General features: G+C 70.9%; 60 protein-coding genes and 5 pseudogenes (1 of these 65 running past the window's edge). 29 read left to right on the forward strand and 36 right to left on the reverse strand.

Features of this window, described 5'->3' with window-relative positions:
- From ACLIYP_RS00005 to ACLIYP_RS00015, 3 genes and pseudogenes are all read left to right on the forward strand, one after another.
- Positions 1-127 (forward strand): annotated as a pseudogene (locus ACLIYP_RS00005) (fasciclin domain-containing protein); the annotation flags it as partial.
- A 149-nt stretch (positions 128-276) separates the two neighbouring features.
- Positions 277-711 (forward strand): annotated as a pseudogene (locus ACLIYP_RS00010) (GNAT family N-acetyltransferase); the annotation flags it as partial.
- Positions 712-1,031: 320 nt separating this feature from the next.
- Entirely contained in the window at positions 1,032-1,307 is a 276-nt protein-coding gene (locus ACLIYP_RS00015) for a TIGR02391 family protein (RefSeq protein WP_412711066.1), read from the forward strand.
- On the opposite strand, the gene ACLIYP_RS00020 is transcribed toward ACLIYP_RS00015, so the two are convergent.
- Entirely contained in the window at positions 1,261-1,752 is a 492-nt protein-coding gene (locus tag ACLIYP_RS00020) for a DUF3703 domain-containing protein (RefSeq protein WP_412711067.1), read from the reverse strand. The genes ACLIYP_RS00015 and ACLIYP_RS00020 overlap by 47 nt on opposite strands.
- Before the next feature lie 62 nt (positions 1,753-1,814).
- Here ACLIYP_RS00020 and ACLIYP_RS00025 point away from each other — a divergent pair, with 62 nt between their 5' ends.
- Positions 1,815-2,150, forward strand: coding sequence for an ArsR/SmtB family transcription factor (locus ACLIYP_RS00025; protein WP_412711068.1), 336 nt, complete (start codon positions 1,815-1,817; stop codon positions 2,148-2,150).
- Positions 2,150-2,869 carry a cation transporter gene (locus ACLIYP_RS00030; RefSeq protein ID WP_412711069.1) on the forward strand — a complete coding sequence of 240 codons (720 nt, stop codon included), beginning with the start codon at positions 2,150-2,152 and terminating at the stop codon, positions 2,867-2,869. Before ACLIYP_RS00025 ends, ACLIYP_RS00030 begins: the two co-directional genes overlap by 1 nt.
- Before the next feature lie 128 nt (positions 2,870-2,997).
- Here ACLIYP_RS00030 and ACLIYP_RS00035 read toward each other — a convergent pair whose 3' ends face one another.
- The 9 genes and pseudogenes from ACLIYP_RS00035 to ACLIYP_RS31005 form a co-directional block, all read right to left on the reverse strand.
- Entirely contained in the window at positions 2,998-3,435 is a 438-nt protein-coding gene (locus ACLIYP_RS00035) for a class F sortase (RefSeq protein ID WP_412711070.1), read from the reverse strand.
- 176 nt (positions 3,436-3,611) lie between these two features.
- Positions 3,612-4,289 carry a DUF305 domain-containing protein gene (locus ACLIYP_RS00040; RefSeq protein ID WP_412711071.1) on the reverse strand — a complete coding sequence of 226 codons (678 nt, stop codon included), beginning with the start codon at positions 4,287-4,289 and terminating at the stop codon, positions 3,612-3,614.
- Positions 4,290-4,580: 291 nt separating this feature from the next.
- Positions 4,581-5,015, reverse strand: a pseudogene (locus ACLIYP_RS00045) (DUF4396 domain-containing protein); the annotation flags it as partial.
- Between the two features lie 289 nt (positions 5,016-5,304).
- The gene (locus ACLIYP_RS00050; protein ID WP_412711072.1) at positions 5,305-6,189 is read right to left on the reverse strand and encodes a F510_1955 family glycosylhydrolase; all 885 of its coding nucleotides are present in this window, start codon (positions 6,187-6,189) and stop codon (positions 5,305-5,307) included.
- Positions 6,190-6,288: 99 nt separating this feature from the next.
- Positions 6,289-6,915 (reverse strand): DUF305 domain-containing protein, encoded by a 627-nt coding sequence (locus ACLIYP_RS00055; RefSeq protein WP_412711073.1) that lies wholly within the window; start codon positions 6,913-6,915, stop codon positions 6,289-6,291.
- Positions 6,916-7,043: 128 nt separating this feature from the next.
- Positions 7,044-7,445 (reverse strand): DUF6153 family protein, encoded by a 402-nt coding sequence (locus tag ACLIYP_RS00060; RefSeq protein WP_412711074.1) that lies wholly within the window; start codon positions 7,443-7,445, stop codon positions 7,044-7,046.
- Positions 7,446-7,942: 497 nt separating this feature from the next.
- A complete protein-coding gene (locus ACLIYP_RS00065) occupies positions 7,943-8,317 on the reverse strand; it encodes a cation transporter (RefSeq protein ID WP_412711075.1) in 375 nt (124 codons plus the stop codon).
- 67 nt (positions 8,318-8,384) lie between these two features.
- Positions 8,385-8,522: a hypothetical protein gene (locus tag ACLIYP_RS00070; RefSeq protein ID WP_412711076.1), complete on the reverse strand. Its 138-nt coding sequence runs from the start codon at positions 8,520-8,522 to the stop codon at positions 8,385-8,387.
- A gap of 127 nt (positions 8,523-8,649) precedes the next feature.
- Positions 8,650-8,862 (reverse strand): ArsR/SmtB family transcription factor, encoded by a 213-nt coding sequence (locus ACLIYP_RS31005; RefSeq protein ID WP_459076334.1) that lies wholly within the window; start codon positions 8,860-8,862, stop codon positions 8,650-8,652.
- 207 nt (positions 8,863-9,069) lie between these two features.
- Here ACLIYP_RS31005 and ACLIYP_RS00080 point away from each other — a divergent pair, with 207 nt between their 5' ends.
- The 5 genes from ACLIYP_RS00080 (at position 9,070) to ACLIYP_RS00100 (ending at position 11,927) form a co-directional block, all read left to right on the forward strand.
- A complete protein-coding gene (locus ACLIYP_RS00080) occupies positions 9,070-9,696 on the forward strand; it encodes a class I SAM-dependent methyltransferase (protein ID WP_412711077.1) in 627 nt (208 codons plus the stop codon).
- 117 nt (positions 9,697-9,813) lie between these two features.
- Positions 9,814-9,996: a hypothetical protein gene (locus tag ACLIYP_RS00085; RefSeq protein ID WP_412711078.1), complete on the forward strand. Its 183-nt coding sequence runs from the start codon at positions 9,814-9,816 to the stop codon at positions 9,994-9,996.
- A gap of 45 nt (positions 9,997-10,041) precedes the next feature.
- Positions 10,042-10,476, forward strand: coding sequence for a hypothetical protein (locus tag ACLIYP_RS00090; RefSeq protein ID WP_412711079.1), 435 nt, complete (start codon positions 10,042-10,044; stop codon positions 10,474-10,476).
- Between the two features lie 153 nt (positions 10,477-10,629).
- A complete protein-coding gene (locus tag ACLIYP_RS00095; protein ID WP_412711080.1) occupies positions 10,630-11,277 on the forward strand; it encodes a DUF3105 domain-containing protein in 648 nt (215 codons plus the stop codon).
- On the forward strand, positions 11,274-11,927 hold the full coding sequence (locus tag ACLIYP_RS00100; protein WP_412711081.1) for a DUF305 domain-containing protein: 654 nt from the start codon (positions 11,274-11,276) through the stop codon (positions 11,925-11,927). The genes ACLIYP_RS00095 and ACLIYP_RS00100 overlap by 4 nt, the downstream gene beginning before the upstream one ends.
- A gap of 147 nt (positions 11,928-12,074) precedes the next feature.
- Here ACLIYP_RS00100 and ACLIYP_RS00105 read toward each other — a convergent pair whose 3' ends face one another.
- Complete coding sequence (locus ACLIYP_RS00105; protein ID WP_412711082.1) at positions 12,075-12,653, reverse strand: TetR/AcrR family transcriptional regulator; 579 nt, start codon at positions 12,651-12,653, stop codon at positions 12,075-12,077.
- A gap of 106 nt (positions 12,654-12,759) precedes the next feature.
- On the opposite strand from ACLIYP_RS00105, the gene ACLIYP_RS00110 reads away from it, so the two are divergent.
- The 3 genes from ACLIYP_RS00110 to ACLIYP_RS00120 all read left to right on the forward strand — a co-directional run bounded on the left by ACLIYP_RS00110 (position 12,760) and on the right by ACLIYP_RS00120 (position 14,277).
- The gene (locus ACLIYP_RS00110; RefSeq protein WP_412711083.1) at positions 12,760-13,017 is read left to right on the forward strand and encodes a hypothetical protein; all 258 of its coding nucleotides are present in this window, start codon (positions 12,760-12,762) and stop codon (positions 13,015-13,017) included.
- Positions 13,017-13,532, forward strand: coding sequence for a hypothetical protein (locus tag ACLIYP_RS00115; RefSeq protein WP_412711084.1), 516 nt, complete (start codon positions 13,017-13,019; stop codon positions 13,530-13,532). Before ACLIYP_RS00110 ends, ACLIYP_RS00115 begins: the two co-directional genes overlap by 1 nt.
- 334 nt (positions 13,533-13,866) lie before the next feature.
- On the forward strand, positions 13,867-14,277 hold the full coding sequence (locus tag ACLIYP_RS00120; RefSeq protein WP_412711085.1) for a four-helix bundle copper-binding protein: 411 nt from the start codon (positions 13,867-13,869) through the stop codon (positions 14,275-14,277).
- A 115-nt stretch (positions 14,278-14,392) separates the two neighbouring features.
- On the opposite strand, the gene ACLIYP_RS00125 is transcribed toward ACLIYP_RS00120, so the two are convergent.
- From ACLIYP_RS00125 to ACLIYP_RS00140, 4 genes and pseudogenes are all read right to left on the reverse strand, one after another.
- Positions 14,393-14,542 carry a hypothetical protein gene (locus ACLIYP_RS00125; protein WP_412711086.1) on the reverse strand — a complete coding sequence of 50 codons (150 nt, stop codon included), beginning with the start codon at positions 14,540-14,542 and terminating at the stop codon, positions 14,393-14,395.
- Positions 14,539-14,811: a glutaredoxin family protein gene (locus ACLIYP_RS00130; RefSeq protein ID WP_412711087.1), complete on the reverse strand. Its 273-nt coding sequence runs from the start codon at positions 14,809-14,811 to the stop codon at positions 14,539-14,541. The genes ACLIYP_RS00125 and ACLIYP_RS00130 overlap by 4 nt, the downstream gene beginning before the upstream one ends.
- Positions 14,812-14,991: 180 nt before the next feature.
- Positions 14,992-15,192 (reverse strand): annotated as a pseudogene (locus ACLIYP_RS00135) (MFS transporter); the annotation flags it as partial.
- A gap of 495 nt (positions 15,193-15,687) precedes the next feature.
- Positions 15,688-16,164: a DUF2752 domain-containing protein gene (locus ACLIYP_RS00140; RefSeq protein WP_412711088.1), complete on the reverse strand. Its 477-nt coding sequence runs from the start codon at positions 16,162-16,164 to the stop codon at positions 15,688-15,690.
- A 524-nt stretch (positions 16,165-16,688) separates the two neighbouring features.
- On the opposite strand from ACLIYP_RS00140, the gene ACLIYP_RS00145 reads away from it, so the two are divergent.
- Positions 16,689-17,570: a F510_1955 family glycosylhydrolase gene (locus tag ACLIYP_RS00145; RefSeq protein WP_412711089.1), complete on the forward strand. Its 882-nt coding sequence runs from the start codon at positions 16,689-16,691 to the stop codon at positions 17,568-17,570.
- Between the two features lie 121 nt (positions 17,571-17,691).
- Here ACLIYP_RS00145 and ACLIYP_RS00150 read toward each other — a convergent pair whose 3' ends face one another.
- The 3 genes from ACLIYP_RS00150 to ACLIYP_RS00160 form a co-directional block, all read right to left on the reverse strand.
- Positions 17,692-18,372, reverse strand: a complete 681-nt coding sequence (locus tag ACLIYP_RS00150) for a DUF305 domain-containing protein (protein ID WP_412711090.1) — start codon at positions 18,370-18,372, stop codon at positions 17,692-17,694.
- Between the two features lie 168 nt (positions 18,373-18,540).
- On the reverse strand, positions 18,541-21,129 hold the full coding sequence (locus tag ACLIYP_RS00155; protein WP_412711091.1) for a heavy metal translocating P-type ATPase: 2,589 nt from the start codon (positions 21,127-21,129) through the stop codon (positions 18,541-18,543).
- A 119-nt stretch (positions 21,130-21,248) separates the two neighbouring features.
- Positions 21,249-21,380, reverse strand: coding sequence for a hypothetical protein (locus tag ACLIYP_RS00160; protein ID WP_412711092.1), 132 nt, complete (start codon positions 21,378-21,380; stop codon positions 21,249-21,251).
- A 241-nt stretch (positions 21,381-21,621) separates the two neighbouring features.
- On the opposite strand from ACLIYP_RS00160, the gene ACLIYP_RS00165 reads away from it, so the two are divergent.
- Positions 21,622-21,990, forward strand: a complete 369-nt coding sequence (locus ACLIYP_RS00165) for a BlaI/MecI/CopY family transcriptional regulator (protein WP_412711093.1) — start codon at positions 21,622-21,624, stop codon at positions 21,988-21,990.
- Positions 21,987-22,898 carry a M56 family metallopeptidase gene (locus ACLIYP_RS00170; RefSeq protein WP_412711094.1) on the forward strand — a complete coding sequence of 304 codons (912 nt, stop codon included), beginning with the start codon at positions 21,987-21,989 and terminating at the stop codon, positions 22,896-22,898. Before ACLIYP_RS00165 ends, ACLIYP_RS00170 begins: the two co-directional genes overlap by 4 nt.
- Before the next feature lie 240 nt (positions 22,899-23,138).
- On the opposite strand, the gene ACLIYP_RS00175 is transcribed toward ACLIYP_RS00170, so the two are convergent.
- Positions 23,139-24,317, reverse strand: coding sequence for a lipid II:glycine glycyltransferase FemX (locus ACLIYP_RS00175; RefSeq protein WP_412711095.1), 1,179 nt, complete (start codon positions 24,315-24,317; stop codon positions 23,139-23,141).
- Positions 24,318-24,472: 155 nt separating this feature from the next.
- Between ACLIYP_RS00175 and murJ the strand changes: the two genes are divergently transcribed.
- The 4 genes from murJ (at position 24,473) to ACLIYP_RS00195 (ending at position 28,501) form a co-directional block, all read left to right on the forward strand.
- On the forward strand, positions 24,473-26,203 hold the full coding sequence (gene murJ, locus ACLIYP_RS00180) for a murein biosynthesis integral membrane protein MurJ (protein ID WP_412711096.1): 1,731 nt from the start codon (positions 24,473-24,475) through the stop codon (positions 26,201-26,203).
- Complete coding sequence (locus ACLIYP_RS00185) at positions 26,200-26,772, forward strand: SigE family RNA polymerase sigma factor (protein WP_412711097.1); 573 nt, start codon at positions 26,200-26,202, stop codon at positions 26,770-26,772. The genes murJ and ACLIYP_RS00185 overlap by 4 nt, the downstream gene beginning before the upstream one ends.
- Positions 26,765-27,667: a hypothetical protein gene (locus ACLIYP_RS00190; RefSeq protein ID WP_412711098.1), complete on the forward strand. Its 903-nt coding sequence runs from the start codon at positions 26,765-26,767 to the stop codon at positions 27,665-27,667. Before ACLIYP_RS00185 ends, ACLIYP_RS00190 begins: the two co-directional genes overlap by 8 nt.
- A 564-nt stretch (positions 27,668-28,231) precedes the next feature.
- A complete protein-coding gene (locus tag ACLIYP_RS00195; RefSeq protein ID WP_412711099.1) occupies positions 28,232-28,501 on the forward strand; it encodes a hypothetical protein in 270 nt (89 codons plus the stop codon).
- 198 nt (positions 28,502-28,699) lie between these two features.
- Here the strand turns inward: ACLIYP_RS00195 and ACLIYP_RS00200 are convergent, their stop codons facing one another.
- On the reverse strand, positions 28,700-29,953 hold the full coding sequence (locus ACLIYP_RS00200) for a L,D-transpeptidase (protein ID WP_412711100.1): 1,254 nt from the start codon (positions 29,951-29,953) through the stop codon (positions 28,700-28,702).
- Positions 29,954-30,435: 482 nt separating this feature from the next.
- Here ACLIYP_RS00200 and ACLIYP_RS00205 point away from each other — a divergent pair, with 482 nt between their 5' ends.
- Positions 30,436-30,912 carry a carbon-nitrogen hydrolase family protein gene (locus tag ACLIYP_RS00205; protein WP_412711101.1) on the forward strand — a complete coding sequence of 159 codons (477 nt, stop codon included), beginning with the start codon at positions 30,436-30,438 and terminating at the stop codon, positions 30,910-30,912.
- A gap of 517 nt (positions 30,913-31,429) precedes the next feature.
- On the opposite strand, the gene ACLIYP_RS00210 is transcribed toward ACLIYP_RS00205, so the two are convergent.
- From ACLIYP_RS00210 to ACLIYP_RS00225, 4 genes and pseudogenes are all read right to left on the reverse strand, one after another.
- A complete protein-coding gene (locus tag ACLIYP_RS00210; RefSeq protein WP_412711102.1) occupies positions 31,430-32,296 on the reverse strand; it encodes a F510_1955 family glycosylhydrolase in 867 nt (288 codons plus the stop codon).
- Positions 32,297-32,407: 111 nt separating this feature from the next.
- Complete coding sequence (locus ACLIYP_RS00215; RefSeq protein WP_412711103.1) at positions 32,408-33,079, reverse strand: DUF305 domain-containing protein; 672 nt, start codon at positions 33,077-33,079, stop codon at positions 32,408-32,410.
- Between the two features lie 96 nt (positions 33,080-33,175).
- Positions 33,176-33,643, reverse strand: coding sequence for a hypothetical protein (locus ACLIYP_RS00220; RefSeq protein ID WP_412711104.1), 468 nt, complete (start codon positions 33,641-33,643; stop codon positions 33,176-33,178).
- Between the two features lie 394 nt (positions 33,644-34,037).
- Positions 34,038-34,178: pseudogene (locus tag ACLIYP_RS00225) on the reverse strand (DUF3105 domain-containing protein); the annotation flags it as partial.
- A gap of 826 nt (positions 34,179-35,004) precedes the next feature.
- Here ACLIYP_RS00225 and ACLIYP_RS00230 point away from each other — a divergent pair.
- From ACLIYP_RS00230 to ACLIYP_RS00240, 3 genes are all read left to right on the forward strand, one after another.
- Positions 35,005-35,424 carry a hypothetical protein gene (locus ACLIYP_RS00230; protein ID WP_412711105.1) on the forward strand — a complete coding sequence of 140 codons (420 nt, stop codon included), beginning with the start codon at positions 35,005-35,007 and terminating at the stop codon, positions 35,422-35,424.
- Between the two features lie 321 nt (positions 35,425-35,745).
- A complete protein-coding gene (locus ACLIYP_RS00235) occupies positions 35,746-36,339 on the forward strand; it encodes a TlpA family protein disulfide reductase (RefSeq protein WP_412711106.1) in 594 nt (197 codons plus the stop codon).
- A 4-nt stretch (positions 36,340-36,343) separates the two neighbouring features.
- The gene (locus tag ACLIYP_RS00240; protein WP_412711107.1) at positions 36,344-37,096 is read left to right on the forward strand and encodes a cytochrome c biogenesis CcdA family protein; all 753 of its coding nucleotides are present in this window, start codon (positions 36,344-36,346) and stop codon (positions 37,094-37,096) included.
- 244 nt (positions 37,097-37,340) lie between these two features.
- On the opposite strand, the gene ACLIYP_RS00245 is transcribed toward ACLIYP_RS00240, so the two are convergent.
- The 8 genes from ACLIYP_RS00245 to ACLIYP_RS00280 form a co-directional block, all read right to left on the reverse strand.
- Positions 37,341-38,570, reverse strand: a complete 1,230-nt coding sequence (locus ACLIYP_RS00245) for a DUF1015 family protein (protein WP_412711108.1) — start codon at positions 38,568-38,570, stop codon at positions 37,341-37,343.
- Positions 38,571-38,650: 80 nt separating this feature from the next.
- On the reverse strand, positions 38,651-39,949 hold the full coding sequence (locus ACLIYP_RS00250; protein WP_412711109.1) for an MDR family MFS transporter: 1,299 nt from the start codon (positions 39,947-39,949) through the stop codon (positions 38,651-38,653).
- Positions 39,946-41,049, reverse strand: a complete 1,104-nt coding sequence (locus ACLIYP_RS00255) for a PLP-dependent cysteine synthase family protein (RefSeq protein ID WP_412711110.1) — start codon at positions 41,047-41,049, stop codon at positions 39,946-39,948. The genes ACLIYP_RS00250 and ACLIYP_RS00255 overlap by 4 nt, the downstream gene beginning before the upstream one ends.
- A gap of 1,894 nt (positions 41,050-42,943) precedes the next feature.
- Entirely contained in the window at positions 42,944-43,213 is a 270-nt protein-coding gene (locus ACLIYP_RS00260; protein ID WP_412711185.1) for a hypothetical protein, read from the reverse strand.
- A 52-nt stretch (positions 43,214-43,265) separates the two neighbouring features.
- Positions 43,266-43,505, reverse strand: a complete 240-nt coding sequence (locus ACLIYP_RS00265; protein WP_412711111.1) for a hypothetical protein — start codon at positions 43,503-43,505, stop codon at positions 43,266-43,268.
- Positions 43,506-43,549: 44 nt separating this feature from the next.
- Positions 43,550-43,816 (reverse strand): SHOCT domain-containing protein, encoded by a 267-nt coding sequence (locus ACLIYP_RS00270; protein ID WP_412711112.1) that lies wholly within the window; start codon positions 43,814-43,816, stop codon positions 43,550-43,552.
- 122 nt (positions 43,817-43,938) lie between these two features.
- Positions 43,939-44,856, reverse strand: a complete 918-nt coding sequence (locus tag ACLIYP_RS00275; protein ID WP_412711113.1) for a M56 family metallopeptidase — start codon at positions 44,854-44,856, stop codon at positions 43,939-43,941.
- On the reverse strand, positions 44,853-45,221 hold the full coding sequence (locus ACLIYP_RS00280) for a BlaI/MecI/CopY family transcriptional regulator (protein WP_412711114.1): 369 nt from the start codon (positions 45,219-45,221) through the stop codon (positions 44,853-44,855). Before ACLIYP_RS00280 ends, ACLIYP_RS00275 begins: the two co-directional genes overlap by 4 nt.
- A gap of 299 nt (positions 45,222-45,520) precedes the next feature.
- On the opposite strand from ACLIYP_RS00280, the gene ACLIYP_RS00285 reads away from it, so the two are divergent.
- The 3 genes from ACLIYP_RS00285 to ACLIYP_RS00295 all read left to right on the forward strand — a co-directional run bounded on the left by ACLIYP_RS00285 (position 45,521) and on the right by ACLIYP_RS00295 (position 48,735).
- Positions 45,521-46,561 carry a C40 family peptidase gene (locus ACLIYP_RS00285; RefSeq protein WP_412711115.1) on the forward strand — a complete coding sequence of 347 codons (1,041 nt, stop codon included), beginning with the start codon at positions 45,521-45,523 and terminating at the stop codon, positions 46,559-46,561.
- 85 nt (positions 46,562-46,646) lie between these two features.
- The gene (locus tag ACLIYP_RS00290; RefSeq protein WP_412711116.1) at positions 46,647-47,072 is read left to right on the forward strand and encodes a hypothetical protein; all 426 of its coding nucleotides are present in this window, start codon (positions 46,647-46,649) and stop codon (positions 47,070-47,072) included.
- Positions 47,073-47,148: 76 nt separating this feature from the next.
- Positions 47,149-48,735 (forward strand): multicopper oxidase family protein, encoded by a 1,587-nt coding sequence (locus ACLIYP_RS00295; RefSeq protein WP_412711117.1) that lies wholly within the window; start codon positions 47,149-47,151, stop codon positions 48,733-48,735.
- 360 nt (positions 48,736-49,095) lie between these two features.
- On the opposite strand, the gene ACLIYP_RS00300 is transcribed toward ACLIYP_RS00295, so the two are convergent.
- Positions 49,096-49,557 (reverse strand): helix-turn-helix domain-containing protein, encoded by a 462-nt coding sequence (locus ACLIYP_RS00300; RefSeq protein ID WP_459076335.1) that lies wholly within the window; start codon positions 49,555-49,557, stop codon positions 49,096-49,098.
- Between the two features lie 225 nt (positions 49,558-49,782).
- Positions 49,783-50,088, reverse strand: coding sequence for a PIN domain-containing protein (locus ACLIYP_RS00305; RefSeq protein ID WP_412711118.1), 306 nt, complete (start codon positions 50,086-50,088; stop codon positions 49,783-49,785).
- Between the two features lie 437 nt (positions 50,089-50,525).
- Between ACLIYP_RS00305 and ACLIYP_RS00310 the strand changes: the two genes are divergently transcribed.
- Positions 50,526-51,194, forward strand: a complete 669-nt coding sequence (locus ACLIYP_RS00310; protein WP_412711119.1) for a TVP38/TMEM64 family protein — start codon at positions 50,526-50,528, stop codon at positions 51,192-51,194.
- Positions 51,195-51,485: 291 nt separating this feature from the next.
- Here ACLIYP_RS00310 and ACLIYP_RS00315 read toward each other — a convergent pair whose 3' ends face one another.
- The gene (locus ACLIYP_RS00315) at positions 51,486-53,237 is read right to left on the reverse strand and encodes a VanW family protein (RefSeq protein WP_459076336.1); all 1,752 of its coding nucleotides are present in this window, start codon (positions 53,235-53,237) and stop codon (positions 51,486-51,488) included.
- A 476-nt stretch (positions 53,238-53,713) separates the two neighbouring features.
- Positions 53,714-54,328 carry a SanA/YdcF family protein gene (locus ACLIYP_RS00320; RefSeq protein ID WP_412711187.1) on the reverse strand — a complete coding sequence of 205 codons (615 nt, stop codon included), beginning with the start codon at positions 54,326-54,328 and terminating at the stop codon, positions 53,714-53,716.
- On the opposite strand from ACLIYP_RS00320, the gene ACLIYP_RS00325 reads away from it, so the two are divergent.
- Positions 54,327-54,419, forward strand: the start of a protein-coding gene (locus tag ACLIYP_RS00325; protein WP_412711120.1) for a hypothetical protein. It continues 1,251 nt past the right edge of the window; the window shows 93 of its 1,344 coding nt (coding positions 1-93); the start codon lies at positions 54,327-54,329; its stop codon lies beyond the right edge, outside the window. The genes ACLIYP_RS00320 and ACLIYP_RS00325 overlap by 2 nt on opposite strands.

The raw sequence follows: 54,419 nt of genomic DNA on the forward strand, positions 1-54,419 counted from the left end.
CGACATGGCCGCGGTCGACACCTCCAAGCCGTTCGGCCCCGGCTGCCAGGCCGTCCCCGAGGACGGCGAGGGCAGTTTCGACGGCATGGCCGACGACCCGGTCGCCACCGCCGCCTCCAACAACCCCTGACCCGTCCTGGCCCGCCTGGCCGCACCCGACCTGGCCAGACCCCGGGTGCGCGGGCCGCACCGGCGGGCGGGCAGGATCCGCCCTGCCCCACTGGCCGGTTCGGTCCGCGGGAGAGCCCGTTGCCCACCTCGTTCACCCTGGCCCCGATGCTCGCCCACCACGCCGAGCAGGTCCTGGCGATCCACCGGGCCGGGATCGAGGAGGGCAACGCCACCTTCGAGACCGCCGCCCCCTCCTGGGAGGCGTTCGACGCCGCGAAGCTGCCCGACCACCGCCTGGTCGCCCTCGGCGCCGACGGCACGGTGACCGGCTGGGTGGCCGTCTCCCCGGCCGCGGCCCGGGCCGCGTACGCCGGAGTGGTCGAACACTCCGTCTACGTCCACCCCGCCCACCGCGGCCGGGGTATCGCCCGTACCCTGCTGGACGCGCTGATCACCTCCACCGAGCAGGCCGGAATCTGGACGATCCAGGCCGGTGTCTTCCCTGAGAACACCGCCAGTCTCGCCCTCCACGCCAAGGTCGGCTTCCGCACCATCGGCACCCGCGAGAAGGCCAACCGGGGGAAGCAGGAGGACATCATCGCCAGCACCCATGTCGTGGAGCAGATCCTCGACCGGGTCCTGCCGCGGTGGCGCACCGAGATTCCGCAGGACAAGAACAAGACCGTCAACCGCTGGTGCCAGCACCGCGAGGCGGTCCAGCACGCGGACGCCGCCCTGCAGCGGGACGCGGAGGTGCGTCGGCGGCTCGGCGACGACGCACCCCGGCTCAGCGCGGCGACGATGCATCCCTGTGTGTGAGACGGTGCCCGGGCGCTGTGGCCCAGCGGCCACTTCCGCGAGCGGTCACCGCCGCCCCGAAAGTCAACGCCGAGACGCAGAACAAGGTCGGGCATCGCGACGTGAGCGAGACCAGGCTGTTCCAGCAGGTCTTCTCGGTGGATGCGCCCAGGGCGGGCCAGCCCCGTCTGCGGCTCATGGCCGATGACGGCAGCGACACCTTCCGCAGCGTCCACTGCGGTGCCATGGCCTTCGCCGAAGGCTGCTACGCGGGCATCCGCAACCCCAACAGCCACGAGGACGGACCGCCCGAACTGCCCGAGCACCAGGCGCTGGAACAGCTGGCGGCCTTCAGCGTGCCGGCCCGCTGGGTGGACACCGCTGCCCTGGTCTCCTGACGGGCGGCAGCCAGACCGACGGCAGCCGGGGCCGTCCGCCCTGGTCGGTGGCGCCGGAGTCCGGGCGCGGGTCGCTGGGCCGCAGGGCGATCCCGGCTTCGCTCAGCAGGGCGGCGAGATCCTCGGGGATGGGCATGGGAGTGGTGAGACCGACCCGGGTGCGGCCGGTGTTCCCGGTCGGATATCTCCCGGCCGCCGAGCCGGGCGCGGCCACCACCAGGCGCACGAGTTGACCGAGGACTTCGCGCAGGTCACGGTCGCGCACCGCAAGGCGGAGCATCACCGCGTGGGTACGGGTATGGGCGCCCGGCCAGGGCTGGGACAGGATGTGGGCGCGTTCCACCGCACGCCACCGGTCGGCCATCGGACCTGTGGAGCGAGCCGTGGCCAGCTCGGCGGCGTAGGCGGCGCGCAGGGCTGCGGGCATGGGAGTGCGGCGGAGCACGGTGGAGAACCTCCAACAGTTCAAGATTTCCTGAATTCAAGCATCCGTGTATCGTCTTGTCCATGTTGAGCCTCGCCACCGACCTCGACGCCCTGACCCGGTTCGGCCGGGCGCTGGCCGACCCGATCCGCTGCCGCATCCTGCTCGCCCTGCGCCAGGCCCCGGCCCACCCCTCCGATCTGGCCGACGCCCTGGAGATCTCCCGCACCCGGCTGTCGAACCACCTGGCGTGCCTGCGCGACTGCGGCCTGGTCGTCGCCGTGCCCGAGGGGCGCCGCACCCGCTACGCACTGGCCGACCCCCGTCTCGGGCACGCCCTGGACGACCTGCGCACCGCCGTGGTGGCCGTGGAGACCGACCGCACCTGCCCGGACGCCGAGACCAAGGGGTGCTGCTGATGACCGCGATATCCCTCGGCCCGTCCCCGGCCCGCCGCGACGTCCTCGCCCGCCGGATACGGCTGCTGGTGGCCGCGACGATCACCTACAACGTCATCGAGGCGATCGTCGCCCTCACCGCCGGGACGGCGGCCTCCTCCACCGCGCTGATCGGCTTCGGCCTGGACTCGATCATCGAGGTCTCCTCCGCCGCGGCGGTCGCCTGGCAGTTCTCCGCGGCCGACCACGCCGTCCGCGAGGCGCGGGAGAAGAGAACCCTGCGGATCATCGCGGTCTCCTTCTTCGCGCTCGCCGCCTACGTCGCCGTCGATGCGGTCCGGGCGCTGACCGGCACCGGTGAGGCCGAGCCCTCCCTTCCCGGGATCGTGCTGGCCGCCTTGTCGCTGGCGGTCATGCCGTTCCTGTCCCTCGCCCAGCGCAGGGCCGGGCGTGAACTCGGCTCCGCCTCCGCGGTCGCCGACTCCAAGCAAACCCTGTTGTGCACCTATCTTTCCGCCGTGCTGCTGGCCGGCCTGGTCCTCAACGCCGGCCTTGGCTGGTCCTGGGCCGACCCGATCGCCGCGCTACTCATCGCCGCCATCGCCGTGAGGGAAGGCCGCGAAGCCTGGCAGGGCAAGGGCTGCTGCGCACCCTCCATCCCGACCGCGGCAGGCACCGACCCGACCGTGGCCGATGCGGACGCGTGCGGCCGCCGCTCGGGCTGCGACTGCTGCGGCTGATCTCCGCAGATGGCTGAGGGCCCCTGGAATTCACCCAACGACGGGGCCCTCTGCTGATCAAGACCAACCTGCCGACAACCACTGTTCCCCGAGGTGAAAGAGTGCCGGTCGGCCGCAGGCTGCCGGGGTCACCGACTTGGGCCTGGTGCGGGGGCGGCGTCGATGTAGAGGCGGTCGCGGTAGCCGCTGCCTTCCCGGTAGGGCCCGATGCAGGTGACTAGTACCAGGCGGGGCGGGCCGGTCGTGGTGGTGAACTCGATGGGCAGAGCGGAGCCGCGGCGTACGGTGACCGCCCGCACCCGGTAGTCGACCGTGCCCGAGACCGTGGCGACCGTGACCACGTCGCCGGGCTTGGCCCGGACCAGGGGTGCGAAGACTGCGGCGCCGCGGCGGGTGTCCAGGTGCCCGGCGATGACAACGCTGCCTCGGCGGCTGCCCGGCATCGCGGTGTCCTTCCACCAGCCGGCCGCGTTTCCGTCACCGGGCACGGCCAGACTCCCGTCGGTCCCCACCTCGACGGGCACCACCGCCGCGTCGAGGCCCACCGCGGCCAGGGTCAGGCGCACCGGCGCCTCACCGTCTACCGGCGGCGTGTGCGCGGCAGCCGACCGGGGCGGCACCGGGACCGGTGCCGCCCCGGCTGTGGAGACGTGGCGGGCCGGGCCGCTGGCGGTGGCAAGGGGGACCACCCATAGCAAGAGCGTGACCAGCGCCCAGAGAGTGTGCCCGGCGTGCCGGTGGGTCACTGGCGGCGCATGCGCCGGCCCAAGACGGCGGTGCCCAGCGCCGCGGCCACGCCGCCGGCGGCGAGCCATCCGGCCGTGCCGGCGCTGTCGTCCTTCGCGCTTGCTGCCGCCAGGCCGCCCTGGCCGGTGTTCACCGTGATCGGCTTTCCGGCGATGACTGCCTCGAACTTGCCGATCTCCTCGGCCTGGGTCTCATACATCCTGTCGCACAGGGCGCGCAGCTCGGCGTGTTTCGCGTGCTTGCGGCACTTGTCGGCGTCGGGCAGGAACTCACGATGGTGCTGGGCGAAGTGGCGGGAGAGCGCCACATCGAACGTGCGGCCCGACAGGCCGGAGAGTTCCTCCAGCATCGGCCGGGTCTCCGGCGGTACGCTCGGGGTCTCGTCCGTGCCGTACCAGGTTCTCAGCCACGAGCGCATCGTGCCGACCTGTTCGGACTGCTCCCGCTCGATCTTCCCGCACAGGCCCTTCAGGTCTGCCCGGGTCGCCTTGTCCACGCACAGCTCCGCCACGCGGACCCCACCGAAGTGGTGGTCGACGGTCATGGTCAGGAACTCTTTTTCGTCGAACTCGCCGCTGCCGTCCGCGACGGCGGCAGGTGCTCCTGCAAGGGCCAGGCCGGCGACCATCAGCGTGGCCGCGCAGGCACGGCCCACGGGTATCCGACGGTTCATGGACGCTCCGATCTCTCGGCTTGGTGGCACAGCGCCGAAGAGACGTTTTCCTCACAACCAACCGGTAACCACAGCGGATTCGCGTGGTTCGCCTGAATGCCCGACGTGTCCCACTCGCCTAGCCGCATCCAAAGACTGCCGGTGGGCAGCCGCAGCGTGGCGCTCGCTCCACAACCGCCGCCGCGCAGAATAAGGGCGTGGTGGTCGCTTCCCTCCTTTGTGTTCCTTGATGCTGCTGCACGCGGCGACTGCACCCCATCCGCAGCTTCCGCGGGGCGCACAGGTTGGTCGGTGGTAGGCGTGGACGACGGCGTGGCCCTTGCCGCGGCCGATCATCCACTTGTTCACGGGCGTGGTGACCAGGAAGGCGACGGCGAATCCGCCGAGCAGCGCCGACCAGAACAGCGCGTCCGTCAGGTGCGCGTCCATCGCGCCGGGGGTGAGGGCGATGATGCCGTTGTCGACCAGCTCCATGATCGCGATGGAGACCGTGTCGGCGGCCAGCGCCACCTTGATGGCGGCCTTGAGGTCCACCCCGGCCCTCAGGACGGCGACGAGGGTGAAGGAGTAGCCGAAGAGGAACGCCAGCGTGATCGCCAGGGCCATGGTGGGCACGTTGCCCCACAGCAGAGCGGTGCCGATCGCCATGCCGAGGATCTCGCCGATGGCGCAGCCGGTCAGGCAGTGCAGCGTCGCCTTCGCCGCGGTGCTCCACGGCGCGCCCACGTGTCCGGCGTGGGGTGCGGCGTACTCGCCGCCGTGGGCGGCCCTGTGGTGACCGCGAGCTGCCGTGTGGTCGCCATGGGCGGCCCCGTGGTCGCCGTGGGCCCCGCGTGGTGGTCGTGGATGTGGTGGTCCCGGTGTTCCGTGTGGTCGGGTTTGGTGTGATCGTGAGCTGCGTGGTTGTGGCCGATGTGGTCCATGACGCGTCGTCCCCCTTCCCGTCCGGTGAGGGCCCGTTCCCGGACCCGCACTCACCAACTTATACCCCCGGCGGGTATTCCCTAGGGTGTTCCTACCCGGCAGGCGGACGGTGCAGCACCGTCCAGGTGCGGCCCGCATCGGTGGACTGGTAGACGGTGTCGGTGTCGTCGGCGGCCAGCAGACGCTCGGTGCTGACGGCCGTCAGGACGGTGGCCTGCCCGCCGGCGGGCAGGCGCCCGGCCTCCGTCCACGCCCGGCCGTCGCGGCTGCTCAGCACACGCCCGTCGGTCGCCAGGGCGACCAGTCGGCCGGCTTCGGGGGCGTCGACCGCGGCCAGGGCGGGGACGCCGGTGACGGGGCGGAAGGTGGCTGCCCCGTCGGTGCTGCGGACCAGGCCCTCACCGGTGGCCGCCCATACCTCCCGGGGCCGCGAGGGGTGGGCGGCCAGGTCCAGCAGCGGCAGCTCGGCGCGCTGGTTCCAGGTGCGGCCGTCGTCGTTGCTGGCCCACACTCGCCCGCTCTGGCTGTCGTAGCCGTAGAGGATGGGGCCGGCCTGCTGCAGGGCGTGGAAGTCGGCTTCGCCTTCGGCGGAGATGGTCTGCCAGGTGCGGCCGGCGTCGGTGCTGCGGATCAGGCCCAGGTGGGGTGAGCGGGCGTCGGGGTCGGTGGGGGCGGGGTGGCCGCTGGCCAGGAAGGTGGACGGGCCGGTCACGGCGAAGCCCATGGTGTCCTGGTAGCGGTCGGCGACTCGGACCGCTTTCCCGCCGGTCAGGCGGAAGACGCCGTGGTGGCCGGCGGCGTAGACGGTGTTGTCGGCCGGGTCGACGCCCAGGCCGTGCAGATGTCCGGTTCCGGGATCGGGCGCCGCCGGGTTCCGACCGGTGTCGGGGGTGGAGCAGGCGGCCGGCAGCAGGCCGATGGCTGCCAGGAGGCAGGCGGCGAGGCGGCGTCGCGGTATGGAGGTAGGCGTGTTCACGTGGGGTTCCAGGCTGTCGGAAGAAGAGCGGTAGGGCACAGGGGGCCGGCAGGGGTGGGCGCCCGGTGGGGCGCCCACCCCTGCGTCGGGCCGGCCCGGTCAGTTCTTGCCGAGCAGCTTGTTCATCTGGGCGATTTCGGCGCTCTGGGAGGTGATGATGTCCTCGGCCATGTCCTTGGCGGGCGGGTAGGCGCCGTCGGCCTGCTCGGTCTTGGCCATCGCCACCGCGCCCTCGTGGTGCTCGATCATCATCTCCAGGAACGCGGTGTCGAACGCCTTCCCCGAGGCCTTCTCCAGTTCCTCCATCTGCTCGGGGGTCATCATCCCGTCCATGCCGTGCGCGGAGTGGTCCATGGCGCCCTCGGCGGGCACCTCCTCGCCCCAGGACTCCAGCCAGGAGGTCAGCGTCTTGATCTCCGGGTCCTGTGCCTTCTTGATCTCCTCGGCGAGCTTCTTCACCTCCGCGGACTGGGCCCGGGAGGGCGCCAGGTCGGCCATCTCGATGGCCTGGCGGTGGTGGGGGATCATCCCCTGGGCGAAGGCGACGTCGGCGGCGTTGTGCTCCCCCTGGGAGGCGGACGCCGAGGCGGCCGGGGACTGCGAGGCGCCGCCGTCGCTCCCGGCCGAGCCGTTGTCGCTTGCGCCGCAGGCGGCCAGCACCAGCGCGGCGGCCGCGGCGGCCGCGGCGGCGGCGGTACGGCGCAGGGTGGAACGGTGTGCGGTCATGGTGGTGCAACTCCTTGGTACGCACGCCTGCGGGGCGTGCGGGGATTACGGATGTGAGGGGGTGCGGGAGCGCGGCACCGCGTCACCGGCCGGGCCGGGACCGAAGAGGGGTGCCGTGCGAGGGCGTCCTAGATCCGCAGGAGTTGCAGTTCGGCCAGGTCGGGCGGGGCGCGGTCGCTTACGGCCGACCGCACCGCGCTGCCGGACGGTGCCGCGGCGGCGGGCGCATCCACCACGGCGGCGCTCAGGCTCGGTGGGGCGTAGGCGGTGCCGATCCCGGCCGCCGCGCAGGTCTCGTCCGCGTGCTCAAGGTGGCCCGATCCGCCGTCGGTGGGTGAGCAGTCCCCGCTCGCCTGGTGCGCATCGGCCGGCTGGGCCGCCACCAGGGCGTGCCGGGCATCGGGGAGCGTGGAAAGCGTCCCGCCCGGGGCCAGGGCGTGCATGCCCAGCACGCCGGCCAGCACCGCCATCACCAGCAGCACCAGGCCGCGCCCGGCGGGGCGGCTCGATGCGCGGGTGCTGCTGGTCATGCGCCCATCGTAGGGCCTGCCGCGGTCGGCCAAGGCCCCTCCCCCAGCCTCGCCCTCCGATACCCCCCGGAGGTGTGGTCCGGACACGGGCAGCGCTCCCGCAAGGCACGGGAGGCGGCTGGATAAGCGTGGAGGGGGTTCGTCGCGGACGGGGACGAGCAGGTAGTCGGTGACGACTCCGTCGGCGGCCCGGTCGGTGACGTTGGCGGCCGCGCCGCCGAGGATCGCCGCGAGCGCGGTGCCCCACGGGGGCGGGCTGTCGCAGCGGTACGCCACAGCGCGACCGTGATCGCGGCGGTGATCAGACCGGTGACGGCGAACACGGTCCAGACGGGGGCGTCGGCGGCGAAGGAGAACGCCACCCCGAGGTTGAAGGCCGGACGCAGGTCCAGCGGGCCGCCCTCACGGGGCGCTCCGGGCAGCGCGCGCTCGGCCCAGGCCTTGGCCACGAGGTCGAGGCCGGCTGGGAGAGCGGCCAGGCTGTGGTGGTGAGGCGGTCACTTGCGGCCGTCCGAGTACGACGACGTACCGGCCTCGGCGGCGGGCTTGTCGTCGCCTTCGCAGCCGTCGTCGCAGACGAGTTCGCCTTCCCAGGCTTCCCTGCCCTCCATGACGGCGAAGACCGCGATGACGAATCCGGCGACCGGGTCCAGCCAGGTCCAGCCGAACGCGGCGAACGCGAGCAGGCCGGCGAAGGCGGACACCGACAGCCAGGCACACAGCTTGGTCTCGGCGGCGGCGGCGACCACCAGGCGGGAGTTCATCTCCAATCCGGCCTTGCGCTTGGCCCGCGCCGGCCACGGCATGATCACGATGGAGACGCCGGTCGGGACGATACCGACGAGCAAGGTGTCGGGCTTCTCCCCGGCCACCAGGTCGCGGACGCCCTCGACGGCGACATAGGCGGCGAGCGCGCGAAGAACGTGAGGGCGATGAACTTCAGCGCCTTCCGCTCCTCGCCTCGTCCGGCTCGCCGCCCTTGATCTCCGCCAGCAGCCGCACCAGCACCACCACGGCGGCGGCGACCTCGATGGAGGAGTCGATGCCGAAGCCGACCAGGGGGACCGCCCCGGCCACGACGCCGGCCGAGACGGCGATGATGCCCTCGACGACGTTGTAGCCGATGGTGAACTTCGCGTATCCGACCGCGCGGTGCGCGGCCGGGCCGTCACACCCGGCGTGGTGGCAGCAGTCGGCGTGGTGCTCATCGGGCGGGCTCCTCGGGGGCGGCCGGGGCGGGGTGGGTGCCGTAGGTGGGGCACAGGTCGACGGCCTCGCCGGTGGCGGCGAGCAGGTCCAGCAACTCGGGGCGGGCCGGCGAGTACAGCGAGGCCCGCCCCTGGGGGCGGGAGGTGATCAGGCCGCAGTCGCGCAGGCAGGCCAGGTGCGCCGAGACCGTGGACTGCGCCAGCCCCACACAGGTGACCAGATCCGTCCCCCGCCCTCGCCCTCGGCCAGGCGGCGCAGAATCGCCAGCCGGGCCGGGACGCCCAGCGAGCGGAACAGGGCCACGCCGCCGACGGCGCCCCGCCTGCGGTGGTGGCCGCCGGTGCGGTCTCCGCGCTATTCATCGTCATGGGGCGATGTCAGCTGTCATCACCGATGTCGTCTATGGGGTCGTGCCATGCTGATGAACCGGATCGAGAAGGCGGCGGTCAACAGCCCCGTCCGCCGGGCGCTGCAGCGCCTCTATGAGGTCCCGGCCCTGCTGCGGCTGGCCGGCGGCCCGCTGCCGCCCGACTCGGCGGCGGTGGAGATCGGCTGCGGGTCCGGCTACGGCACCAGGTTGATCCTCGACCGCTTCGGCGCGGCCCGGGTCGACGCGCTCGACCTCGACCCCGGCATGGTGGCCAGGGCCCGGCGCCGCCTGGTGCACCGGCCGGGCCGGGTCCGCCTGGAGGTGGGGGACGCCACCGATCTGAAGGCGGCGTTCGGCGCCGGGGACGGCACCTACGACGCGGCGTTCGACTTCGCGGTCATTCACCACGTCCCCGACTGGCGCGCGGCCGTCGCCGAGACCGCCCGGGTGCTGAGGCCCGGCGGGGTGTTCGTCTTCGACGAGGTCACCGCGCACGCCCTGGCCCGCCCCTCCTACCGGCTGCTGTCCGACCACCCGGAACACGACCGCTTCACCGCCGGCGACTTCCTCACCGAGCTCCCGCGCCACGGCCTGAAGGTGACGGGCGCGTTCACCCGGATCCGCGGCGACTACCTGCTCGGCGTCGCCGTCAAGCAGCCGGCGGCGGGGTAAGAGCGGTGGCCTGGGCGACGCCGGCGCCGTTCGCGGTGTTCCTGCTGCTCGACGGCGTGGTGCGCATCGGTGTGCAGCGGCGCCGCACCGGGGACGGCGGGATCCGTCTCCCCGTCGGTGCGCTGCACTGGTGCGCGCGGCCAGGACGACGCCAGCGTCGTCCTGGCCGGTGCGGCGGCCCCGACCGCCGACCCGCTGGGCCTGCCCCTGCCCGGCGCGGACCGGCCCGCCTGGCGGGCGGCCGGTCTGGCCCTGGCCGTGGTCGGCCTGGCCGCCATGCTGACCGGGGTCGAGTTCTAAAGGGGGCTCTGTGGGCTGACGCCTCGGACGCTACCATCTGCGACGATGAACACCGGGCGAAACAGTCGGGCCGGCACGCGGCACACCGTGCGCCCCGCCGCGCTCGGCTACGCCCTGGTGACGCTGCTGGCGGCCCTGTTCATGTGTCTCGGCACGGTGGCTCACCACGACGGCGGTCTCCCCCTGACCATCGGGACGTCCGACCAGAGCACCACGGTAACGACCGGCCACGGCACCGACCCCACGGCGGGGCAGAGCCCGACGACCCTGAGCCGGGAGGACTGCCCGAGCGGCACCACCTGCTGCGGGCCCGCCGCCCACCGTTCCGCCGCCGTCCTCTCCGTACCCGCCCCTTCCGGCCCGACCATCGCGCCCTGCCTGCCGCAGACCGCGGCTGTAACCGGCTCGAGTCCCCCCTTCTCCCGCCCGGCGGGCTACCACGCTCCTGACCTGCACGTCCTTCAGGTGCAGAGGATCTAGGCCGGATGCCCTGCGGGAGTGCGCGCTCCCGCGCCGGCCCACCACGGCACCGCGGCATCCCGATACCCGGGCACCGGTGCACCGTGCGACATCCGCCCTTCCTCCTCACACCACCGCCGCCGCATCCGAGCGCGGCGGGGACAAGGACATGCCATGGGATCGAAAGCCAAGTCAGCGGCACGCCGCGCCCGCATAGAAGAGATGCGCCGCGCCGAACGGGCCCGCGAACGCCGCAACCGCATTCTGACGATCACCGCCAGCGTGGTCGTGGTCGTCTCGCTGGTGGCATTCGCCACTTACCTGATCAACAGCGCGGCCGACGAGAAGTCGACCGTGTCGTCCGCCTCGGCCGGGCCCGTCAGGGGCGAGAAAACCTGGGACCCGGACGAGCTGAGCCGCAACCATGTGACCGAGGCCGTCGACTACCCGATGACCCCGCCCGCCGGAGGCGACCACGCCCAGGCCTGGATGAACTGCCAGGGCGACGTGTACGACAAGCCGATCGGCAACGAGAACGCGGTCCACTCGCTCGAGCACGGCGCGGTCTGGGTGACCTACAACGACAAGGCCGCCGAGGCGGAGGTGAAGAAGCTCAGCGAGAAGGTCGGCAAGACCCCCTACACCCTGATGAGCCCCCTGCCCGACCAGCCCGGGGCGATCACCCTCACCGCGTGGGGCCACCAGCTCACCGTGGAGAAGGCCTCGGACCCGCGGGTGGAGGAGTTCCTCGGCAAGTACGTCCAAGGCGAGCAGACGCCCGAGCCCGGCGCGGCCTGCACCGGCGGGATAGGTTCGGCGTGACCGACAGCACCATCAGCCCCCGGCGCCGCGGCAGGCACTGGACGGTCGTGGCCGTCGGAGCCCTCGCCGTGGTGCTGGCGGCGCCGGCCCTGATCGTCACGACCGGAGGAGGCGGACAAGACAGCACTCCTGCCGACGACTCCGCCGACGCCGGGTTCGCCCGCGACATGGCCGTCCACCACCAGCAGGCCGTGGAGATGTCCTTCATCGTCCGTGACCGCACCGACGACGAAGACGTCCGCCTCCTCGCGTACGACATCGCCAACACGCAGGCCAACCAGCGCGGCATGCTCCTCGGGTGGCTCGACCTGTGGAACCTCAGCAAGATCTCCGGCAACGCCTCCATGGCGTGGATGGAGTCGGACCACTCCGCGCACGAAGCTCGCGACGGAGCCTTCATGCCCGGAACGGCCACCGAGGCCCAACTCGACGAGCTCCGTGAGGCCGGCGGCAAAGAAGCCGAGGTCCTCTACCTCCAGCTCATGACCGAGCACCACCAGGGCGGGGTGCGGATGGCCCACGGCTGCGTCCAACAGTGCGAGGTGCCGAAGGCACAAAAACTCGCTCAGGGGATGGTCGACGCACAGGAGTCGGAGATGAACCTGATGGCCGACATGCTCGCCGAGCGCGGGGCCGCTCCGAAGAGGTGACGCCGGGGCTTGGCCGTCGGTCACTCGTCGGCCGGGCCCGGCGGTCTGACCGTCGCTGGCGCTCTGTACCACCATCGGCCGCAGCCCCCTCGACGAAGGCCAACGGAAAAGCCCCGGGGCTGGGTCTCGCCTCGGTGATGGAACTGGTCAGCGCGGGGGCCGCAGACCGGCCAGGGTGACCGTGACCAGGCGGTGGACCGCCGCCTTGGACGGCAGGCCGCCGGCCGCGGTGAGGGCGTGGAGGCAGTAGCCCGCGAGTTCGCCGGGGGCGATGTCGCCGCGGATGGCGCCCGTTTCCGCGCCCTCGGCCAGCAGGTCCCGCACGAAGTCCCTCAGGTGCTGCTGCGCCCGCAGGGCGTGCTCGCCGTGGTGCAGGAGTGCCGCGATCTCGGTGCGGTGGTGTTCGCGGTGCTCGTAGGAGAGGAGCGCGTAGGCCGTCAGGACCGCTTCGAGCCCCTCTTCAGGGCTGCCGGCCCGGTCGCGGACCGCGGCGAGGTGATCCAGGTGGCGGGCGATCTGGCGTTCGTGCCAGGCGGTCAGGATCGCTCCGACGTCCGGGAAGTACTTGTACAGCGTCGCGCGTCCGATGCCGGTCCGCTCGGCGATCCGGGACATGGTCACCGACGCCGGTCCGTGCTCGGCCACCAGGGCCGCGGCGGTGTCCAGGGTCGCGTCGCGCACCGCCGCGCGGTGCGCCTCGATCGTCTCGTCCCACAGCTTCGGCACCACCCCAGTATGTGTGACGACGGGGTCTGTACAGTGTGGATCGAGAGCGACAGAGTGTCTTGAAAAAGATCGATCTCCCGACGAGCCCAGCAGAGGATGACGACCCATGACCGACCCGTCCCCCCGCCCCGACGCCGACAACGCTCCCGGAACGGGAGCCGCCGACGCACCCGGCCCCGGCATACCGCGCTGGGTGAAGGTCTCCGGAATCGTCGCGGCCGTCCTGGTCGCGCTGGTCGTCCTGGTGATGCTCCTCAGCGGAGGCGAGCACGGTCCCGGCCGCCATCTGCCCTCCGGGGCCACGCAGAGCCACGCGGCGCCCTCTGTCCTCGACGGCCGGGCGCTGCCCGCGGGCGGCCGGTGATGGCTCTGGCTCCGCGCGGCCGCAGGTTCGCGCTCACCGCGCACATCGTCTCCTCGGTGGGCTGGCTCGGAGCGGTCGTCGTCTACCTGGTGCTCGCCCTCACCGCCTTGGCCGGACACGACGCCCAGACGGTCCGCGCCGTGTATCCGGCGATGGAGTTGACGGTCGATTTCGTCATCGTCCCGGCGAGCCTGGCCGCGCTGCTGACCGGGGTGGTCTGCTCGCTGGGCACCGCGTGGGGTCTGCTGCGGCACTACTGGGTGCTGGCGAAACTCCTGCTGACCGTCCTGGCGACCCTGGTCCTGCTGATGTACGCGCGGTCGATCGGCCACTTCGCGGACGTGGCCGCGCGGACGGGTCCCGCCGATGCCGTGCCCGGCGAGTTGCGGGATCCGACCCACGCGCTCCACTCCGGCGGCGGTCTGCTGGTGCTGCTCGCGGCCACGGTCCTGGCGGTGTACAAGCCACGGGGCACGACCGGGTACGGGCTGCGCGTACGGTCGCACGCACCGTAGAGCCGCCCTGCCCCTCCCATCTCTCGAAACGGCGGAAGCGGAGACGGCCCGCGTGATCGCGGTGCGCACGCGGCTCGGTGTCCGGCCTCGCTGCGGGCGCGCTCCCATGGCGTCCCGCAGCGAGGGCGGCGGCGATGGTCGGCGAGGGCCGGAGCCGGTCTCGCCGATGTCGGTACCGGTGTGGGTCTTTCGCAGTGGCTCGGGGACGGTGTTCGTACCCGTCGCCGAGCGGGTCCGGCCACCGGTTTGAGATGTCCCTGTCGGGGTTACTCCTCCAAGGTCATGCCGCGGGCTCGGCCTGCGCCAGTAGTGGAGTATAGAGAGGGTGACGGTCATGACCACGATGGTCAGGGACATGCTGCGGACCTACCCGGCCGACCTGGGTGGGGTGAACCGCGAGGCCATGGAGCGCTGCATCGCCGAATGCTTCAACTGTGCTCAGGTATGTACCGCCTGCGCGGACGCCTGTCTGTCCGAGGACATGGTCGCCGAGCTGCGCAAGTGCATCCGCACCAACCTGGACTGCTCGGACATCTGCGAGGCCACCGGCAAGATCCTCTCCCGGCACACCGGCTACGACGCCAACATCACCCGCACCCAGCTCCAGGCCTGCGCCATGGTCTGCAAGTCCTGCGCGGAGGAGTGCGAGCGCCACGCCGACATGCACGAGCACTGCCGGATCTGCGCCGAGGCGTGCCGCCGCTGCGAGCAGGCCTGCAACGAACTCCTGGCCACCCTGGGCTGAAGCCTCGTCGATCCCCGGACGGGTCATGAAGGTGCCGTGTCCGGTGACGGATGGAGGGGCCGCCACGACGGCATCGTCGTGGCGGCCCCTCCATCCGTCACCGGCCTGGGAACCGTCAGGACGAGCAGGTGTTCTTCCGAACGGGAGGGTGAGGTTGTTCCTGTGCCCGGCGGGCCATGGCGGTGAGCAGGCAGGCCAGCAGGCAGCGGGTGGCCGGATGGTTCGCCACACGGCGCAGGTCGGCGGCCGTCGGGATGGCCTTCACGTCGTCTCCTCCTTCTGCTCTGTACCGGCTGCGGTGGCCAGACGGTCGCGGAGGTGGTCGTCGGTGGGCTCGACGAGGACGGTGCCGTCGGCCAGGACGAGGGTGGGAACGCGACGGGTGCCGCGTTGCAGGCGGTACACCGTCTTCGCGGCCTTCTTGTCGGCGTCGATGTCGTGGTAGCGGTAGGCGATGCCGGCATGGTCGAGTCGGGCCAGGACCTCTTTCACCTGCGGGCACCAGGCGGTGCCGTAGGCCTCGATCTCCTGCACGGAGGACTCCCGAAGGTACGGGTGCCGCCGGGCACGGACCGCGGTCCGTGTTCGGCGGCATCGGTGGACGGATCGGACACGGGCGGGGCGTCAGTGGACTTCGGCCGTCCGGGACGGCCCCTGCCCGGCCTCGGGCTCCGCGGTCGCTGCGGCGGGCGCGGGGCGCAGGGTGAGCCAGGCGATCAGGGCTCCGACGAGGGCGATGACGGAGGCGTTGAACACCCACGACAGGTTCTTCTGGGAGAACCCGAGGTCGACCTGCGTCCGGGGCAGCGCCACACCGATGACCGAGGTGTCCATGATCACCATGAACTGGGCCAGGGCGATCACCCAGAGCGCCTTCCAGCGCCGCGGATTCGGTGGGGACGAGGTAGACGACATCATGCACTCCGGTACCGGAGGGGGGTATGCCTCGAGTATCGGATAGGTACCCCCTGCAGGTATTGGTTGGCCAGTTCGATCGCACGAAAAACTCCGCGCCGGGGGTGGGAACGGACGAGGAGGCGCGTCCGGACCGCTTCCGGCCCCGCTCCGCACCACCGGCCGGGCTGTGAGTGCCCTCATCCGGCCGGGTGGCAGCGCCGAGCCGTCAGAGCGGCTCTTTCGCATGCGTGCCGGAGGTGACCGGCGGAGCTGTCCCCTGTCACCACCGCGGCGGAACACCGCACCGCCGTCGAGCATCTGGGACGGTCGCCCTCATCGCCCGGTGCGAGAGGCCGAACGAGGAGAACCGTCTCGTGCGTCGACCAGGTGCGAACCCACGTGGCACACGGTCACCGGGCGTGCCGTCGGCTCGATACGGGCTCCGGGCGACACGGTGACCACCATGTTCGGCATGGGCGGCGGGCCGTGACACCCGTGCTCGCACGCCCGTCGTCAGGACGGATCGGCTCGCCGCCGTGAGCGCAACCGCACGGCCAGGACGATCACGATCAGCGGCGCGGCAGCCGCGTACAGAAGCAGCCCGGTCGGCATTCCGCTCTCCGGACCGGTGCGCAGCAGGTCGGCGTGTGCCTGCTGGTTGACCGTCAGAGCCGTCAGGGGCAGCAGCGCTAGGAGGAGAGCGGCCCGACGGTGGGTCACCCGCAGGTTCAGCCATCGGCCGCTCACCCGGCCGACGGTTTCACGCACCAGCGCGAGAACGGCTCCCGGGACGAGCACGAGACTGAGCGGGTTGTAGCGCCACGCCTCATCCAGTCGTCCCAACAGCATCGCGTGCACGCCACGGGTCCCGCCGCACAGCGGTCCCATCACCCCCAGGTAGTGCCACGGCCCGTGCAGATCCACCGGAGGCAGTCCGACGACGGCCAGCACCGCGCCCGCGGTGATCCCGGCGGCCACCAGGGGGCCCATCCACCGATGGCGGTCCCGGTCCTCCCAGACCGGACAGCACGGCGGCCACTGTCGTCCGCGTCCACTCGTCACACGTTCTCCAGGGGTACCGGTCGCCGGCTCCGCACCCATCCCGGCACGGCCTGTCCGGAACCATTGTCGGCACCGGCTGGTTTCGCTCACCCATCGGGGTGCTCCCGCGGCGCGGGGGCGGGACCGAGACGGCCCGCCCCGCCCTTGGGATCACGTCCTTGGAGGAGGCCGCGGTTCGGGGTGATCGGCGCGCTGTCCGCCTCCGGGCCCCATGCCGTGCGGCGACGGCGGTGTCGATTCCGCCGCTCCGCACCGCCCTGCGGTGCGGCCTCGGTGGGCACAAGGCCGGGCGCAGACCTGCCGCTGGAGAACACCCTGCGGCACCCCCGCACCGCCTCGGACGACGAACGGCGTAGGTTGTGACCGGCCGCGAACACTCCGGCCCGGCCGTACCGGCGCGGCGTGCCGCCGCCGGCCGCACACCGCACGACGCCGACGCAAGGACCTTCCCGATGCCTCTTTGCTACCGTGCCACGGCCGCCGCGGCGGCCGCCCTGATGGTGGCCGTCCTGACCGGCTGCTCCGGTGACTCGAACGGCAACGAAGACTCTTCCGCCGGGCACTCCCCCGCGCCCGGCGCCGAGTTCGGCCACGTCCACGGGCTCGGCGTCAATCCCGGCGACGGCAGGCTCTACGTCGCCACCCACCACGGCGTCGTCGCCGTGGACGACGCCGGCTCCTTTGAGCGTGTGAGCGACGCCGCCGACTACATGGGCTTCACCATCACCGGGGCCGACACCTTCCTCGGCAGCGGCCACCCCGCCGAGGGCAGCGACGACCACGCCAACCGCGGGCTGATCAAGAGCACCGACGCCGGGAAGACCTGGCGGAGCCTCTCCCTCGCCGGCGAGGCCGACTTCCACGCCCTGGAGCACGCGCACGGCACCATCTACGGCTACGACAGCACAGGCGGACTGCTGCGCGTCAGCAAGGACGGCACGACCTGGAAGGACCGCGCCGAACTGGCAGCCCTGGACATCGCCGTCAGCCCCGAGGACCCCGACACCGTCCTGGCCACCACGGAGCACGGCGTCGCCCGCAGCACCGATGGCGGTAAGACCTTCACCGACGGAGCCGGTCGCGTCCTGGCGTACCTGTCCTGGGCCGAGCGGGGCAAGCTGTACGGGATCGACCTCGACGGCGTGCTGCACCGCAGCACCGACGGCGGCGAAAGCTGGGAGAAGGCCGGTACCGTGCCCGGCGGCCGGCCCCAGGCCCTGACAGCGGTCGACTCCGACCACATCCTGGCCGCCACCGCCGGCGGCGTCTACGAGTCCGAAGACGGCGGCAAGACCTTCACCCAGCGCCTGGCGATGCAGGGCGACGCCCACTGAACCGGGCCGGCACGCTCCAGACGACGGCCGGCCGCCCGGGGCGCCGACCATCAAGGAACGCCAGAGGCGGTCCGGCATCCTCCGACACCGGACCGCCTCTGCTCCGTCTCCGGCTCGCGCGTCACCCGTCCTGCTCGGACAGCCAGGTGCGGAAGTCCGCGATCTGCGCCTCCTGGGTGATGATGCCCGTGGTCGCCGCCACCTTCAGGTGGGCGTGGTCGGCCCGGGACTGCGGCTCGAGGAACTCGATGATCCCGGAGTTGTGGTGGGGAATGATCCGCCGCACGAACTCGATGTCGAACCGCTTACCTGCGGGGACCTCGCGCAGCTCGGCCATCGTGCGCCGCGACTCCTCCTCCATGGCCGCGATCTCCTTGCGCGCCTCCTCCGGGGCCTCCCGCAAGGCCTGCTCCGGGGTGAGGCCGTACCACTCCTGCAGCCAGCGGGTGAACTGCTCGATCTGGTGCCGCTGGTTGGCGATCATGTTCTCCGCGTGGGCGCGGATGCGCGGGTCGACGCCCCGTTCGAGTTCGAGCCGGGCCATCTCGACGGCATCGCGGTGATGGGGGATGATCGCCGCGAGGAAGGTGACCTCCAGCTCTCTCCCGCTCAGCTTGGCCAGGGTCTCGCCGAACTCGTACGCCACCGGGGACGTCGGCAGCGGCTGGAGGTGAGCGGCCTTGTTCTGCTCCGCGGCCGGGGTCTCGGCCGGAGCGCTCCAGGCGACAGTCGCGGGAGTGAGGGTGAAGGCCAGGGCCGCCAGGGCGGCCACGGCGCCCTGGCGGGCGATCGATGGCTTCATGAGCTTCCTTGTTTCGGGGTGGCGAGAGGGCAACACGGCCGGAGAGCAGCCGCGCGATCCCTTGTCACGATGGCTACGCCTGCAAACCCCTCCGGACCGCCCATCCGCCCGATCGGCCCTCATGACCCACCCGGTCGGCCGGGGCAGCGTGCCCAAGGCGGCCTGAGATCACCGGGCGCCGCGACCAGTGGTGCTCTTCGCCGCACCGCGGGCCGCCGGGACCTGCGATGGTTCGGCGGGCGAGGGTGCCGCTTCGGGTAGGCGGAGGCGTTTGAGAGCGAGGGCGTTGACGGCCACGATGACGCTGGAGCCGGACATCGACAGGGCGGCGATCTCGGGCCGCAGGACCAGGCCGAAGGCGGGTTCGAAGACGCCCGCGGCGATCGGCAGGGCGACGGCGTTGTAGCCGATGGCCCAGCCGAGGTTCTGCCGCATCTTGCGCAGCGTTCCGCGGCCGATGCGCAGCGCGGTGGGCACGTCCAGGGGGTCGGAGCGCACCAGGACCAGGTCGGCGGTCTCGATGGCGACATCGGTGCCGGCGCCGATGGCGATGCCCAGGTCGGCCCGGGCCAGGGCCGGGGCGTCGTTGACACCGTCGCCGACCATCGCCACCGTGCGTCCCTCCCGCTGGAGTTCGGCGATCCTGGCCGCCTTGTCGCCGGGCAGGACCTCGGCGATGACGGTGTCGATGCCCAGCCGGCCCGCGATGTGCTCGGCGGTGGCCCGGTTGTCGCCGGTGAGCATGACGGTCTCCACGCCCAGGGAGCGCAGTTCGGCCACCGCCTTCGCCGCGGTCTCGCGGGGCGCGTCGGCGAGACCGATCAGGCCCGCCGCCCGGCCGTCGACGGCGGCGATGACGACGGTACGGCCGCCGGCGGCCAACTCGTCCCGGCGCACGGCCAGCGGGCCGAGCTCGACGCCCTCCCGCTCCATCAGGCGGCGGTTGCCGACCGCGACCCGGTGCCCGTCGACGACCGCCGTCGCGCCGTGGCCGGGGACGTTCTCGAAGTGCCGGGCGCGTGCCGCCGCCACGCCGGCCGCCTGGGCACGCCGGACAACGGCTTCGGCCAGCGGGTGCTCGGACTCGTGCTCCACCGCCGCGACCAACCGCAGCAGTTCGTCCTCCTGCCGGCCCTCGCCGGTGACCACGTCGGTGACCTCCGGTTCGCCCCGGGTGAGGGTGCCGGTCTTGTCCATCACCACGGTCTGGACGCTCGCGGCGGTCTCCAAGGCGGCGGCGTTCTTGAACAGCACGCCCCGCTTGGCACCCAGGCCGGTGCCCACCATGATCGCGGTCGGGGTGGCCAGGCCCAGCGCGTCCGGGCAGGTGATCACCACCACGGTGATGGCGAACAGCATCGCGGTGCCGAAGGAGCGGTCGGCGACCAGCCACCACACCGCCAGCGTCGCCGCGCCGCCGACCAGGGCGACCAGGACCAGCCAGAACGCCGCCCGGTCGGCCAGCCGCTGGCCCGGTGCCTTGGAGTTCTGGGCCTGCTGGACGAGTTGGACGATCTGCGCCAGCGCGGTGTCGGAGCCCACCTTGGTGGCGCGGACCCGCAGCGTGCCGTGGGTGTTGATGGTCGCGCCCACCACCTCCGAGCCGGGGGCCTTGTGCACCGGCAGGCTCTCGCCGGTGACCATCGACTCGTCGACCTCGCTCTCGCCCTCCTCGACCACGCCGTCGACGGCGATCTTCGCGCCGGGGCGGACCAGCAGCAGGTCGCCGACGGCGATCTCGGCGGTGGGCACCTCCACCGGCTCCCCGCCGCGGACGACCAGCGCCTTGGGCGGGGCCAGGTCCAGCAGGGTGCGCACCGCGTCGTTGGCGCCGCCGCGGGCGCGCATCTCCGCCCAGTGGCCGAGCAGCACGAAGGTGGCCAGTACGGTGGCCGCCTCGTAGAAGACCTCTCCGCCCCCGGTGAGGGTGATGACCAGGGAGTACAGCCAGCCGGCGCCGATGGCGACCGCGACCAGCACCATCATGTCCAGGGTGCGGTTGCGCAGGGCCCGCACCGCGCCGTCGAAGAAGACCGTGCAGGAGTAGAGGATCACCGGCAGGCTCAGCAGCAGCGCCCACACGTCCTGCCGCAGACCGAAGGGCACCGGCACGTGCAGGCCGAACACGTCCTCGCCGATCGGCGACCAGACCACGATGGGGAGGGAGAAGACCAGCGCCACCAGGAAGCGGTTGCGCATGTCGGCCACCATCGCCGCCATCGACATTCCGCCGTGGCCGCCGTGGCCCATCACCTCGTGCGGCGAGAGCTCCCCCTCCGGCCCGATGCGGCCCTCGCGCTCCGCGTGCCGCTCATGCCGTGCGTGGTCGACGCGCTCGGGCGGTTCGGTCGTCCCGGCACCGTGCCCGGCGTGTTCCGCCGGCCCGGGCGCCACGGCCGTCCCCGTGCCACGGCCCCCGTGCCCGGCGTGCTCGTCGGCCGGGTCGGGCTCCTCCATCGGGTCGCAGACGTGGGCGGGCACGGACTGGCCCGCGCAGTGGTAGCCGCACTCGGTCACCCACCGGCGCAGCTCGGCCAGCGAGGTGCGCCGCGGGTCGAAGACCACCGTGGCCGACTGCGCGACCGGGTTGACCTCGACCTCCAGCACCCCCGGACGCCGTCCCAGCGCGGCGGCGACCGTGCTCTGCTGCGAGGCCCGCACCATGCCGCGCACGTCCAACACCGCCGTGCTGCGCTCCTTGTCCGCGGCGGCCGGACCGTGCCGGTGGTGACCGTGGAGATCCGCCGAGTGGGACACTGGCCGCGCCTCCTTGGCAAAACGACTTGTACCAGGCGAAGCGTTTTCGGTACCCATCCCCATGGCGACAAAACCCGAGGTGCGGCACACAGGGAAACGCGGCATCCGGGCCGACTCAGTCACCTGGACAGGTGTCGCTGCGTGAACGACTGCGGCAGGGATGCGAGGGCTTGGCGCAGATGTACGGCAGCCCGCTCGGGCGGGACAGAGTTGACGGCCATGCCGGTGCCCAGTTCGAATCCAGCGGACACGGCCGAGACTGAGGACTGTGCGGGGCCTACCGCACACAGTGGTCCTCGCCCTGTCTGCCGTCGACACCGCCCGAGACACCCTCCGCTTGCGGACAACTTCCTCTTCCCCGCATGCGCCATGAGCGAGCCAAGCGCGCCATGGCCGTTCATCACCCCGCAAGATCCATCGCAATGAGGAGACCAGACGGCCGAAGGGGCGTTCTACCATGGGGCTGCGTTTCACAGCGGAGAAGGAGTGACCATGCGGCGGTTGGGGGAGCTCGAGGCTGAGATCATGGACCGCCTGTGGCGATGGAAGCGCCCGGCGACGGTGCGGGAGATCGTCGACGACATCAACAAGGAGCGGCCACTCGCCTACAACACCGTGATGACGGTGACGAACATCCTGTACAACAAGGGTTGGCTGCTGCGCGGAAAGCAGGGCCGCGCCTGGGTCTACACTCCGGTCCGCAGCCGTGAGGAGTACTCGGCCGCCCTGATGGAGGAAGCTCTCGGTGCCAGCGAGGACCGCCCGGTGGCACTGACCCACTTTGTCCAGCGGATGAACTCCGACGAGATCAGTGCGTTGCGCAAGGCCCTGCGCACCACTGGGCGTCAGAACCGCTCATGAACGCGGCTCCCGCGCTGCTCGGCTACGCCACCGCGGTCGGGTTCCTCGCGCCGAAGTTGATACTGCGCGGCACCTGGTCGCATCGCGCACCGGTACTGGCCCTGTCCGTCTGGCACGGGCTGTCCGTGTCGTTCACCCTGGCAGTCGCACTGGCTGCTTACCACCTCGCCACTCCGGTTGAGCACGTACACGCTGGACTGGTCGGTCTGCTGCACTCATGCGGTCTGATCACCACCACAGCCACCCCCGACCCCACGATCGCCGACTTCCTGGCCATCGCCCTGCCGCTATCGGTGGTGCTCCTCGTCCTGGGGTGCCTCGCCTTCGAAGTGCTGCGGGCTCGGCGCGTCCGCTCGCGCCACCGGGCGGTCCTGGACGTGGTGGGCCGACGTTCGCCGCAGCTGCGTGCCACTGTCCTCGAGCACGACCGGCCCGCCGCTTACTGCCTTCCCGGGCACAGCCCGCGCATCGTCGTCAGCGCGGGTGCCCTACGGCTGCTGTCCGCCGAGCAGCTCGACGCAGTACTCGAACACGAACGCGCGCACGTTGCGGGCCGCCACCATCTGGCACTGGCCGCGGCCGAGGCATTCTCGAAGGTCTTCCGGCGGCTGCCGCTGGCCTGGCACTCCAGGGAGCAGACCTCCATGCTCTTGGAGATGATCGCCGACGACCGGGCGCTGCGTCGTCAGCCGCGCCAGGTGCTGGCCACGGCGATGTACGAGATGGTGGCGGGCGGGGCGCCCGCAGGCGCCTTCGCCGTGGGCGGTCCGAGCGCCCTGGTCCGCCTGCGGCGGCTGCTCACCCCACAGCAGCGCCCGCACATCGCATTCCGGGGTTCCGTGGCGGCCGCCGCAGGAGCTATGCCTCTGGTTCCGCTGCTGGTCGGCTGCATGACGGGCATCGGGTAGGCACCCTCTCCCGGACGGAATCGCACCCGAGGCAGGCGCCACCGAGAGCATGTTCGGCTCTGGCCGGCATCAGCGGCCGCTGATGCCGGCCAGAGCCGCGGTGCACCCACCTTCACAGCGCCGAACCGCACTCGCGCTTCCACGGAACCGACGCCTCCAACTAAGCAACTTAGGAGGTTAGTTTATGGTGCTTCCATGGGATTCCCCCGATACTCTGGCCTCCCAGAGGGGCCGCACCGCTCAGCGCCGCGACAGATACGCCTGCATGGCCCGGTGCAGGGTCTTGTTGACCGGGCCTTGAAGCGACAGCTCCCACTCACCCAGTGTCTCGACCACCTGACCTCCGGTGCCGAGCTTCCAACGCATCAGGCCAAACCCCCGCTGCTGTGGATCCAGCGTGTCCGGCACCCCGCGCATGTCGTACACCGTGACACCCGCAGCATGGGCGTCACGGATCATCCGCCACTGGAGTGCGTTGCTCGGACGTACCTCGCGCCGGTGGTCTGCGGAGGCACCGGTCAGGTACCAAGCCCGTCGGCCCAGGGTGACCAGCGTGTGCGCCGCCAGCACCTCGCCCTCGCACCGGGCCAGGTACAACCGCATCCGGCCGTGCTCCTCTCCGTTGAGCGCGCGGTACTGCCGCTGGAAGTACTCCAGCGAGCGCCCCAGGCGGAAGCCGTCACGCTGCTCCGTCAGCCGCAGCAGGTTGTAGAAATCCGGCAGGCAGTTGGCGTCGCCCACGAACGTCTCGACTTGCGATCTGGAAGCCTTTTTGACGTTGCGCCGCCATTCCTGATTCAGCCCCGCCCACACATCGTCCAGGCTCCGGCCGCCCAGAGGTACCTCGAAGAGGTACCGTGGCTGCGCATCCCCGCCGCTCTGGCTCTCCTCGCCGCAGCGTCGCCAGCCGGCTTCCCGCAGCCGGTCGGCGACCGCGGCGCCCAGCGGGTCCACCAGGTCGGGCAGTACGTCGCCCAGCCGCCGGCCCGGCCCCACCGCGCTCTTCAGTGTCCCGGCGGACCACCTGCGGTACGCCAGGGGCGGTCCCATGCGCACGGCGAAGGCGCCGGCGGCCCGCAGGTGGTCCAGCAGTGCGGTGAGCCTTTCACCCGATCCGGGCGCGGCCCAGTCCATCACCGGTCCCTCGGGGATGTATGCGAAGCACCGGCGTATGCCGGGAAGCTGCCGGTACAGCACCAGCGCGGTCCCCACCAGTCGTCCCTCGCCGTTCACCCAGCCCAGGCTCTCGGACTTCCACCCCTCCTTCACCTCAGCCCAGGAGGGGGACTGGAGAAAGCTGACCTGCCCGGCACCTTCCCCGGCGCCGTGCTCGCGGACATACGCGGCGTGCCGCTCACGCGTCACCACCTGCACTCCGCGCGCTCGGCGGGGATTGGACGTCTGCACCGTGACAGTCACAGCAGTGGCCTCCTCGAAGTGATCAAGGCCCTCCTCCCGGAGGGCAGCGGAGTTCTCCCGCCTGTCCTCCTCACGCACGGGCCCGCGGCCCGGTGACAGAGAGGTTCCGGCACCGCGCGCCCGCGCGGACACGGCGAAAGGACACAGCAGCGGCCATGGCAGTGGAGACCGGCGAGGAGTCGCCCGTTGAGGACCGGGAAGCGGCAGACGGTCGGCAGCCGACGGCAATACGCGGCGGGGCGGTGATGGCGCTCGGCTCCTTGGCCTCGCGGCTCACCGGCTTCGTCCGCGGTGCGGTCGTGGTCGCCGCGCTCGGCACCGCTCTGCTCGGCGACGCGTACAACGTCGCCAACACCGTGCCGAACATCATCTACATCCTGTTGATCGGGGGTGCCCTCAACTCGGTCTTCGTCCCCGAACTCGTCCGCGCGGCCAAGGAGCACCAGGACGGCGGAACGGCCTACACCGACCGGCTGCTGACCGCCTGCCTCCTGGTCCTGTCGCTCATCACGGCGGCCGCCGTGCTCGTCGCTCCCTGGATCGTGGACGCGTACGCCGACTACACCGGCGCCCAGCGGGATCTGACCGTGGCCCTGGCCCGTTTCTGCTTGCCGCAGATCCTCTTCTACGGCGTGTTCACCTTGTTGGGGCAGGTGCTGAACTCCCGTGACCGCTTCGGAGCGATGATGTGGACTCCCGTGCTGAACAACGTCGTCGTCATCGCCGTCTTCGGGCTGTATCTCGTCGTTGCCGGGGATGCCGTCTCCGCGGGGCAGGTCTCCGACGGCCAGATGGTGCTCCTGGGGGCGGGCAGCACCGCGGGCATCGCCGTGCAGGCGCTGGCGTTGCTTCCCTCCCTGCGCGCCGCAGGATTCCGCTGGAGACCCCGGTTCGACTGGCGTGGCTCAGGTCTGGCCCGCCCACTGCGCGCCGCGGTGTGGACCCTGCTGCTGGTGCTCGCCAACCAGATCGCGTACTGGGTGGTGACCCGGCTGTCCACTGCGGCGGGAGTCCGGGCGGACGCCGAGGGGATCACGGCCGGTGTCGGCTACACCGCCTACAGCAGTGCCTATCAGCTGTGGGTGGTGCCGCAGGGCATCATCACCGTCTCCCTGGTCACCGCACTGCTGCCGCGCATGAGTCGGGCCGCCGCCGACGGTGCTCACGAACGGATCGGGCAGGACCTCTCCCGCGGGCTGCGTACCTCCGCCGCCGTGATCGTTCCCGCCGCGATCGCCTTCCTCGTCCTGGCCCCACAGCTGACCGGTGTCGCCTACCAGTACGCACAGGCCACCGAGGAGGACACCCGGGCGATCGCCTGGGCGCTCATGGCGTTCGCGCCCGGGTTGCTGGCGTTCTCCGCCCAGTACGTGCTGTCGCGTGGGTTCTACGCACTCGGCGACACCCGCACTCCGTTTCTCCTGACCCTGGTGATCGCCGGCGCCAACGCCGGGTTGTCGGCAGGAGCCTACGCGGTACTCCCGGCCCGCTGGGCGGTGGCCGGCATGGCCGGTGCGTACGCCATCGCCTGCACGACCGGTCTGCTGTGCACGGCGTACGTGCTCAACCGGCGGCTGAGGCAGGCAGGAGCCGAGCATGGGATCGATGCCGGCCGCGTGACGCTGACCCATCTCAAACTGGCTGCAGCCTGCCTGCCGGGAGCCCTCGCCGCATACGAGGTCGCCGCCTGGATCACCTCCTGGCTCGGCACCGGGCCAGGAAGCGATCTGACCGGACTGCTGCTCGGCGGCACGGCCATCACGGCGTCCCTGCTCCTCCTCACACGCCCGCTGCGCATCGCCGAGGTCGGGACCATCGCGGCACCTTTGCTGCGCCGTTTCGGCCCGCGCGGCCGCCACCGCACCGTCGGGAAGCCACGGCCGTGAACGATTCCGAGCGGACCCGTGCCTTCGACGATTTCTACGCGGCCCACGCGCGGCGACTGGTGGCGATCGTCTACGCCGTGACGGGTGACATGACCGAGGCCGAGGATGCGGTGCAGGAGGCGTTCGCGCGGGCGTGGCCGCGCTGGGACCGGCTCGTGGCCACTGGGGACCCGACTCCCTGGATTCGCACAGTGGCCATGCGGTTGGCGGTCAGCACTTGGCGCAAATCGCGCAACCGCCTCCGCGCCCACTTCCGCCACGGCCCACCCGCCGACCTGCCCGGGCTGGCACCGGACCACGTGGCCTTGGTCACCGCTCTGCGCAAACTCAAACCGGAGCAGCGCCGCGTCGTCGTACTGCACCATCTGCTGGACCTGCCGGTGGAGGAGGTGGCTCGGGAGACCGGATCGACCCGGGCAGCCGTCCGCACCCGCCTGGTCCGGGCCCGCAGAGCGCTCAGCCACCATCTCGAGGAAGCCGACACCGTGCTGCCGCCGAAGCCGACGACCCGATACTCTCCCGGGCACACACAAAGGTCCCGGTCGAAGGGGGTGCCCGCACGTGACTGAGATTCCCGACTCCAGGAAGTCCACGGACACACGGCTCGGTGCACCAGGCGAGGCGGGGCTCGGTGCCGCACTACGCGACTTCACCGACGAGGCCGAACGACTGGTCGTGCTGAGCACCGGACCGGAAGCCGTGCGTCGACGTGCCCGCAACCGCCGGAGCCGGCGGCGGACCGGAGCCGTGGCGCTGGCGGGCGGCGCCGCACTGGCCGCCAGCCTGGTATGGGGCGCCCTGCCGCACACACAAGGCGGTCATTCGCCACAGACGATCGCGCCGGAGCGGGAACTGGTGTCCGCGGCCTCCCTGCTGCCCCCACCGGAGCCAGACGGCCGGCTCACCCCCGAGTCCCTCCTGGCACCCTCCGCCCTGCCATGGAACACGACCTACCACTGGCGGACGGTGGCCACGGACCGCACCCCGGACACCCCGCTTCCCGACTCCGGACACGGTCAGTGCCGTGTCCGGTGGTTCGAGGACCTCGGCACCACGGACGTGATCGCCCGTACCTACTCCGGACGTAACCGGGCCACCGCACAGCACCGCATCGCGGCCTTTCCCGGCCCGTCCGAGGCTTCCGGAGCCACGTCGACCCTCAGCTCACGGCTGCGGAACTGCGGCTGGCACAAGACGAGAGCCACACAGAAGACACCGTCACACGGCAGCGAGCCCTCCGATCTCCACGAGTACGTGTTGACGTCCGGGCCGGACGCTCCGGTGCGAGTGTCGCTTGTCCAGTCGGACAACCGCGTGGCCGTCCTCGCCATCTCCACCGCCATCGCCTACGACCACGCCCACCCCGACAGCCGGACCGACGCCTGCCTGGACGGGTCGCTGGGCGACAACGGCACGGCACCGTCCCACGGTGTCCGGGCACCCCAGACGCCCGGACACTGCTGACTGACGGCCGCCGCACGCACGCCGTGGCGTCCCTGTCCGGTCGGACGGAGGCGCCCCGGTCGCCGTGCCGTGCGCCCCGCCCGGCGCCGTGCCGGGTTCTGACACGGCCGACACCAAAGAATGCCCAGCCTTGTCCTTTTTGAAATGTTTCAGCCGTATTTGTTGACTCTCTTGTGGGACCGTGCCTAGGGTCGCAGAGTGTCGCAAGACATCCGAAGTTCACCCTTAGCGACCGACGAATCCGACTGATATCTCCGTCCCGGCCGCCGGCCAAAATCCGCAGTGCACGGCTCCCTGACGGGCAGACAGCCCCGCGGGCCCGTCGCAGCCGATACGGACCACGGAGGTCACGGCGCTCCAGGAGCGGACCCGAGATCCACGGCCCGCTCGTCCGCAACCAGGCGAAAACACCGATCGCCGCGCGGCGCCGCGGACAGCAGGTCCGGCCATCGGCCGCAGAACACCATCCTTCCACGCACCGGGACCCCGGACAGGCTCCGGTGCGCACGGGCCGGGACCGTTCGGTCCGCCATCTGTCAACCCGCCTTCCGGAAGGGAAGCACCATGCGCGCCACCACCTCCAGGATCGGCCGCCTGATCGCCGCCTCCGCCGCGGCCGTCGCCCTGATCTTCACCGGCACCGGCACCGCCGGAGCGGCCACCACTTCGGCACCGGCCAGCTCCTCCGACTACGGTCACCACGGTCACGACAAGAAAGACGACAAGAAGAAGGACAACAAGCACGACAGGAAGGACAAGAAGGACAACAGGCACGACAAGAAGGACAACAAGAAGAATAAGAAGGACAACAAGAAGGACAACAAGAAGTACTGAGACCAGGAGCGGTCCCTCGCCCGGCCGATGTGCTGAGCGACAGCCAAGTCCTCTGCTCCGTGCGGGAGGGACGCCTCGGCTCGCGAACGGTGTGCGGGCATCCCAGATGTCCGGACACCGCTGAGGCGGTGCCCGCCGACGCAATCGCCTTCGCCACCAGTCACCTGGTCCGGCCCTGCGGCCACCAGGCCGCAGATGTCAGTCCAGCGCGCTTCCCTTCTTCCAGGTCTGCCAGTCGACGTTCCAGGCGCCGTAGCCGTTGTTGACAGCCACGGTGTCCTTGGAGTTGACGACGGTCACCGGGTCGCCGTAGTCGACACGGTCGTAGAACCACTTGGCGTCCGCAGTGCTCATGCCGATGCAGCCGTGGCTGGCGTTGACGCGTCCGAACTTGCCCTCGTTCCAGGGTGCGGCATGGGCGTACGTCCCCGAGGGAGTGAGCTGGACGTCCCACTTGACCGATTTCATGTCGTAGGCCTCAGGGCCGAAGATGCCCACGGTCGCCGAGTTCATCCGGATGCTGGGGACCTTACTCAACACCACCATGGTGCCGTTCCAGGTCTCAAAGGTCTTCTTGCCGGTGGAAACCTTCAGCGTCCTGAGGACCTTGCCGTTCTTGGCAATGGTCATCGTCTTCTTGACGACGTCCACGGTGCTCACCACGGACTTGCCGACGGTGAAGCCGATCTCACGCTTCTGCGTGCCGCTCAGGCCGCCGTTCTCCATCCCGACCAGGTCCATCCGGAACTTCACCTTGGTCCCGGGCTTCCAGTACTCCTCGGGTCGGTAGTCCACTCGGTCCTTGCCGTCACGGTCCTTCATCCAGCTCCAGGACCCCTCGACGGCAGGAGACGAGGTGACGCTCAACCTGCGTTCGACCGCCGCCTTGTCGTGGACCGGCTTGTTGAAGACGACCGACACCGGTAGGGCCACTCCCACCGTCGAGCCCTCGTCGACGTTGTAGGTGCCGACGAAGACCTTGTCCTTGTCCAACGTGGTGAAGGCACGTTCACTGGTCTTCGCCTTGCCCTCGGTGTCGGTGTACCGGGCTACGAGGGTGTACGTGGTGCCGTACTCGGTGGGGTGGGCGGAGATCCAGGAGGTGCCGTCGGCGGACAGTCGGCCATCGACGGACTCGCCGTCTTGGGCCGTGAGCGAGACCGACTCCAGCTTTCCACCCTCGGCCTCCACGGTGACCGGCTCGCCGGGTATGACGTTCTTGCCGCCGGCGAGCGGCGAGACCGTGATGCCATCCGGCTTCTTTTCCGGCTGCGTCTCGGACCGCGAGGGTGCGGAGCCGTCCTGCCGCTTCGATTCCGTCGAGCCGGATGCCGTCTGGGAGCAGGCGGTCAGAGTCGCCAGCGCGGCAACGGCGAGCGCGGCGGGTGCCAGCCGCCTCCGTCCGGGCCGCGGCACCATGGGCGCCGAGCGCCCGTGTGAGTTGTCTTGCACGTCGCTCTCCACAAGATGAGAACTAAGTTACTTAGTAAATGCTGGTTGAACCATCATGGTTCCCACCAGTCAAAACGCACTCTTTTCCCGCTCGCGTGCGGCGAATCCCACACACTAACGAAGCTTCTTAGTGGTCTACGATGTACAGTCGCCGCTGGCCGGGCCGGTGGCGAGATCATCCCGCATTCACGCTTGTACCGAGTGGCACCACCCTGTTGTGGCCTGAGGAGAGTCCGTCCTCCCATGGCCGGCTCGCGTTCAGTCAGGCGGACGCGCCGTACGCCGTATGGGTGGCGGTGGGCGGAGCGCCACTGCTCACCTTCGTCACAGCGCTCCTGGGAACGCTTGGGCTGTACGCCGCAGTGAAAGCGCGTGCGGGAATTCCGCGTCAAACTGGTCGTCGCCGCTGTCGGCGGCACCTTCGTGGTCACCGTCCCCTGGCCCTCTCTGGCACCGCTTTGGCGGCCCGGAGGAGCGCTGTCGTGGCGGTCGTCCAGGGGAACGTACCCCGGACCCGCTCTCTGGCCGAGCAGGCCCGGGTCCGGGGAGTCGCCGAGAACCACGCCAGGGAGACGGCGAAGCCGGCGGAGGCCGTACGCCGGGGCAAGATCGAGCGTTTCGACGTGGTGCCGTGGCCGGGGAACGCACTCGACAGCGATCCGACCCGTGGTCCCTCGCTTGGGGTGCTGGTCTCACGGTCGGTACAGGATCTGGAACGTCCGGCCCTCGTCGGCACGATCCTGCGAGGGCCGGACGGCACGTCGTACAACGCAGGCCAACCACGGCTCCCCGACAGGGGCCCGGCGGGCTTCTACGCCAAGCGGCAACTGGTTTCCTTCGGGGAATGCATACCCGCCCGCGGTCTGCTCGGCGGCCTCGGTTCCCTCCGGCTGATCCCCGCGACTTCGCCCGGGTATCTCGGCGGAGCCCTTGCGGGCCGGGCGGGCACGGCTCGGTGATGTTGTCTACGACGAGGTCGCGTACGACGGCCGGGTACGGGACACCGTACGGGCGGGTGCGAATTTGCTGATCGTGCAGACCAACAACGCCACCTACGAGCGCGGTGTGCAGGCGCGCCAATCCGAGCAGCAACTCGCCATGGCGAGGCTGCGCGAGGTCGCACTGGCGTCCACCAGGGGGGTCAGCGCCATCGTCACTCCGGGCGGGCGGGTCACCGACCGGGTGGACACCTGGCGCAGCGCATCCTGGTACGGCGGGTGCGCTCGTCGAGGAGCGCACGATCGCCGATGCCTGGGGCCTGGCCGGAGACGCCACCGGGTCTGCTGGAGCCGACGGGGTGCTGTTCCGTACCCGTTCGCCGGGGCACCGGAGGGCAAAGCCCTCGCGCCCCGGCGAACGGGCCAGGTCACCGGCCCGGTTCCCACGGGACCTTCCCGACCTGCGCTTTCCCACACCGGCGCATCTCGCCGTGAGGTGGTCGTCACACGGTCGTCGAGCCGACGGGGGTTCCTGGGGTCAGTGACCGCCGGTCGACTCGACGGCCATGCGCTTGGTGAACGTCCTGCCGCCGTCCTTGGATTCGTAGACGCCGTCCTGCGTGGCCGCCAGCACGCGCTTCGCGTCGGCGGTCAGCGCCTGCGGCTGTCCCCCGGGCACGGTACCCGTCTTCTTCCAGGTGGCTCCGGCGTCCGTGCTGCGGTGGAGCCCCCCGGAGGCGTCGAGGCCGTACAACGCCTCCGGCGCGCCCCAGGAGACGTAGGCAAGCACCGGCTCGGCACCGGGGGCGAAGGTCCTGGCACCGTCGGTGCTCTTCGCGACGCCCTGGGCGGTGGTGGCCAGCACCGTGTCGGGGTCATCGGGGTTGACGGCAATGTCCAGGGCGGGCAGCGTCGCGCGGTCCTTCCACGTCACGCCGTCCTTGCTGACGCGCACCTTGCCGTTGGTGCTGTCGTAGCCGTAGATGGTGCCGTCCACGCGGTCGAGGGCATGGAAGTCGGCCTCGCCCGCAAGGGACTTGACCTTCCAGGTCTCTCCGGCGTCGGTGCTCTCGAGCAGGCCCCGGTTTCCGGGACCGTCGCTTCCGGGAGCGGGGTGGCCACTGGCCAGGAACGTCTTCGCTCCGGCCACCGTGAAGCCCATGTAGTCGTCCCGGCTGTTGCCGACCAACTGCGGCCTGCCCTCCTTGTCGGGCGTGAATACGCCCTCGTGGGTGGCCACGTACAAGCGGCCGTCGGCGGGGTCGGCACCGAGGCCGTGGATGTGGCTGACCGCCGTCGGAGACGTCGCCGACTGGTCACCGTCCGAGTCGTCGCCGGAACAGGCTGCCAGGGCCGGAGCGAGGGCCGCCACGACGATGGCGGTGGCCAGGTGCTGCTTTCTCATGTGTTTCCTCACGGATTTCGAAGAACCGCCCGCCGGCGGTACGCGGTGCCGTCGGCGGGCGGCGGAAAGCGGGCGTCGCCGCGGGCGACGCGGCAACGCCCGCGGGGCGGGTCAGAGGCGGTCGAGGATCTTCTGGAACTTCTCGACCTCGGCCGACTGGCTCTCGATGACGTCGGCGGCCAGTTCCTTGGCGGTGGTGTTGCGGCCGTTCTTCTGCTCGTCCTCCGCCATGGCGATCGCGCCCTTGTGATGCTCGATCATCATCTGCGCAAACATGCGGTCGAACTCCGTGCCCTTGGCGCCCCTGAGCTTGTCCATGTCCTCGCCGGACATCATCCCGGACATCTCCGAGCCGTCCATACCGCCGGATCCGTGATCCATTCCCGGCATGCTCCCCTCGGCCGACTCCGGCTTACCCCATGCCTTGAGCCAGGACCTCATCTTCCGGATCTCGGGATCCTGGGCCTTTTCGATATCGGCGGCCAGGCTCTTGATCTCCGCGTCGGAGGCCCGCCCATCGGCGAGCTTGGCCATCTCCAGGGCCTGCTCGTGGTGTGGGATCATCATCTGTGCGAACGACACGTCCGCGTCGTTGAACGCGCCCGGCGCCGGGTGGTTACCGGCGTTCTGGGTGGCCGACGCGGAGCCGCCGCTGCCGTGGTCCATGCCTTCCGTGGCGTTCCCTCCGCATGCGGCGAGCAGCAGCCCGCCCGCCGTGACGGCGCTCACGAGCGCGAGACGACGGCGGAGCGAGCGGTTCGGGGCGTGCTTGTAGGCGGTCATGTGTGCGAAAACCTCTTGTGGTCAGTTCCGTCTGTGGATCTGGGGGTGTCACCGGGTACGCGGGCAGCGCCGAACGTGTCCGCGTGTCGGTTCGGCCTATATCCGCAGAACTGACAACCGGGCGAGAGTGGGTCCGCGCGGCGGAGCACCGGGACGTGCCGGACCACGAACCCGCACCGGACCACGGACCGGCCAACCGGGCCGGCGGGCCGCTGCGGCATGCAGCAGGGCGATGAGCAACCAGGTGCTGAGCACAGCCGTGCAGACCGACATCAGGCCCATGCCCGCCAGTGGCTCGTCCGCCGACGGTGAGGTGCCCGACGCTCCGGCGCCTGGCGCGATCACCGCGAAGGGTTCGGCGGCGCTCTGGGCGGTCCCGTGCCCGGTTGCGGTGCCGCCTTCCGCGGGAGCGGCGACGACGTGCGCCGCACCGTTCGCATGGGGGATCGACGAATCCGCCGGGTGACCCACCGTGTGCATGGTGGCCACGCCCAGGGCGAGCATGACGACCAGCAGGCAGTACCCGAGGGCACCGCCCGCGCGCAGTCGCCTGTCGCCTGTCATCCGCAACCTCCGTGGCCCCGGCGTCCCCAGGGGAAATCGAGCACACCTGGACGGCCGGGCCTCGACCGGTACCATCGTACTAAGCTGCTTGAGATTACGGCGCGCGTCCCGTGACGGTTCAGAACGCCACCACAACGCCGCGCGACCGTCCGCGACGCCAGGAGAAAGCAAGTCCGGCGCGCTGGGACGCGGGCCGGGAGCCGTTCCATCGCCGGTCCCGGCCCGCCCCTGCCGCACCTCGAGCCGAGCGGCCCCGCCTTCCTGATGCGCTGGGCGCGCCCGGGGCACTCGACTCCCGAGTTGCCTCACCAGGCTAACACCTTCCCCTAAGCAGCTTAGTTGTAGGTTGTGCGGGAACGCGGCAGGCGCCAGCCCCCGGGCTCGACTTTCCGGCTCAGGCGGCCTTTCCGCCCGTGCACGCGGCGCCCGGCTCGGGAGCCTGCTCGCCTTGGACGTACTCCAGGAACTTGGACACCTCCGGGTCTGATGCCTTCTTCACGTTCAGCTGGCGCCCCCAGGCCGTCAGTGTGACGGGGGGAGTGACGCAGCGTTTGCAGCACGGACAGGTCGGGGACGCGCGCTGCCCCCAGAAGGCCGTGAACAGCTCGGTGGGGCTCCCTCCGGGATACCCGATCACGTCTGCTCCGGCTCGAGGGATGGGACGACGGGCGCGGTCACACCGTATCCGCCGTGCTCCCCCGGATCGGCACAGCACACCTGAGCGGCCGGGATCGGGGGCGTCGCGCGCCGGTCCTCCTCACACGCCTCGTTCACGCCCCTGGCGGAATTGAGGTATCCGCACTGCGTCCCGGCCGTCATGGCCCGCACCGACACGGCCGGGTGATCAGCACCCCCGAAAGGAGTCCGACGCCCCGGCTACAGGCCTACCGGCACCGCAGACGGTGATGCCGGTGACCAGGATCATCAGGAGGAGCAACAACCCCTGGGCGGGCCGCGCCGCGCCACGGCGGAGGGCCTGTGTGTTTCCGGCCGGGCACCCGACTCTCATCGGCAGCCTCGTATCTGGCCGAAGCCGGCTCGCGCGTTGGGCACAGCCGCGACGCCGACTGCGGCCGCACAGTCCGGTCCCGCTGCACCGACCTCCGGGGCGGCGTGCGGCTCGGCGTCCTTACCGGTCGCGCCCGTGACCACCGGTTCGAACACGCCGGCCTCCTGCACCTGCGGCCACCTCCGGCCGTCGATACCTAAGGAGCATAGTATTCGGAGGTGTGGCCTCTTCCCGTGTTAGGGGATCGGCCACCGATCCGGCACCACACGGCCCGGCGTTCGATCGGTACTCCAGTGGGCCGCGCCGATTGTGGAGGCGTCACACCGACGCCCACGAGGGGACGACGGAGCGCATGGACAACAAAGCCGGAGCGAGGCGAAGCGCGGTCGCGCGGCTGCTCCTGCTGCTGATCCTCGCTCTCGGCGGGGTGCACCTGCTCGCTCATGTGGATACCCCGGTCGGTGGTGCAGGTGAGCCATCAACCCACATGCGCCCCACCGGCTTGGAGCAGACCGCCCCGGAAAGCGAAGTTCCGTCCACGCCCGTGGCGGCCGCCGAGAACTCCGACACCGGTACGGCGGGACTTGATGTGTGTGCGGCCGTGATCTGCTGCGGCGCGCTGCTACTGGCCGGGAACCGTTGGCTGCGCGGGCGCAGCGTCGGAGTACTGGGGCCTGTGACCCGTCGGTGGGTGTGGACGTTCGACCCGCGTCTCTATCCGCGAGGGACGCAGGTGACAGGAGTTGCGCGGTCTGTCGTCCTGCGGATCTAGAAGGCTGCCGCAGCGCGGTGTGCCGGTCGCCATCCGATGAGCGACAGCTTCCGGCCCTGGCGTCCCGTTGCCACCGGCGCCGGGGGAAGCTTCGGCACCCACTGGCTGGAGCAGCGCGTTCTCCTGTCTTGCCTGCGCCCACCTGCCAGGCTGCGCGGCGCGGTGCGGGCGTTGGCCGGTTACCGCGCAGTGGTGCCCGCTTCCCGGTATCCGGTCATCACCGCGCCGGCCCCTGAGCACCCCTGGATGTACCGAGCCAACCTCCTGTACCCCCCGAACCCCCTTCTATCAGCCTCAACTACACCATTTAAGGTACGTGCCATGCCCCAGCTCCCCGCCCCGCACTGCCGTGGCATAACGCGGCGCACCGCCCTGCTTGCCCTGCCCGCCGTGGTCGCAGCCGTCTCAGCCTGTTCCGCATCCGATGACGCCCCCCAGCAGCCGGCCGATGACCAGCGGCTGCTGCGCATCCCAGCCTCCGACCGCAAACCCGCCCCCGATGTACGCGGCGAGACTCTGACCGGCCAGTCCGTCGCATTGGCCGACTACCGCGGCAAGATCGTGGTGATCAATGTGTGGGGATCGTGGTGCGCCCCGTGCCGGGCCGAGGCTCCACACCTGAAGAAGGTCCACCAGGACACCCGCCAACACGGCGTGGTCTTCCTGGGAATCAACACCCGCGACGCCACCCAGTCCAACGCGCTTGCCTTCGAGGAGACCTACGGCATCACCTACCCCAGCCTGTGGGACCCGGTCGGGCGGCAACTGCTGAAGTTCGAGGGCACCATTTCGCCCTCCGCCATCCCCAGCACCATCGTCATCGACCGCGCCGGCCGCATCGCCGCCCGTGCGATCAAAGCCGTCTCCGAAGACGAACTGCGCTCGATGATCGAGCCGCTCCTGGCGGAGGGCTGAAGCGATGCTGCTGGCTGCCGGACTGGAAGCCACCGTGCTGAGCGGCTCGGTGCTGCTGGCCCTGCCGATCGCCGCCCTCGCCGGAGCGGTGTCCTTCTTCTCCCCTTGTGTACTGCCGTTGGTGCCCGGCTACCTGTCCTACGTCACCGGTGTCAGCGGCGCCGACCTCGCCGATGCCCGCCGCGGCCGTGTCCTGGTCGGCACCGTGCTCTTCCTCCTCGGCTTCACTGCCGTGTTCACCTCCTTCGGCGCCGCCTTCGGATACGCCGGCAACACTCTGCTCGCCTACCAAGAGCCCCTCACACGCGCTCTGGGTGTGCTGACCATCGTCATGGGCCTGTCCTTCATGGGCAAGCTGCCCGGGATGCGCCGCGAATGGCGCCTGCACCGCCGCCCGGCCGCCGGTCTGGCCGGCGCCCCGCTGCTCGGCGTGCTCTTCGGCCTGGGTTGGACCCCCTGTATCGGCCCCACCCTCGCCGCTGTCCAGGCCCTTGCCTTCAGTGAGGCCAGTGCCGCACGCGGCGCCTTCCTTACCGTCGCCTACTGTCTGGGGCTGGGGCTGCCCTTCCTCGTCGCCGGTCTCGCCTTCCGCAAGGCTCTGGGTGTCTTCGCCTGGGTCAAAGCCCACTATCAATGGGTGATGCGCACCGGCGGCATCATGATGATCACCATGGGCCTGCTCATGGTCACGGGTATCTGGAGCTACCTGATCAGCCAGATGCAGTCTTGGTCTGCCGGATACACCATCGGCATCTGACCTGGACAGCGCCGGCTCGATCCCCCTGTGGGGTCGAGCCCGGTGGTGTCGATGCGGTGACCCCGAGCAGGCCGGGGCGGACGGATGTGTACGGGTGCGGCTTCCGCACGACGGTAAGGGAGGGTGCCCGGCCATGGCCGGGCACCCTCCCTTCGGCATTCGGTCTCGTCGACAGCGGCTGTTTCGTTGTTCTCCAAGGCCGGAGTGCACGGCGCTGAGATCCGCCGTCCGCGCCGGCGCTCGGTCACGGCAGTCCGAGAACGCGAAGCGCGAGACCGGCTGCCGGCTTGGGCCCGAATGACGTGGATTTGCGGGGCAGCAGCACCCCGGCCTCGGCCAGCTGCCTGACTCTGTCCTCGGTCAGGGCGGGCAGGAGGAGCGCGGATCCGCTGCCCGGCGAGGCCACGACATCGGCGGCCTGGCGGGCGTCGTGGAGGTACCGCACGGCACCGGGCAGGTCGGGCACCGACCAGGCGGCCGTCAGCAGGTGGTCACTGACGGCCGTGGGAAGCGCCGTCCACTCCTTGGGCCGTCCGGTCAGGGCTTCCCGCAGCGCCCGGGGGTCGGGATCGGTGATCGTCCACGCCCGTCCGGCGCCGACGAGGACCAGTTCGCCCTGGTCGGGCGGCCGGGGTCCGTCGGGAAGCGGCCGTACCCGGGCAACCTCGGCCGCCGTCGCGGCCGCTTTCTCCGGTTCCAGGCCCGGCATCACACGGTGGATCGCGGCGAGCCGCAAGGGGTGGGCGGTGGAGTCGACCAGTAGAGCGAGACTGCTGCTCCAGGGTGAGTCGGACTCGCCACCCAGGCCCAGGCAGGCGGCGTAGCGGTGGTGGCCGTCGGCGATGAGGGCCGGTGTGCCGGACAGGCCGCTTGTGATGAGTGGGAGTGTGTCTTCGTCGCTGCAGGACCACAGAGTGTGGGTGATCTCTGCGATACGGGCGATGGCCACCGGCGGACGGCGGGTGATGTGGTCCATGACCTGGGTGGCCGTCGATGCCGTGCCCTGGTAGGTCAGCAACAGCGGTTCCAGCTGGGCTCGCAGGTCTGCCATATGGGCGGCGCGTTGCCCTACCACGGCGGGAGAGACGTCCTCGTGGGGCAGCACCTGGTCGGCGCGCCCGGTGCCGTGCGAGGGCAGCTGGAGCTCGCCGATCAGGCCGCGCTGCAGGATTCTGGCGCCTCGTCGTTGTTGGTAGACGTAGAGGGCTGGTTGTTCATCGCGCCGGAGTACGCCGCGTTGCAGCCAGCGCCGCAGTTCCCGGGCGGCGGTCCGCGGATCGCGCGTGTACAGCAGGCGGGTGATGTGGTGGGGCAGGCCGCGGAGTTCGCGTATCCGCGCGGGATCGAGGTCGTCGTGGGGCGGAGCCAGGAGGGCGGACAGTTCGCCGACGCGGTTCTGGTCGTAGCGCACGGCCCGGAACGGCCGGAGCCGCAGAGGCGTCGGCTCCGGAGTGGGCACGGAAGGGGTGGGCATCGATCGCTCCTGGATGGTGGCACGGCCCGGCAGGGGCGGGCGCCGCACGGCGCCCGCCCCTGGGTTCACGGACCGGACGGTCAGACGGTCGCGGGGCGGCGCTCCACAACGGGCGACGCCAGCCGGCCGGTGCGGTGCAGGCCGTACAGGGCCGCCGCGCAGGCGAGGCCGAGGGCGAACAGGGAGATCCACGGCAGCGCGGGCATGCCCGCCGCGCGGGCGGCGTCCAGCGCGGCGCCGGTGAGCAGGTTTCCGAGAGTGATGCCGATACCGCAGATGGTGTTGTACAGCCCGTAGTGAGTAGCCACCAAGCGGTCGCCGGAGAGGCGGACGATGGTGTCCATCTCGAAGGGGTAGGCGATCATCGTGCCCACGGCCAGCAGCAGAGCGGCCAGCGTCGGCGGAACCGCCGCGAGCAGCCACAGCCCCGCGCCGGATTCCGGTACGGGCACGGCGGTGGCCAGCAGGAGAGGCACGAACGCCAGGCCCATCACCGCCAGGCCGCGGATCAGTGCCTGCCCGGGTTCGAACCGCGCCTTGCACCATGCGGTCACCCGCGTCTGGCCGAGGATCGTGCTCAGACCGGAGACGGCAAAGAGCACCGCAACGGCGGCCGTCCCGAACTCTCCGTCCCCGCCGAGCCTGCGCACTTCCAGCGGCAGGGCCAGATACACCTGGAAGGAGAGGACGTACGAGCCGATCATGGCGCCCGAGAAGAGCAGGAAGGGCCGGTTGGCGAGGATGCCGCGCCACTGGGCCAGTACGCTCTGGCGGCCGTCGCCGTCCTTCGCCTTGGCGTCCTCGGCCCGCCGGGCGGGCAGGGCACGGATCTGCACGATGCTGAGCAGTGCGAAGATCCCGGCCGCCACCAGGCAGGTGATGCGGAAGTCGACCCCGGTCAGCACCATGCCGACCAGCGGGCCGAGCAGGATCCCGGCCTGGTAGAAGACGTTGAACAGCGCGAACGCCTCCACCCTGCGCTCTCCCGCGTCCGCGGCCAGGTACGCGCGGACCGCCGGGTTGAACAGCGCACCGGCCAGACCGGTCGCGGCGGAGGCGGCGATCAGCGCGGGCAGGGAGTCCACCAGCCCGAGGGTGGCGAAACCGATGGTGCGCAGCAGACATCCGGCCACGATCATCGGCTTGTAGCCCAGGCGATCGGCGAGTGTCCCGCCGACGAGGAACATGCCCTGCTGGCTGAAGTTCCGCACCCCCAGGACCAGTCCGACCAGCCAGCCGGCCAGGCCAAGGGTGCCGGACAGGTGAGCGGCCAGGTACGGCATCAGCATGTAGAAGCCGAGGTTGATGGTGAACTGGTTCACCATCAGCAGCTGGACGCTGCGTTCGTAGGAACGCAGCTGTGCGAGGGTGCCCTTCACCGCGCCTCCCCTGGGACGGAGCGGTTGTCGAGGGTGAGGGGATCGACCACGTCGGTGCACCTGGTCCAGCGCGTGACCTCCTTCTCGTCCGGACGGCCGATGAGGTCCGGTTCCACCGGCGGCGGCCCGTCGAGGAGCCCGTTGCGGGCGCAGTACTCGTCGTCGTACACCGTGCCCAGGTAGCGCTGCGGCCCGTCGGGGAAGATCGCCGCGATCCGCGTGTCGGCGGGCAGCGTACGCGCCAGCCAACCGGCGACCAGCGCCACCGCGCCCACGCTCCAGCCACCGGTGGCGTAGTGCGAGGCCGCCAGCTGACGGCAGGTCCACACCGCCTCGGCCGGGGCGACCCAGTGGACCTCGCTGAAGTGCTCATAGGCCACGTTGCGGGGGTAGATGCTCGATCCCAGACCGCGCATCAGCCGGGGGCGGGCGGGCTGCCCGAAGATGGTCGAGCCGATGGTGTCCACCCCGACGATCCGGATGTCCGGATAGAGCTGGCGCAGCACCCGGCCCACCCCCGCGGAGTGCCCGCCGGTGCCCACGCTGCACACCAGGACGTCGATGTGCCCGGTCTCGGAGGCGAGTTCGAGGGCCAGCGGGGTGTAGGCGGCGACGTTGTCGGGGTTGTTGTACTGGTCCGGGCACCAGGATCCCGGGTGTGCGCCGAGCAGTTGAGTGACCCGGTCGCGCCGGGCCTGCTGCCAGCCGCCCGTCGGATGGGGGTCGGCGACGATGTCGACTTCGGCACCGTAGACGCCCAGCAGCCGGGTCATGGAGGGTTCCAGTCCGGGGTCGGTGACCAGGGTGACGGGGTGTCCGTACACCATCCCGGCCAGGGCCAGCCCCAGGCCGAGGGTGCCGCTGGTGGACTCGATGATCCTCCCGCCGGGGCGCAGGTCCCCGCGGGCCCGGGCTCGCTCCACCATGTGAAGCCCCGGCCGGTCCTTGATGCCGCCGGGGTTGAACCCCTCGAGCTTCGCCCAGAAGCCACGGCCGGGAGGAGTCAGGGGCTCCGATACCCGCAGCAGCGGGGTGTTCCCCACCAAGGACAGCAGGGCGGACTGCCTGGGGGCAGCGGCGGTGTTCGTCGGTGACTGCATCTGTTTCGCTCTCGCTCGATGAATGCTGTGCACGCTCATCTCGCGCGCCACGGAGACCGGGGCGGAGGTCGGTCCGCGCCCGTACCGTCACGCGCGGCAGCCGGTGATGACGGCGGCTGCACGCGAGTGGTCTAGATGCGCCACCGGGCCGTACGGGCCAGTGCTATCCGGCCGGTCCGCGCTCTGCGGCGTCTGTGCGTTCCGGGGCGCGCGAAAGGCCCCGCCGCAGCCGTGGGTACGGCCGCGAGCACCGCCATGACGCCCGCGTCGGCGAGTGGAAGTTCCGCTGCCGGAGTTGCCGTGCGGCCGATCGCGTCCGGTGCGCACTCCTTGGCACCGTGCGGCGCATGAGGTGCGTCGGGCTCCGGGTGACCGGCCGCCGACGCCGTCGACGGGGCGGGGGGGTGCTCCGGTCGGTGGGTCTCCTCGGCACCGTGTGCGATGGCGCACAGGATCAGCGCCAACAGCAGAACACCGCGGACCACGGAGACGAATCGGCGCGGCCGAGGTGCGCCAGGGGTGGCGCACCGGGCGGGCGCAGGCGTACGGAAGCGTGTCGGCACAGGTCCTCCGTGCAGCCGCGGCCTCCCGGAGTGTGACGGGGAGGGGCGGCAGGCATGGGTGGGGGCAGGACGATACTGGTGACTCAGATCTGGGTCCGCCCGCGCGGGCGCCGGGTCCGGCGCACGTCGTGCGGGAGCCGGCCGAACCGCTCCGGTCGCCCACAGGGGGCGGGCGGGAACCGGACAGGCCGGGTAGGGGTTACCAAGGTCCTAGACCTGCTGGACCACGGAAGATCTCACAGCCGTCCCCCCTGTCCCCAGGGACTCGGGCTGGGAAGACCCCTGCTTCGGCACGACACGCACGGCAGTGTCCGATGCACGAATCGACACCGTAAGGCAGGGCGACACCAGCGTCGGACCCTGCTGAGGCTGCCCGGCAGCACAGGACTCGACCGAGTGTGTCCAGCCGTGGCCACTATGCCGGTCGTCCGTCGCCGAGGCACCGGACGGAGTCTCCGCCTCCGGAGTTCCACGCGCACCCGCGGTCGATGTCGCCGTGGGAGCCACCGCGCTGATCGCGAGGTGGCCTTCGACGCTCTCAGTGTTCACACCGTGCATGAACACCATGCCAAGCAGCATCACGGCCAGAGCCAATGCACGCAACAGCGCACCCGCACAAGCGCGGGCCTGCGGTACGCCGCGACGCGACCAAGCCGTGACCATGCCGTGATACTAACGGCTCGCCACAGACCGATTACCAACTCCCCCGCAACGTCGGGTTAACAAGCCAAGCAAATGGCGTATTTGCTTCGGCGAGTACGCCCGGCCCTGCGCATCCCACGGGAGGCGGAGCAGATGCACGGTCGACCGTCGGCCACCATCGACGCCCCGCCGCGACCACCACGGCCCATCACCTCGTGCGGCGAGGGCAGTCCCTCCCCCTCCCCGACCCCGGCCGAAGCTCCTGCGTGTCCGGCGGGCCCGGCGTGTTTCGTGTGCCCGACCGCCATGCCTCCTCAACGGACGCAGGGAGAAGACCTCGTCGAAGCCGGGAGTGACGGTCGAGTCGGTCAGGACGCGGCGGGCGCCGTAGCCAGGCAGGAGGCGGGCCCGGCCGCAGAGGACGGCACCGGCCTCGGCTGCCGGCTCACCGACCGGGATCTTTATCAGGGCTCTTGCCCGAGCCGTTCTGCCCGCGATCAGATCGGTCATTTCTTCTGCAGCCGGCGTCAGGTCGCGCCACGCACGGTGGGGATGCGGCGCCGTACCAGCCCCACACCGCGCCGGCAGGTCTTCTCCGTCCCGGAGCCCGGAGCACCACGCCGTCGTCGTCAGGCCGGACCAGTCCGGCGTGACCGTTCCCCGCCGATGACCACGGGGCGCGGGCGGGGTCAGTCATCACCACGCCCCCTGGGAGCAGCCATGTGCTCCGCCGTGCGCCGTCCGCGGGCGAGGCGGTCCATCCGCTTCCGATAGGTCTCCCGATCGATACGACCGTGCAGCCGCAGGCCGACGCACCACCGCTCGGCGGCCTCGAGCGCGGCGCGGCGCCCGAGCAGCCGGGCCAGAGGCGGGCAGCGGGGCTCGCGGGGCGTGATCAGGCGGGCGGCGTCGTACATCATGGCCGCCAGGATCAGCGTCCCTGCCAGGACGGCCAGCATGGCTGCCACGGTGTCCTCCAGGTGTCCTTCAGCGGAGCGCGAGGCCGGGGCCTTACGGCCGATCGGCTCCGTGCCGGCGGTAGCCGTGCGTGTGCGGTTGGTGTGGCCGCTCGGTGTCCTGACCGGGGCCGCCATGGTGCGTGCCGCGCATCGTGAGGAACATCATCAGCGGGCATGCGGCGGCGATGGTCAGGACGAAGAGCGTTCCGGCGGGCACGCCGGAGGTCGGCGTGCCAACGAGGGCAGTGGCGACCGCCAGCGCGTACAGGCCGTAGTTGGTTTCGCCGTTCACGGCGGGTCTCCTGCTAGCGGAACAGACGGCGGACTGTGCCCCGATCAGGACTTGGCGGAGGGACCGGAGGAGCGCAGGACGGCCAGACGGCTCCGGTACTCCTCCTCACTGATCTCGCCGCGGGCGAACCGCTCGGCCAGAAGCTGCTCGGCGGACGGTCCCGCAGGGGTGCGGGGGCGGTCCCGAGGGCGGTCCAGAGCGCGGAAGAGCAGGACGGCGGCGGTGATGACCAGCGCCCAGAACAGGATCATGCCGAGCGACATCACCCACCATCCCCAGCCGCTGACGTTGTGGCCGTACCAGAACATCATCGCCCGCCACCTCCCCGGTCGACCGGGCCGGTACCACGCCCGCGCCGGCGTTGCCGTCCCACCGCCAGGATGCCTCCGCTGTGGCCAGGGCGCGGAGGCCGATGGTCCCGGCCACGGTGCGGTCAGCCCAGGACCGGACCGCAGGCGATGAGCAACGGCAGCAGGGGCCCCGCGAGGCAGCCGCCGACGATGCCCAGCCGGATCGCGCGGTGCGGCGCGGCCTTGGGGGTGAGGAGCCGGTGCAGCCGGATCGCCGCACTCGGCCCGCCGGCGCCGAGGGCGGCTCGAGGCGCCTGGCCCGCAGCGACCTCGCACAGGGCGGCCGCCAGGGTTTCCCGGGAGTGGGAGCGCAGTGCCCGGTCGTCCGCGGCCATCTCCAGCAGCAGGGCGGTCTGCTCCCGTGCGTGCCGGGCGAGCGGCAGTTTCGGGAAGGCCCGCTCGAACGCCTCCGTCGCCGCGTGGCACAGGTGGTGCCGCCCGATGATGTGGGCTCGCTCGTGCGCGAGCACCGCGTGGAACTGTTCCCGGGAGAGGACCCTGAGCGCTCCGCGGGTCACGACCACCCTGCGAAACCGTCCGGGCAGGCAGTAGACGGCCGGGGTCTCGTGGTCGACGACCACCGCATCGTGCTCTGGAGACGGGCGGCCCACCATGGCGAGCATGTCCAGATGGCGGCGCTGGGCGCGCCGGGTGCGCCATACCGTGCGCAGGAACCAGCCGACCGGGAGCAGCACAACGAGAGCCGGTGGCAGAAGAGAGGCGGGGTCGGCCGCGGTGTGCGGCGCCGGACCGAAGGCCGAAGCCCCGGGGAGCAGACCGCAGGCGGTGAGCAGGCCGAGTAGCCCATCATGAACGTGCCGCTCCCGCAGCGTCACGTGGTACAGGACCAGGGCGACGGTCACGACGAAGGTCACCATCAGCCCGTGCCAGACGAGGACCGCCAGCCGTGGTGCGTGATGGGCCCACCGCGCTCTGGCCAGCGCGTACGGGGCGCCAACACCGACGAGGAAGGCGTATCCGGCAAGCAGCGCCGCTGTCACGCCTCGTTCCTCCGCTGCGCCGCCCGCAGGGCCGAGCGCAGCGCCTCCACCTCATCCGCCGACATCTGCTCGACAAAGCTGAGAAGTGTGCCGGCGGGGTCGGGGTTGTCGCCCAACGCATCCTGCATCAGCGCCGCGGTGTACTGCTGCCGGGTGCAGGTGGGCTCGTACCGCCAGGCCCGTCCCTCCTTCTCCCGCCGGAGCAGGCCCTTGCGGTACAGGATGTCGGCGACGGTCTTGACCGTGCTGTAGGCGAGGGGACGTGTCCTGGTGAGGTCGGCGAGGATGTCCCGCGCAGTCGCCGGACGCCCCCAGGTCCACAGGCGGTTCATGATCTCCGCCTCCAGCTCACCCAGTGGTCGCACGAACCATCCCTCGTCCCGGACTCTCCACTCCGCCGAACCAATGCCCGTTCATCGTAGTGGCCGGACAGGTCACAGCCGCCCTCCTCCCCTTTGGGCCCAACCGGTGATGCTGCACGCGTTACACCGGCGCCGATTGCTTCTAAACCGCTTAGCTGATTAGTATCCGCTCCGAGCCTTCGCACGGTCGGCCGCCCATCCGGGGTGGCGGCGAAGGTACCGCCGAGTCCGCGGCAGATCACGCGGAACCGGGCCGATGTCCCGCGTCCGGCAGGCGGCCGAGGAAGAAGGAGCTCGCCCCCGTGGCGTCCCACCGTCGTCCCAAGCAGCCCAGCCACGCCTACACGACCGTGCTCACCACCGCCGCCGCAGCGGCGGTCGCCCTCACCGCCCAGTCCGCCCAGGCCGACCCTCTGCCGGACCCCAACAAGAAGGGTGTGAAGGCGGAGGTCGACCGGCTCTACGAGCAGGCCACCCAGGCGACCGAGAAGTACAACGGCGCCAAGGAGAAGCACGACAAGCTCCAGAAGCAGGTCGACAACCTGCAGGACACGGTGGCCCGCGGCCAGGACGAGCTGAACAAGCTGCAGGACGGCCTGGGTTCGCTGGCCACCGCGCAGTACCGCAGCGGCGGGGTGGACCCCTCCGTCCAGCTCTTCCTCTCCTCCGACCCCGACAGCTACCTGGCCAAGGCCGCCGCCCTGGACCGGCTCAGCAGCCGGCAGCTCAGCACGCTCAAGAAGGTCCAGGCCAAGCAGCGCACGCTCGCCCAGCAGCGCGAGGAGGCCTCGGAGAAGCTCAAGAACCTGGAGGACACCCGCAAGGAACTGAGGGACAAGAAGAAGGAGATCCAGGGCAAGCTCGCCAAGGCCCAGAAGCTCCTCAACACGCTGAGCGCGAAGGAGCGCGCAAAGATCGCCGCCGAGGAGGAGCGGGCCAACCGCGCCAGCCAGCGGGTCGACCTGGGCAACGAGGCCAGCGCCTCACAGCGCGCGGCCGCGGCCTTCGAGGCGGCCAAGTCCCGGGTCGGCATGCCCTACGTCTGGGGCGCCTCCGGCCCGAACTCCTTCGACTGCTCCGGGCTGACCTCCTGGGCGTTCGCCCAGGCGGGCGTCTCCATACCCCGGACCTCCCAGGCCCAGGCCAACATCGGCACCCGGATCAACTCCCTGAGCGCCCTCAAGCCCGGCGACCTCATCATCATGCGCACCGACCTCAGCCACGTCGGCTTCTACGCCGGCAACGGGCAGATCCTCCACTCCCCCAAGCCCGGCGCCGTCGTGCGGTACGAGGCGATCAGCACCAGCGGCATGCCCTTCATGTGGGGCGTACGCATCGGCTGAAGCCTCCTCCGACGGGCCGGGCCCCTGCGACCGCGATTACCCCCCAGGGGTAATATCGACGCAGAGAGCACATGCGGGAGGTGTGATGGAGCCACGGAGGTTCGTAGCCTGGACCGTCCGGCTGCTCCTGCTGTCCGCCGTCCTGGGCGGCATCGTCACGATGCACTCCTTCGGCCACCCCACCCAGCGGACCCCCTCGCACGGCTCCGTGTCCTCAACCGAGCCGGTGCTCGACGTCTCCGCCGGCCACGCCGCCCATGCGGCGCCGAACACCTCCGTCGACATGCCGACCGCGGATGATCCGGCCCCCGGCGCGGGGCTGGATCCCACATCGATGTGCCTGGCCGTGCTCGCCGTGTGCGCCGTCGCCCTGCTGACCGCCGCAGGCCTCTCGCGCGGGGCCGCCGACCGCCTGGGCGCTGTCCGCGCACGCCTCCTGCGGGTCCTGTGGCCGGTACCTCCGCCGGGAGGCCGGATACCCCTCGCCCGGTTGTCGGTGCTGCGCATATAGGGGTCGCGCCTGCCGCTTCCACCCGGAGCGGCCTCCGCGCCCCCCTTCACGCCGACACCACGAGGTGCACCCATCCATGCGCACAACCACCCGCCGCGCCGTGCTCGGCGCGGGGATCGCCGCTACCAGCAGCGGCCTGCTCGCCGCCTGCGCCGGCTCCTCCAACCACGCCGGCCACGACAACAAACCCTCGGCCGCGCCCGCGGGCGACTACGTCTCGCCCGACGGCCGGGAGGTCGCCGACGCCGAGGCCAGGCGCAACCCCGGCCCCGAGCGGAAGGTGAAGCTCACCGCGGTCCAGACCCGGCTCGACCTGGGCGGCCCCACGGTCAGGACCTGGGCCTACGGCGACCGGCTGCCGGGCCGGGAGGTCCGCGTCACCGCCGGGGACACCCTCGCCCTCACCCTCGCCAACCACCTGCCCGAGTCGACCTCCGTGCACTGGCACGGGCTGGCGCTGCGCAACGACATGGACGGCGTGCCCGACCTGACGCAGCGGCCGATCAAGGCCGGGGCCTCCTTCGAATACCGCTTCGCCGTCCCGCACCCGGGCACCTACTGGTTCCATCCGCACTCCGGTGTGCAGCAGGACCGCGGACTGTACGCGCCGCTGATCGTGGAGGACCCCAGGGAGCCGCTGCGGTACGACAAGGAGTGGGTCGTCGTCCTCGACGACTGGGTCGACGGGGTGGAGGGCAGCACCCCGGACGCCGTGCTCGCCGAACTCAGCAAGGGCATGGGGGACATGGACCACGGCGACATGGGCCACGGCGGCCATGACATGAGCGGCATGTCGGCGGCCGAGGAGAAGTCGCCCTCGCCCGGCGCCTCCGGCCCGTCCCGGATGATGATGGGTGCGACGAGCGACCTGCTGGGAGGGGACGCGGGCGATGTCGCCTACCCCTACTACCTGGTCAACGGCCGCACCACCGACGCTCCGGAGAGTTTCCGCGCCAAGCCCGGCGACCGCATCCGGATCCGGATCATCAACGCGGGCGGTGACACGGCGTTCCGGGTCGCACTCGGCGGCCACGAGATGACCGTGACGCACACCGACGGCTTCCCGGTCGAGCACGCGACGACGGACGCGCTGCTGCTCGGCATGGGCGAGCGCTACGACGTCCTGGTCACCGCCGAGGACGGCGTCTTCCCTCTGGTCGCCCTGGCCGAAGGCAAGAAGGAGACGGCCATGGCGCTCCTGCGCACCGGGAGCGGCTCCGCGCCGGGCCCGTCCGTCCGGCCGGCGGAGCTGTCCGGACGGCTGCTCACGGCCGACCGGCTCACGGCCGACCGGAGTGTGCGTCTGCCCGCCCGCAAGCCGGACCGGACGGTGAAGCTGAAGCTCACCGGCGGCATGGCCAAGTACGACTGGGGCTTCAACAACAAGCGGTACGACCCGTCGCAGCGCTACCCGATCCGCGCCGGCGAGCGGGTCCGCCTGGTCTTCACCAACACCACGACGATGTGGCACCCCGTCCATCTGCACGGCCACACATTCGCCCTGACCGGCGGCGGCCCCCGCAAGGACACCGCGATCGTCCTGCCGGGCAAGACCCTCACCGTCGACTTCGACGCGGACAACCCCGGCCTGTGGATGATCCACTGCCACAACATCTACCACGCCGAAACCGGCATGATGACCACCCTCGGCTACCGCAGGTAGAGACACCTCCGGGCGGATCTGTGCCGCCGCAGGCCGTCCGGGAAGTCCCAGGGTGGGCACCGGCCGGTGCCCACCCTGGATGTGGCGGGTATGGCTTCAGACCGTGACGAGTTGCGCCTGCTGCGGGATGGCCGGTGCCAGTCGCCCGGTGCGGTGCAGGCGGAGACCCGTCTCGGCCGCAACCATGCCGCAGCGGTAACCATCACATGCTTCACGGAACCTCGCCGTGAACGTCTACGAGCGGCATTCCTCCACGGCGCGATACGCCCCCGCAGAGAGGGCGAACGGGTGGCGCGCCCTGTGCCGCGCGGCCGAATCTGCCACCGCTTCGCGGTGTGCCCGCCGTTGCGGTGGCGGTATTCAGCGCGGCGAACAGGGTGGTGACTCTGCCGCACACAGTCGTGGGTGCGGCGCTCGGGCATGCCCGGCATTCATCGGCAACACCGGTGCGGACCGGTCCAGCGCCTGGAGCCTGGTCTTCCTGTCCACGCACAGCACCAGCGCGTGCTCGGGCGGAGCCGGATACAGCCCGACGATGTCGCGGACCTTGGCGACGAACTGCGGGTCCCGACTGAGCTTGAAGGTGTCAATCAGGTGCGGCTTGAGGCCGAAGGTGCGCCAGATCCGAAAGACGGCCGACTGCGACAGGCCCACCTCGGCGGCCATCGACCGCGTCGACCAGTGGGTGGCGTTCTGCGGCGTGGCCTCCAGCGTTTTGACGATCACCTCCTCGACCTGCTCGTCGGTGATCGTCCGCGGAGCTCCGGGACGGGGCTCGTCCACCAGCCCGCCCAGCCGGTCGCGGACGACCCGGCCCGCCACCGTCCCACGGTGTGCGCCTCCCCACCGAGTCGGGCGGCCACGTCCTTGTTGGATGCCCCGGTCGCGCGCTCCGGCACGATTCGGCACCGCAGGGCCGGCGCCTGCGATGATCTCCGGCGCCTGGCCCAGCGCGTCAGGGCCTCGTGCTCCTCGTCGGTCACCACCAGCTCGGTCTTCGGCCGCCCCGTCCTCGCCATCCGGCCATCGTGCCGGACCGCCACACACTTACGCAGCGAAACAACGACTCAGAGGGCGTTTGGCGGAGAACTGCTGCAGGAGCTCAAGCTCGTTGAGCGGGCTCATCCCGGCGAACATGGTGGTCGCCTCGGCGGCGGTGCAGGCGAGGTCCATGACGAGCCGCTGAGGTCCCTCATGGGTGAACTGCTTGTAGCAGTCGGAGAGGACCGCGATCTCGGGGGCTTCTCCGCGAGGCCGTCCCTTGCGCTCGACCTCGATCATCCCGGCCCGGATCATCGGCATGACGTACCCGGTTGGCCTGTCGAACGCCAGTCCTGCGGTGGGGATGGCCATGAACCGCTCCTGTCTCGGCAGTCTTGGCCGTCGCGGCCTGTCGGCTTTCTGCCGGCCCATCGGCATTGTCTCTTTCGCTCGGGCCTTCCTGACCGGCCCAAGGAGGAACACACCTGGTGCGTCGTTCCGCCGATCGAATGCCATCCGCGAAGCGTGTCCGCTCCTGCCTGCCGGTTCGAAAGCCGTGTCCCTTTCTGCCCCTTCCTGATGTTGCCGGAAAGGGTCCGAAAGCTCGGACGATCCAGCCGGCCTGGCGCCACTGGTCAGTGTTGAGGATGCCGCGGGCGTCGATCACGCGAAAAAAGCACCCCTGTGTCGCACGAGCCTGGCTGCGCGGGACGCACTTGCGCCCGATTGACTTCACGAACCTTTCTGGTATGGACATCCTGTCCGCCGCCTCAGAATTCCCAAAAACTCCCGGTCGGTACACTCGCACCGTGCCCATACCTCCGCTCGTCCGGCTGGCTCTCCTCGTCACGCTGCTGGTGGCCGCGGCAAGCTCCCTGCTCGTGTGGAGCCCACGACAGCTCCTCCTCCAGGGCTTTTCCTCCGGACCGTATGCGATGTGGGCCGCGCCGGCCTTCGTCGCCGTCTTCGCCCTGGCGACCCTCGCTTTCTTCCCCAAACCGGTGCTGAACGCGGCGGCTGGGGTTCTCTTCGGCGTTCCCCAGGGACTGATGCTGGCTGTGGCCGGAACGACCCTGGGCGCGGCACTGGCCTTCGGCCTCGGACGTGGCCTTGGGCGGGACGCGCTTCAGCCGCTGCTGAAGAAGAAGGTCCTCGCCGCCCTGGACCGCCGACTTACCGCTCATGGCTTCCGGAGCATGCTGCTCCTGCGCATGGTGCCGGGCATTCCGTTCCAGGCCATCAATTTTGCCGCCGCCTTCTCCGGAATACGCCTTTGGTCGTTCACCGCCGCGACGGCGGTCGGTGTGCTGCCGGGCACCGCCGCGTACGTGACTGCCGGCGCCTCGGCGTCCTCCCCCACCTCGCCCGCCTTCCTGATCTCGACGGCGGTCATGGTCGCCATGGCAGCCGTCACCTTCGTCTCGCTGCGACGAGCCCAGCAGGCGATGCCGCCGCACGACGCCGTCGGACCGGCCTGATCCGCCTCGGCCGAGAGGTATCGGTCCGCCGCCGGGAGTCCTCGCCCATGCGGGAACTCTCCCGGCCCCAGGCCGGGGGAAGGCCGGTCCTGCCGCCTTTGGCGCCGGCCGCTCGACCGACGACCACACAGCCGATGGATGTGACCAGCCGGACCCGGAGCCGCCGGCGACCGCGCCAACGCCCCATGACCTGTGACGCCGCGTCGGACGGTCGTGATGCGCGTGGCCCCGCCGGACGGCTTCCCGCCCGGGGCGCGGTGCCGGATCCGGGGCTCGCCGACCGGCGGCCGCTCAGTCGCAAGTGACTTCGTCGCGGGGCACGTACCGGGTCTTGAAGGTCTCCCGCTTGACTTCCTTGCCGTCATTCTTGAAGACCTGGTCGACCGCGACGTCGAAGCCTTCGAGCGGGGTCTGCGGCACGCACTTCTCCCCGGAGCCCTTGCGGGTTCCCGGCTGCTTGACATTGGTGCGCGGGCCCTTGACCGCTTCGACGGAGTCGTACTTCTTGGTGCCGAGGAAGGTGACCGTGACGGAGGTGTCCGTGGCACGCGCGTCGATGTAGATGGCGTTGCCCGAGTCGTTCCGGAACTTCAGGTCGAGGCTGCCCCAGGCCACCGTCGCCTCCCGGCCCTCCGGGTAGCGCTCGATGTAGAACGAGTGCGCCCGGTACTCGACCGGCTTGACGCCGGCGAAGAACACCGCGTTGAAGACCGTGGTGGCGACTGCGGAGACGCCGCCCCCGGCCGCCTTCTCGAACTGGTCGCCGTTGATGATGATGCCTTCCACGAAGCCGTTGGCCTCGGTCCGCTCGCCCACGGTGCGGTTCAGGCTCCAGGTCTCGCCGGGCAGCACGACCGATCCATTGATCAGCTCCGCGGCACGGCCGATGTTCGTCACACGGTACGGCGCGGGCTCGAAGTTGACGGTGAAGCTGGACATCTTCTCCTTGATGCCCAGTCGGCCGACGTTGTCGCGGGTCAGCTTCGGCTCCACCTTCTCGGTGGCCACCGCCGCGGTGCGGGCCGTACCGGCCCTGGTCAGCAGCGGCAGTACGGCCTCCTGGACCGCCTCGGCCGTGACCTCCTGGCCGGGTTTGCCGTCCGAGGCCACCACGACCCGCTCGCCGTCCAGGCGCAGCTTCGCGTTGACCGCCTTGTCGGTGGCCTGTGTGAGCGGGCCTGCCACCGCCGGATCGGCCAGGAGCCCCGTGCCGTCGAGTGCCGGTGTGAGCCGGTTCGTCTTGTCGGGTTTCATCGTGAGGTGTTTGCCGAGTGTCGCCGGGCTGATCTCGATCTTCCGGCCGCTCGTGGTGAGCGTGACCGGGGCCGACATGGCGGGCGTGGCGAACTCCTTCATCGCGCGGTTCACCTCCGCTGCCCCGACCCGGGGATTGGTCGTACGGACCGGCAGCCGGACCGGCTCCGCCGTCCGGCCGGGTACCACTGAGGCCAGCGTCCTGAGCGCTCCGTCCACGTCCAGGGACTGTCCGGTGACCGGCTTGACGGGCACCGGTTCGCCCCCGTGGAAGGTGATGGCGCCCTCCCGGGCCTTGCGATCGTGTGTCTTCGCCATCCTGGCCAACGTTGCGCGGGCCTTCGTCTCGTCGACGCGGACGACCGGGTCGACTTCGCGGTCGCCGCTCGTGAACAGGCGGCCGATCACGGTGAACGGGTCGGACCCCGCCTGTGCGGCACGGGCGACGGTCTCCTCGCTGTCCAGAGCGAGGCCGGCAGCAGACGGGTGGATGGTGGCGGTGCTGTCGCCGACGCGCACCTTCACCGGCTCCGACCAGGCCCCGCCCAGGCTGCCGTCCAGCTTCTCCCGTGCCTGCGAGCGGCTCAGCCCTCCGATGTCCACGCCGCTCACTCTGGTGCCTGCGGGAACGTCGTCATCGCCGGCCAGCAGGCCCAGCAGATACAACCCGCCGAAACCGACGCCGACCGCGGCGCCCGTCACCAGCGCGACACGGTCTATTCGGCGACGACCGGCCGGCGTGGCGTCGGTGATGTCGGCGGGCGGGTCGGCAAGGGATGAGCGAAGCACTGATTCTCCTCGTCTGTGACTGGCGCGTGGTACGGGCAGGGCTCACGGAGTGGGGGCGCCCCGGGCGGCCGAAGGGGGCGACGACATGGCGCGGAGCCGACCGACCGCTCAGCGATGGACACGACAGCCGCTGTTCCCCGGCAGATTCCCGATGACGGCACACCGTCCGGCTCGACACCGGGTTGGCGTTACGCAGCCGGTCGACCGCATCTTATCTTCTATCCCACTAAGCGGCTTAGGACCTGCAGAACAAAACGCAGATAGGCAGCGCGCTGACCTGCGAGGTCAAGCCTTAAAACCCACAGGTTAATCCTCTGCAGGTCCATAGCGCCTGGCAGCCCTCCGCGGACCGACCGCCGTCAAATCCGTCGGACCTACCGGCCGATGCCGCGCTCACAGTGCCGTGCTGTCTCCCCGGCCGTGCACGGGGCGTACGCGACGCTGCTTTCCGCTCCCGCGCAGCACGACCGCCCCGGTCATCGGGCCTCGGTCAGCGCCCGCGCCACGCCCGGTTCCTTTGGCCCGAGGAACCGGGGGCCCGGCTCGAACGCCGCATCCACGGCCGCCTTGCCCGCGGCGAACAGTTCGCGAGTGGCACCGTAGTACCAGACCGCATCGTGGTGGTCGGCCGCACTGACGCCGTACGAGTCGACACCCGCCTGCCGACACAGGGTGACCGCCCGGCGGATGTGGAAGCCTTGGCTGACGAGGATCGCGCGGTCGACGCCGAAGATCTTCTTGGCGCGCACGCAGGAGTCCCAGGTGTCGAAGCCGGCGTAGTCGCTGACGATCCGAGCGTCGGGCACGCCTCGATGGGTGAGGTAATGGCGCATGGAGTGCGGCTCGTTGTAGTGCTCGCTGCTGTTGTCGCCGGTGACCAGCACCATCTCGACGCGGCCCTTGCGGTACAGCTCCGCCGCCGCGTCGAGCCGGGTGGCGAGGAACACCGACGGCTCACCGTTCCACAGCAGGCCCGCGCCGAAGACCACGGCCACGTTGGTACGCGGGACATCGGCCGTCGTGCGCAGCCGGTCGTCCGCCGCCGTGAACACCCACGTGGCGGGCAGCAACGCCAGCACGCACAACAGCATGAGCGCCTGCACGACCCGCCGCTGCCCCGTGCGGGTGCGCGGCAGACGCGGCCTGAGGATGGCGCTCAGGGCCGGGAACGATGCGGCGCTG

This window comes from Streptomyces nanhaiensis, assembly GCF_046614825.1.
In the GTDB taxonomy this organism is placed as follows: domain Bacteria; phylum Actinomycetota; class Actinomycetes; order Streptomycetales; family Streptomycetaceae; genus Streptomyces; species Streptomyces radiopugnans.

Bases quoted from the DNA above. Each gene is read 5' to 3' on its own strand.
- murJ (WP_412711096.1), top strand. From the start codon at position 24,473: ATGGCAGTGGAGACCGGCGAGGAGTCGCCCGTTGAGGACCGGGAAGCG.
- ACLIYP_RS00290 (WP_412711116.1), top strand. From the start codon at position 46,647: ATGGAGCCACGGAGGTTCGTAGCCTGGACCGTCCGGCTGCTCCTGCTG.
- ACLIYP_RS00305 (WP_412711118.1), bottom strand. From the start codon at position 50,088: ATGGCCATCCCCACCGCAGGACTGGCGTTCGACAGGCCAACCGGGTAC.
- ACLIYP_RS00195 (WP_412711099.1), top strand. From the start codon at position 28,232: ATGCGCGCCACCACCTCCAGGATCGGCCGCCTGATCGCCGCCTCCGCC.
- ACLIYP_RS00220 (WP_412711104.1), bottom strand. From the start codon at position 33,643: ATGACAGGCGACAGGCGACTGCGCGCGGGCGGTGCCCTCGGGTACTGC.
- ACLIYP_RS00055 (WP_412711073.1), bottom strand. From the start codon at position 6,915: ATGACCGCACACCGTTCCACCCTGCGCCGTACCGCCGCCGCCGCGGCC.
- ACLIYP_RS00230 (WP_412711105.1), top strand. From the start codon at position 35,005: ATGGACAACAAAGCCGGAGCGAGGCGAAGCGCGGTCGCGCGGCTGCTC.
- ACLIYP_RS00110 (WP_412711083.1), top strand. From the start codon at position 12,760: ATGACCGACCCGTCCCCCCGCCCCGACGCCGACAACGCTCCCGGAACG.
- ACLIYP_RS00235 (WP_412711106.1), top strand. From the start codon at position 35,746: ATGCCCCAGCTCCCCGCCCCGCACTGCCGTGGCATAACGCGGCGCACC.
- ACLIYP_RS00295 (WP_412711117.1), top strand. From the start codon at position 47,149: ATGCGCACAACCACCCGCCGCGCCGTGCTCGGCGCGGGGATCGCCGCT.
- ACLIYP_RS00240 (WP_412711107.1), top strand. From the start codon at position 36,344: ATGCTGCTGGCTGCCGGACTGGAAGCCACCGTGCTGAGCGGCTCGGTG.
- ACLIYP_RS00025 (WP_412711068.1), top strand. From the start codon at position 1,815: ATGTTGAGCCTCGCCACCGACCTCGACGCCCTGACCCGGTTCGGCCGG.
- ACLIYP_RS00210 (WP_412711102.1), bottom strand. From the start codon at position 32,296: ATGAGAAAGCAGCACCTGGCCACCGCCATCGTCGTGGCGGCCCTCGCT.
- ACLIYP_RS00260 (WP_412711185.1), bottom strand. From the start codon at position 43,213: ATGCTGGCCGTCCTGGCAGGGACGCTGATCCTGGCGGCCATGATGTAC.
- ACLIYP_RS00040 (WP_412711071.1), bottom strand. From the start codon at position 4,289: ATGAACCGTCGGATACCCGTGGGCCGTGCCTGCGCGGCCACGCTGATG.
- ACLIYP_RS00080 (WP_412711077.1), top strand. From the start codon at position 9,070: ATGCTGATGAACCGGATCGAGAAGGCGGCGGTCAACAGCCCCGTCCGC.
- ACLIYP_RS00165 (WP_412711093.1), top strand. From the start codon at position 21,622: ATGCGGCGGTTGGGGGAGCTCGAGGCTGAGATCATGGACCGCCTGTGG.
- ACLIYP_RS00150 (WP_412711090.1), bottom strand. From the start codon at position 18,372: ATGAAGCCATCGATCGCCCGCCAGGGCGCCGTGGCCGCCCTGGCGGCC.
- ACLIYP_RS00145 (WP_412711089.1), top strand. From the start codon at position 16,689: ATGCCTCTTTGCTACCGTGCCACGGCCGCCGCGGCGGCCGCCCTGATG.
- ACLIYP_RS00255 (WP_412711110.1), bottom strand. From the start codon at position 41,049: ATGCAGTCACCGACGAACACCGCCGCTGCCCCCAGGCAGTCCGCCCTG.
- ACLIYP_RS00115 (WP_412711084.1), top strand. From the start codon at position 13,017: ATGGCTCTGGCTCCGCGCGGCCGCAGGTTCGCGCTCACCGCGCACATC.
- ACLIYP_RS00140 (WP_412711088.1), bottom strand. From the start codon at position 16,164: ATGGGCCCCCTGGTGGCCGCCGGGATCACCGCGGGCGCGGTGCTGGCC.
- ACLIYP_RS00090 (WP_412711079.1), top strand. From the start codon at position 10,042: ATGAACACCGGGCGAAACAGTCGGGCCGGCACGCGGCACACCGTGCGC.
- ACLIYP_RS00320 (WP_412711187.1), bottom strand. From the start codon at position 54,328: ATGCTGTTGTGCGTGCTGGCGTTGCTGCCCGCCACGTGGGTGTTCACG.
- ACLIYP_RS00120 (WP_412711085.1), top strand. From the start codon at position 13,867: ATGACCACGATGGTCAGGGACATGCTGCGGACCTACCCGGCCGACCTG.
- ACLIYP_RS00095 (WP_412711080.1), top strand. From the start codon at position 10,630: ATGGGATCGAAAGCCAAGTCAGCGGCACGCCGCGCCCGCATAGAAGAG.
- ACLIYP_RS00170 (WP_412711094.1), top strand. From the start codon at position 21,987: ATGAACGCGGCTCCCGCGCTGCTCGGCTACGCCACCGCGGTCGGGTTC.
- ACLIYP_RS00270 (WP_412711112.1), bottom strand. From the start codon at position 43,816: ATGATGTTCTGGTACGGCCACAACGTCAGCGGCTGGGGATGGTGGGTG.
- ACLIYP_RS00215 (WP_412711103.1), bottom strand. From the start codon at position 33,079: ATGACCGCCTACAAGCACGCCCCGAACCGCTCGCTCCGCCGTCGTCTC.
- ACLIYP_RS00030 (WP_412711069.1), top strand. From the start codon at position 2,150: ATGACCGCGATATCCCTCGGCCCGTCCCCGGCCCGCCGCGACGTCCTC.
- ACLIYP_RS00245 (WP_412711108.1), bottom strand. From the start codon at position 38,570: ATGCCCACCCCTTCCGTGCCCACTCCGGAGCCGACGCCTCTGCGGCTC.
- ACLIYP_RS00060 (WP_412711074.1), bottom strand. From the start codon at position 7,445: ATGACCAGCAGCACCCGCGCATCGAGCCGCCCCGCCGGGCGCGGCCTG.